Raw genomic sequence first — 56203 nt, 5'->3', positions numbered from 1 at the left:
CTGCTGGCCGGTGGTCGGGCCGAACGCCTTCGAGGTGCCCATGCCGGTGTCGAACAGGATCAGCTTGTCGCCGGTGTTCACGATCGGCGAGTTCTGCTCCAGCACGACATTGTCGGGGTTGAGGAAGTTGTCGGCGAGCATCTTCTTCACTTCCTCCTTCGGCACGCCGGTGAAGGTGCCGGAGGGATCGCCGAGCGGCAGCGGTCCGTCGGAGACCACGGTCACTTCGGCGTCGCCGAGGATGAAGCGGTGCCAGTAGGGCGTCTGCGTGCCGAGTTTTGGCGCCTTCGCCAGCGCGCTGTCGCCGAGCATGGTCGATGCACTGAGGCCCACACCGAGTCCTGCGCCGAGCGCAAGCAAAGACCGTCGCGAAAGATTCGTCGTCATGCGTCTTCCTCCACTGATTTTTTAAGAATTGCAGTACGTGCCCGGACAGCTTCATCCGTGGCTACAGGCTGCGCCCGCTTCCCGAAATTGGCAAGTGGGATGAGTAGGCACGACAGGGATGTAAAAATGCGATGACGGCGTTGCGTCGCGCTTCGCTGCGCGCGAAACAACGAATCGCATCCCAAATCATTCCGGTCGGCGGGCCATTTCCTTCCGTTGCCCGGCGGGATTATATGTATCGGCAACCCACGAGGTCAGGCCGATGCCAGACACCATCCTGTCGCCACAGCGGATCGCCACCGAAGCCTTCACCGACGCGGCCGCAGCGGTCGACCGTCTCACTGAAATCTACGAACGAAATGTCAGCTTCCTGCGCGCCGCTTTTGAAGCCTATATCCGCGGCGAACCGCTCGCCAGACGCGTACGTGCCGTCTATCCCTTTGTCAGGATCACCACAGGAACTCACGCCCGCCTCGATTCGCGCCTCTCTTATGGCTTTGTCTCGGGTCCCGGCATTTACGAGACGTCGGTGACGCGGCCGGATCTTTTTCGCGGGTATTTCACCGAGCAGATCGGGCTTCTCGTGCAGAACCACGGTGTGCCGGTCGAGATCGGCGAGTCCGACGAACCGATCGCGATTCACTTTGCCTATCGACGCGACATCAACATCGCAGCGAGCGTGCCTACGCGCGACCGACCGCTGCGCGATCTGTTCGACACGCCGGATCTCGCCACCATCGACGACGCGATCGTCAACGGCACGCTGCCTGCCGGCCCGCGACAGCCGCTCGCGATGTTCCGTGCTGCGCGCGTGGATTATTCCCTGCACCGGCTCTACCACTATACCGGAACGGACCCGGAGCACTTCCAGAACTTCGTGATCTTTACCAATTACCAATTCTACGTCGACGCCTTCGCGCGCATCTGCCGCGAGCGCATGGCGGCCGGCGATCCGGTGGCGGATGCCTTCGTCGAGCCGGGTAACGTCATCACGGCCAGAGCGGGCGTCGACGTCCAAAATCCCACGCACGCGCCGCCGGAGCGGGCGCCGCAGATGCCGGCTTTTCATCTGGTTCAACAGGCGACCGGCGGCATCACCATGATCAACATTGGCACCGGTCCGTCGAACGCGCGCAACATCACCGACCATGTCGCAGTGCTTAGGCCTCATGCCTGGTTGATGCTCGGCCATTGTGCCGGGCTGCGCAACACGCAGAAGCTCGGCGATTACGTCCTGGCTCACGGATATGTCCGCGAGGATCACGTGCTGGATGAGGAATTGCCGCTGTGGGTACCGGTTCCGGCGCTGGCCGAGATGCAGGTTGCGCTCGAGCAGGCCGTCGGCGAAGTGACGGGGCTGAGCGGGTTTGAGCTCAAACGGGTGATGAGGACCGGCACGGTAGCCAGCGTCGACAACCGGAATTGGGAGCTCGGTGACCACGTCGCGACCATCCGCCGCCTGTCGCAGTCGCGTGCCATCGCCCTCGACATGGAATCGGCTGCCGTGGCCGCCAATGGGTTCCGCTTCCGCGTACCCTACGGAACCCTGCTTTGCGTATCGGACAAGCCGCTGCATGGCGAGATCAAATTGGCCGGTATGGCCGGAGACTTCTACCGCCACCGCGTCGGCCAGCATCTTGAGATCGGCCTTCGAGCGCTGGAAAAGCTCAAGTCCCAGGAACGGGAACGACTGCATTCGCGCAAGCTGAGGAGCTTTGCCGAGGTTGCGTTCCAGTAAGCGGCGGGACCCGGATTTCTGCTGGTCTCATCGATGGACGGCGACTCGCCTGAGCGACGGCTACCAATCGTCGTACATCCACTCCCTCGGGTATCGAGGCCGCGTTCTCGCCTGCGGCGTCCGTTCGGGCTTGCGCAAGGTCGGAGCCGGCTGCGGCTGGGCCTGTGACGGCGGCTGTGACGTCCTGGCCGGACTCTGCTCGGAAACCTTCGCGAGCTCGCGTTTTATCTCTTCCTGGCTAGCCTTGAGCTCCACAATGGCTTTTGAATTGTCGCTGGCCATTTGCTGCTGGTTCGCCTTGAGCTGCTCGATGCTTCGCTCCAGATTCGCGAGGCCGCGCGCCATCGTTTGCAGCAACTGCGTCTGATCGGGAAGCGCTCCAGGTGCTGCCGGCGCGTCGCCTTGCGGTGCGGTCTGAGCCAGGGTTGTTGCTGGTGGTGGTGGTGGTGCTTGCGCTGGTGCTGACTCCGCCGCGGCCACTTGAAAGGTAGATGGCGCGGGTTGCGCGGGAGACGGCAGATTTTCCGGCGGCAATGGTGGCGTTGAAACGGGCTGCGGCGCCCAACGGGCGACAATCAGCGTAGGCCCGTCGCCATGGGATAACAGCAAAGCCAGAAGGGCGGTGACAGTGATGCACGCCGCCAGGGACAAGCCGACGAGCGTCAGGAGCGCCGGCCTTCTTGGCGGTGGTTGCGGGCCAGGTCCTTGTTGGCCAAGTCCGTGCGGGTCAGGTCCGTGCGGGCCAGATTCGTTCGGGCCAGATTCGTTCGGGCTAAGTCTGGCCGAAGGCGGACGCGCGTCATCGCGCTCCATTCTTGCAAGCTGTTCAGTCAGACGCGTGAGTTGTTCGTCCGCGCGCTTGATCTGTTCGCGGGCGTGCGCGAGCCCTTCATCGGCGCTCGCGATCAAGGCATCGTGGGGTTTAATTTCCGTCGGATCAGGTGTGGAGTTCATTGGCGCTTCCCTTTCCGTCCAATGTCATCCGTAGGTAGCCGGTCGACCAGCCACCACGCTCCAGTTTTGTCCAAAGAATGGCCGTATGATGGAGAGAATGGCCGAGTGACGGAAGAATACAGGATAACATGTGGCATTCTGGAATCCGGCGGGCCACTGTCGGCTATGCGGCGGCTTTTCTCTTCGGTTCCATTAGCCGGCAGCAGGCGCACGCAATTCATGCAACTCGCTCGACAAGATGCGCACGCGAGGGCGCAGGGCCAAACCGATCGGCGAAATACTGCGTTTCGTTGGCCACCGGTCCTCCGCGGAACTCCATGATACTCCCGCGTAAGACGGTGTGCCGTCATAAGTCAGTACGAATTCAGTGACCCGGAGATCGCCGCTGCCGATCATTCGCCGGACCGCAAACCGCTTCTTGTTCGGCTGGACGAAACGGCTCTCCTGAATGTTGTGCCGACCGCGGATCCGCTCGCCCGATTGCGGATAATCAAGCACGGCATCCTCGCGGCAGATTTCATGCTCGACCTCGAAATCGTTCGCGTCCGAAGCCTCCCAATGGCGCGCCAGCGCCGCCCCCTTCATGTGCACGATGGGGCGCGAGGAGAAGTTATTTCCCGCCGCGCTTCTTCTCGATGGTATCCCAAATCCTTGCCGCGATGTCCGGCCCGCCGAGCTTGGCAATCGCGCGGATGCCCGTGGGGCAGGTGACGTTGATCTCGGTGAGATTGCCGTCGATCACGTCGATGCCAACGAACAACAATCCTCGCTCGCGCAGCGCGGGGCCGAGGGTTGCGCAGATTTCGCGTTCGCGCTCCGAGAGTTCGGTGGCCTGCGCGGCGCCGCCGCGGACCATGTTGGAGCGCAGGTCATCGGGGGCCGGCACGCGGTTGACGGCGCCGGCGAATTCACCGTCGACCAGGATGATGCGCTTGTCGCCGTGCTTCACCTCGGGCAGGAAGCGCTGGATCACCCAGGGTTCGCGGAAGGTGACCGAGAACATGTCGAACAGCGAACCAAAATTCATGTCCTGCGGCATGACGCGAAATACCGCGGCGCCGCCATGACCGTGCAGCGGCTTCATGACAACAGCGCCGTGCTCGTCGCGGAACGAATTGATTTCGTCGAGGTCGCGCGAGATCAGCGTCGGCGGCATCAGCTGCGGAAAGTTCAGCACGAACATCTTTTCCGGCGCGTTGCGCACGCTGGCCGGATCGTTGACGACCAGCGTCTTGGGATGGATTCGTTCCAGCAAATGCGTCGAGGTGATGTAGGCAATGTCGAACGGCGGCTCCTGGCGCAACAGGATGACGTCGAAATTGGTCATCGGCTCGCGTTTGGGTTCGCCGAGGGTAAAATGGTCGCCGAGTTCGTCGCGCACGGTGAGCTTTTGCACCGGCGCCACCAGCTCCTCGCCGCGCAGCGAAAGCTTGTCCGGGGTGAAATAGGAAATGCTGTGGCCGCGCTTTTGCGCTTCCAAGAGCAGCGCGAAGGTCGAATCGCCGCGGATGTTGATACGCGCGATGGGGTCCATCTGGACGGCGACATTCAGTTTCATTGGTTGGGTCCGGGTCTCTGGAGGGGTTCTTACTAAGCGCTGGCGTCGAATGCCGCTAACAGATGGCGTGGCAGGCGCCGCGGCGCAATCAGGATGGCGTCAAATCGCAGCTCAAATTCGGCATGCTCGGGATGCGCCATCAGCCAGCCTTGCGCGGCATCGATGATGCGCCCCTGCTGGCGCGGCGTCACCGCGTAGGCGGCGTCGTCGAGGGTGGCCCTCGCCTTGACCTCGATGAAGGCGACCAGATTGCGCTTCCTCGCCACCAGGTCGATCTCGCCATAGGGGGTGCGGAAGCGCTTTGCCAAAATGCGGTAGCCTTTGGCCATCAGAAAGGCGGCGGCGCGGCTTTCGGCTGAAAGCCCGGTGCGGAAGGCCGCGACCCGCTCGGGGGCGGCGAGCTTTGTCGCGGCATCTGGCGGCGACGTACCGTCAGTCTTCGCCATCGTCGCCTCTGGTTTCCTTGTCAGCTTCCTTGGCAAGCTCCAGCGCGCGGGCATAGACCTCGCGGCGCGGCCGCCCGGAAAGCTCGACCGCGTGCGCCACGCTGTCCTTGACGCTGTCGCGCGAAAGCGAAGATCGCAGAAGGTTGTCGAGATCGTGCTGCGTCATGATCCCTTCATCGGCGCGCGGCGGGCCGACCACGAGGACGAACTCGCCGCGAGTTTCCAGTTGATCCGCGGCCTTCGCCAACTCCGCAATCGGCGCACGCTTGATCTCCTCGTGCAGTTTGGTGAGTTCGCGGCAGATCGCGGCGTCGCGCCCGCCCATGATGTCAGAAAGATCGGCGATCGTGTCCTCCACGCGGTTGCCGGATTCGAACATCACGAGCGTAGCGTCGATCCGGGCAAGCTCCGTGAGCCGCGTCCGCCGCGCGATCTCCTTGGCGGGCAAAAATCCCTCGAAGAAGAATCGATCGGTCGGCAGTGCGGCGACCGCAAGCGCCGTCAGCACCGAGGACGCGCCCGGCACCGCGATCACGGCATGGCCGGCGGCACAGACCTCGCGCACCAGCTTGAAGCCGGGGTCCGATATCAAGGGCGTGCCGGCATCCGATACCAGCGCGATCGAGGCGCCCTGCGCCAGCTTTTCCAGGATTTTCGGTCTTGCCATCGCCGCGTTGTGCTCATGATACGGCTTGAGCTCGGCCGAGATCGCATAGCGCTCGGTCAGGCGGCGGGTGATGCGGGTATCCTCGCAGGCGATGATGTCGACGCCGGCCAATGTCTCCAGCGCGCGCAAGGTAATGTCGCCGAGATTGCCGATCGGGGTTGCCACCAGATAGAGACCGGGAACCGGCTTCGGGGCATTCAGGATATGGCCGCCAATCAAAAATGTTCTGTTGGCCGAACCCGGTTCGGTGTCAGACCCGTAGTTTGAACTGGGCTTTGCGCGCATAATGACAATCTAAAGGGGTCTTGGTGCCAGCGCCATATCCGACGGGAGGGAGGCAAAGCGGAAGTTCCCCGCCACGTGCAATGTCGCGGCGGGGCCGTAATCCTTTTGTTTTGGTTAACTAATCCTCGACAATATTGCAGAATCCCGCGTGTGGGTTCAGTAGCGGTTCAGGTGCCTCGGCCCAGAAAGCCGGAATCCTGGCCGACGGCGGTCGGTCAAGAGAAGAGACAAGATGGTAGGCCCGCTCAATCCCAAGCCTGGATCCCCGGATGCTCGGCTGTCAGGACCGACCCGGCGAACGGCGGTCGGCTTTATTCTCGGCGCGCCGTTGCTCGGCGCCTGCTCCGGCAGTCAGATTTCCAACCCGTTCGGCCCGTCCCAGCCCGAGGGTCCCCCAGGCCCGCAACAACAGCCGCTTGCGGTCGGCACCGGGCAGGTCAAGGTCGGCCTGATCCTGCCGCTCTCGGCCGCCGGCAATGCCGGCGTCGCCGCGCAATCGATGAAGAACGCGGCCGAGATGGCGCTGGCGGAATTCCAGAATCCGAACATCCAGCTTCTGATCAAGGATGACGGCGGCCTTCCGCAAGGCGCCCAGCAGGTCACCCAGCAGGCGCTCGGCGAGGGCGCGGAAATCATTCTGGGTCCGCTGTTTGCGGCCTCGGTGCCGGCGACCGCGCAACTGACGCGCGCCCGCGGCGTTTCGGTGATCGCGTTCTCGACCGACTCGAGCGTGGCCGGACGCGGCGTCTATCTGCTCAGCTTCCTGCCCGAATCCGACGTCAACCGGATCGTCGATTATTCCGCCAGCATCGGAAAGAAATCTTTCGCGGCGCTATTGCCCGACAACGCCTACGGCAATGTGGTGGAAGCAGCCTTCAAGCAGGCGGTCGGCCGCAAGGGACGCCTCGTCGCCTTCGAGAAGTACGCCTCCGATCGTTCCGCGGCGGCGCGGACGGTGGCGCAGTCGCTCGGCTCGGCGGATGCGCTGTTCATCGCCGACGACGGCGAATCCGTCGTGGCGACGGCGGATGCCTTGATCGCGGCGGGTGTGAATTTGCGCAACATCCAGTTGCTCGGCACCGGGCTGTGGGACAATCCGCGCGTCTATGCGAGCGCTCCACTGCAGGGCGGGCTTTATGCCGCGCCGGATCCGTCGGGCTTCCGCGCCTTCTCCGGCCGCTACCGCGCCAAATACGGCGCCGATCCCGTGCGTACCGCAACGCTGGCCTATGACGCGGTCGCCCTCGTCGCCGCGCTATCGAAGCAGGGCAGCCAGCGTTTTGCGCCGGAAACGCTGACCAACCCGTCGGGCTTTGCCGGCATCGACGGCCTGTTCCGATTCCGCTCCGACGGCAGCAATGAGCGCGGCCTTGCCGTGATGAAGGTCGCCAGCGGCGGCAGCTCTCCGGTTGCGGGATCGCCGAAGAGCTTTGGGGCGTAATCTCCGGCGCGAATATTCGCATGCGACGATCTGAACTTCCGAACCCTCATCCGAATTTCGCGGGGTTGGTCCGGTTGTTCTTCGACAGCGATCACGCCGAGCAATGCCGAGGTTGACGTGATGTGTCATGAGCTGAAATTAAGGGCCGGCGCGGGCTTCGAGGCCATGCTTTTTCATCCTCATGCAATTACTGGAAGAACTTCACAAGCGCGGCGGTTGTTTCTCCCGGTCGTTCCTCTGCCACCCAGTGACCAGTATTTTTCAACTCGATCAATGTAGCGCTCTCGGCGTATTTCGACAGGAATTCCGCCAAAAACGAGTAGCTTATCCCGCCGAGACCGAGCACGGGCGTCTTCAGCTTGCCATAGTGCTTCAAGTCCTCGATGTCCTGTCCGAAGGTCTGATACCAGCGTGTGTTGGCGCTGATGGCCCCCGGAGCTTCGTAAGCCGCGATGTATACAGCGCGATCGAACGGCGAAATGGCCGTCTTGTCCCTGGCGAGGTAGTCGAACATCCAGTTCAAAAGAATATTCATGCGCCCTTGCAGCAATTTCTCCGGCAGATCCGAGACTTGGTTGAGGGCGAACCACCAAGGGTGGGGCGGATGATTCGGGTTCGATAGATCGTATGCGCCAGGCGGAGGAAGAATGGAGATCTGCTGAAAGCCTTCGAATGGGTGCGGTACGTCCAGCAGCGCTACGCGCTGCGTTTCATCCGGATAGTTCGCCGCAAAACTGTAGGCGACCATCGCCCCGATGTCATGACCCGCGATATAAATGCGCTTGTAACCGAGATGCTGAGCGAGCGAGCGAATATCGTCCGCCATGGTCTTCTTGTCGTATCCTGTCGCGGGTTTGCCGGACGAGCCTTGGCCACGAATGTCCACGACGATCACGCGGAAGTGCTTCGCGAGGTCGGGCATGATCTTGTGAAATTGCCACCAAGTTTGGCCCCCGCCGCCGAGAAGGAAAAGCGGTTGCCCAGAGCCTCCTTGGACGAAGTGGAGCCGAATGCCGTTCACGTCCGCATCGTCATTCGAAAATCCCGGCAGTCGCTTGACCAGCGCCTGATCAGAAGTGTCGGCAAGAGCCTCATCCGACGCGCGATAGGTGGAGGGAACGACGGCATTTTCGTCGGCCTCTGCCGGCGAAGTCGCGAAGGCGAGCACAAGCGCCCCTATGCCCTCCGCAAGCGTTTCGCGCCTCGTCGTTTCCGTGTTAGCACCCATGAAAGGCCCACTGCTTCACTGTGTTGGGCGGTAACGCGTGAGCGCGAGGCACGGTTCCATTCAGGATGCATGTGCAGCCACCAAAGACCCCGCCATTGCATTGAACTGGTTGCGATTACAGTGACAGCGCACAAAATTCCCTGAGCCGATGCACATCTCCGCCATCCAGGTCGGTCAAATGCCATCACCGCAATTCTGATGCGAAACGCTGGTCGCGGCGGAAGCAAGGCGCGTAGCCCGGGTGGAGCGAAGCGTATCCCGGGAACGGTCTGGCAAGCAGATACACTTGTCCCGGATTGCGCTGCGCTTCATCCGGGCTACGGGTGATTTGCTACGCGGCAAGATCCGCCACGACGGCGTCGAGCACGGGGAATCCGTCCTTGGTCACGCGCAAGCGCCCATCGGCTTCGACAGTGATCGCACCTTCGTCGCGCAATATGGCGATCCGGTTCGGATCGAGCGCGCGGCCGGACAAGGCCGCATAGCATTTGGGGTCGATGCCTTCGGCGAGGCGTAATCCCATCAGCAGATATTCGTCGGCGCGCTCTTCGCTGTTGAGCGAATCGTCGGTCACGACGCCATGGCCGTTGGCCTCGACGCGCATCAGCCAGGCCTCGGGGCGCTTTTCAGTCGCGGTCGCATGTCTCGCGCCGTCGATGTCCAGCCGCCCATGGGCGCCCGGACCGATGCCGGCATATTCGTCACCGCGCCAATAGACGAGATTGTGCTGGCATGCCGCGCCTGCGCGGGCGTGATTGGAAATCTCGTAGGCCGGCAAGCCATGATGCGCGCAGACTTCCTGCGTCACATCGTAGAGCGCGCGGGCAACCGCCTCGTCCGGGGTCTTCAATTTGCCGGCCGCATGCAGGCCGAAGAACGGCGTGCCTTCCTCGATCGTGAGTTGGTAGAGCGAGAGATGTTCGGCGGCTTCCGAGATCGCGAGCTTCAATTCGTCCGCCCACATCTGCGGCGTCTGGTCGGGGCGGGCGTAGATCAGGTCGAACGAGTAACGGTCGAACGCGCTGCGTGCGATCGCGACCGCGTCCAGCGCCTCGCGCGCGCTGTGCAATCGTCCCAGCCCCTTCAGCGAGGCGTCATCGAGCGCCTGCACGCCGAGCGAGACACGGTTGACGCCGGCTGCGCGATAGCCGCGAAACCGCGTAGCTTCCACGCTGGTCGGATTGGCCTCCAGCGTCACCTCGACATTGTCGGCGACGCGCCAATGCTTGCCGATCGAATCCAGGATGGTGCCTACGGTTTGCGGCTGCATCAACGACGGGGTGCCGCCGCCGAGAAAGATCGACGTGACGGTGCGTCCCGGCGCGCGCGCCGCTGTTGTTTCGATCTCGCGCGCAAACGCACGGGAAAATCTTTCCTCGTCGATCGGCGCGTGGCGGACGTGGCTGTTGAAGTCGCAATACGGGCACTTCGACAGGCAAAATGGCCAGTGCACGTAGACGCCGAAGGCGGTCCGCTTCGGGTAGTGGCGTTCGGCGCTAGCCAAGGCAGATCTCCGCCAGTTTGACGAAGGCGCGCGCCCGGTGCGACAGGCCGAGGCCGAGCGGCGGCAGGCCGTGTTTCTCGATCGAGGTCATCTCGCCAAAGGTTCTGACGTGCCCATCGGGCAGGAATGCCGGATCATAGCCGAAACCGGCGGTGCCGCGCGGCGGCCATACCAGAGTTCCATCGGCGCGGGCCTCGACCTCTTCGAGATGACCGTCGGGCCAGGCGACGCAAAGGGCCGAGACGAAATGCGCACTTCGCTTATCGGGCGTGGTCGCGCCACGTTCCTGCAGCAGGCGTTCGATACGGCTCATCGCCGCCATGAAATCCTTGCCCTCGCCGGCCCAGCGCGCCGAGTAAATGCCGGGCGCGCCATCCAGCGCATCGACGACGAGGCCGGAATCATCGGCAAAGGCCGGAAGCTGGGAAGCCTGCGCCGCCGCGATCGCCTTGATCGCCGCATTCGCCCGAAACGTCTGGCCGGTTTCCTCGGGCTCGCCAAGGCCCAGCTCGCCCGCGGAAACGGCCTCGACGCCATGCGGCGCCAGCAGTTCCCGCATCTCGGCGAGCTTGCCGGGATTGTGGGTCGCGATCACGAGCCGGCCTGTGATTCGACGGTGCATGTGCGATCAGACTACGCGACGGCCAGCTTCTGCAAGTCCACCAGACGCGCGACACCCTTGCGCGCCAGTTCCATCAGCGCGAGGAACTCGTCCTGCGAGAACGGCGTCTTCTCGGCGGTGCCCTGCACCTCGATGATGCGGCCGTCGCCGGTCATGACGAAATTGGCGTCGGTCTCGGCCTCGGAATCCTCGGCATAGTCGAGGTCGAGCACCGGCGTGCCCTGATAGATGCCGCAGGAGATCGCGGCGACATTGTCGCGCAGAACGTTCATTTTCAGCATGTTGCGGCTCTTCATCCACGCGATGCAGTCGGCCAGCGCCACCCAGGCGCCGGTGATCGAGGCGGTGCGGGTGCCGCCATCGGCCTGGATCACGTCGCAATCGACCGTGATCTGGCGCTCGCCCAGAGCTTCGAGGTCGACAGCTGCGCGCAAGCTGCGGCCGATCAGCCGCTGGATTTCGACGGTGCGGCCGCCCTGCTTTCCGGCGGCGGCCTCGCGGCGGGTGCGTTCCAGGGTGGCGCGCGGCAGCATGCCATATTCGGCGGTGACCCAGCCGCGGCCCTGGCCCTTCAGCCACGGCGGCAGCCGTTCTTCCAGGGTGGCGGTGACCAGCACATGGGTGTCGCCGAATTTCACCATGCAGGAACCTTCGGCATATTTGACCACGCCGCGTTCCAGCGACACGGGGCGCAGCTCATCGGGCGCACGGCGGCTTGGCCGCATGGGAAATCCTTTCGAAATCGAGCGAAAACTGGTTCGCGGTGCTTGTAGGTGGGGGCGTGGGCAGCGGCAAGGGCTTTTGGCCGCGTTGGCGGGGAAAGGGATGCTTGTCATTGGCCCGCCGGAGCGACAAATTAGGGGTCCAAGGAGTTAAGCCGTGGCCCACCACGATCCGATTGGCCTGATCGCACCGCATGCCGGGCTTGCCCAGCTCAACGAGCGTTCGCGCGACATTTTTCGTCAAATCGTCGAGAGTTATCTCGCCACCGGCGACCCCGTCGGCTCGCGCAACATTTCTCGCCTGATCGCGGTGCCGCTGTCGCCGGCTTCCGTCCGCAACGTCATGTCGGACCTCGAAGCGCTCGGGCTGATCTATGCGCCGCATACCTCGGCAGGGCGGCTGCCGACCGAACTCGGCCTGCGCTTCTTCGTCGACGCGCTGATGCAGGTCGGTGACCTCACCGAACCCGAGCGGGAATCGATCCAGAGCCAGCTTGCGTCCGTCGGGCGCGCGCAATCGGTCGAGGCGGCGCTGGGTGAAGCGTTGACGCGGTTGTCCGGCCTGACGCGGGCCGCGGCCGTGGTGCTGACCGCCAAATCCAATTCGCGGCTAAAACACATCGAGTTCGTCCGGCTCGAGCCGGAGCGTGCGCTGGTGGTGCTGGTCGGCGAAGACGGCCAGGTCGAAAACCGCGTGCTGACGCTGCCGCCCGGCGTTCCTTCCTCGGCGCTGACGGAGGCGACCAATTTCCTCAATGCGCGGATTCGCGGCCGCACGCTCGCCGAAGCGCGGCTCGAGCTCGAAACCGCGCTGACGCAGAGCCGCGCCGAACTCGACCAATTGACGCAGAAGGTGATCGCGGCCGGCATCGCGAGCTGGTCCGGCGGCGACAATGACGACCGCCAATTGATCGTGCGCGGCCACGCCAATTTGCTCGAAGACCTGCATGCGCTGGAGGATCTCGAACGCGTCAAGTCGCTGTTCGACGATCTCGAGACCAAGCGCGGCGTGATCGATCTGTTGGGCCGGGCCGAGCGCGCCGAAGGCGTCAGGATTTTCATCGGATCGGAGAACAAGCTGTTTTCGCTGTCCGGTTCCTCCACCATCATCGCCCCCTATGGCGACGCCGCGGGCCGCATCGTCGGCGTTCTCGGCGTGATCGGGCCGACGCGGCTGAACTATGCAAGGGTGATTCCGACCGTGGACTACGCCGCCCGGATCGTCAGCCGGATGCTGGGTGGCTAATCCGCCCCGGATGGGGCGGCTGGTTATGCTTGATTTTCGGCCCCTAAAGCACGATATCCCGCCTAGCAAATCCCCATCGAACCAGATGCGTTTTTTGAGAAGGCAGTCTTATGACCGATCCCAACCGGCCGAGTGACGACGAGCTGAAGCAGGCCCAGACCGGCGAGCCCGTGGTCTCAAAACCCTACATCATGCCCGACGATCCCGAGGAAGGGTCGAATGAGGCCCTGACCAAGGAACTGGCCGAGACGCGCGACAAGATGCTGCGCACGCTGGCGGAAATGGAAAATTTGCGCCAGCGCACCAGGCGCGAGGTGGCCGATTCCAAGATGTATGGAATCACCGGGTTTGCGCGCGACATTCTCGATATCGCCGACAATCTGCAGCGCGCGCTCGACGCGATCCCGGCCGAGGCCAGGGAAACCGCCGATCCCGGCATCAAGGCCTTCATCGAGGGCGTCGAGCTGACCGAGCGTTCGCTGCTCAACACGCTGGAGAAGAACGGCGTCAAGAAGTTCGATCCGTCGGGCGAGAAGTTTGATCCGAATTTCCAGCAGGCGATGTACGAAGTGCCTGACCCGTCCGTCCCGTCCGGGACCGTGGTCCAGGTCGTGCAGGCCGGCTTCATGATCGGCGAGCGCGTGCTGCGCCCGGCGCTGGTCGCCGTCTCCAAGGGCGGCGCCAAGGCCGCGCCGGCCAACAACGAACCGAACAGCGCGGCGTAACTAGACCCTCATGGTGAGGAGGCGCGCAAGCGCCGTCTCCGGACGATACTATGCATCGCCGGGCGAACCATGCGGCCCAACTTGGGCCTTCATCCTTCGAGACGCGCGCAGGCGCGCTCCTCCAGCGACGAGCGCAATGGCGCTCGCGCAGGGATGAGGGTTTGGCAGTTTGTTTTCCGCCTCTAAGCCGCGATATCGTCCGACTTGATGCGCTTGACGCCGGCCTTGGTCATGTCGGCCCAGGCCTTTGCGAGCGAGCCCTGGGTGTCGATGCCGCGGCAGGCGTCTTCGATCACATAGGTTTCAAAACCCGCCTTGCGCGCGTCGAGCGCGCTCCATGCCACGCAGAAGTCGGTGGCGAGGCCGGCGAGGAACACCCGCTTCACCCTGCGCGCCTTCAGGTAAGCGGCGAGCCCCGTCGTGGTCTTGCCGTCAGCCTCGGTGAAGGCCGAATAGCTGTCGACGTTCTTGTTGAAACCCTTGCGGATGACGAGCCCGGCATGCGGGATCGCGAGGTCCTTCGACAGCGACGCCCCCTCGGTGCCCTGCACGCAATGGTCGGGCCACAGCACCTGCTTGCCGTAGGGGAGATTAACGGTTTCGAACGGCTTCTTGCCGGAATGGGTGGAGGCGAACGAGACGTGGCCCGCGGTGTGCCAGTCCTGCGTCATCACCACATTGGCAAAACCCTTGGCGATGCGGTTGATGATGGGCACGACCTGCTCGCCGTCTTTGACCGCGAGGCTGCCGCCCGGCAGGAAGCAGTTTTGCACGTCGATGACGAGCAGCGCGGATGCTTCGTCGGGCTTGATCGGCGCCGCCCAAAGCGCCGATGGAACGAGGGCAGCGACCGACGTCGCGCCGAGACCTGTCAGAACCAGCCTGCGAGTAAACATGGTGCGTCTCCCCGGTTATGAACCCGACCGGGGAGAAGGCTAGTTCCATGTGTGTACAAACGAAAGCCCGAAGTTTCGGCGCGCTTGCAAATTTCCGGATCAGGTTCGCGGATGGATTCCGTCGCGCACCGCGCGGAAGCGCGGAAAGGCCTTGGTCCAGTCGTTGCGCGGCGAAGAGCCGATGATGCGCATCGAGCTCTGGGAGCCGAACCGCACCCACTGCACGATGGTAACAGGCGTATTATCCTTGCCGCTGGTGGCGTCGATCCGCGTCTCGTAGCCGGGCTGGCCATCGATGCGGACCGGCTCCGACATCGTGATCCTGCCGTCGCGCACGCCGGGAATGGTGGTTGCGATCTGCTGGGCGAAACGGCCGCGATCATCGGGGGACGCCGCCGTCGAGCCGATCAGGCCGATGATCATGAAGGGCGCGACTTCGAAGCCGGTCTTTTCGTCGCCGTCGGAGAGAATGAGAGCTGCGCCCGGCGCCAGCGTGCGGATGTTCTTGAAGCTCGAGAGCTCGCTCATCTTGAACGGCATCATTCCGAGCTGCTCCTCGACCGGAACCTCGTTGCGGATCACGGCGGAAGCAAACATCTGGCGGATGGCGTCGTCGGTATAGATCTTGGAGGCGTTCTCCGGCACCTGCACGGCGACATAGCCGGAGAAGGTAGGGCCGGGCAGGATCATCGAATAGCGGCGCACATTGCCGGCGCCGTCCTTGGCGTTTTCCTTGCCGTTTTCGACGGTGTAATAGGCGAGCCCCGCCGCAGTCTCGATGCTCTCCGGCTTGATGCCGCCGGCGCCGCCCGGGTTGGCCTTGAAGGCATTGGCGACCTCGCCATAGGCCTCGGCGGGAAGGTCCGTGACCAGCACCTTGACGCCGTGGTCCTCGGTCTCGAAGCCGATGAACGCTCTCGCCTTGTTGAGGCCGACCAGTGGCGTCATGCCCACCCTGGCGCCCGGCGGGAAGACCGGGTCGGCGGCGAACGCGGAAGAGAATACGGTAGAGTTGGCGGCAACGGTCAGGGCAATCGCAGCGAAATATCGAAGTAGCTTCATGGAGCATCTACCGGGTTTGCATGGGGCCGTTCAGTGGGGCCGACGATGCAGCTAGGAATCTCTAGTGGAATTTTGGAGTCTTGCGGTCACGACAGGGGTCGTTCCAGTCGGCCCGCTTTTAGCGGTTTTGATGTCCCTGCAACAGGGCAGGGTAGGGGTCCGTTCCATCGTTACATTCCGATATGTCGGCCTTTTTGCAGGATTTTGCCCGGTATCCGAGCTCTTTTTGAGGCGCTTCCAGCGGCCAAATACCGCGTCCCCTGACGCGGTCGGCCGGGCCCCCGCGGGCGGGAAGATGCCGCTTCGTTGCGCACCGCGTCAGTAGTGCGCGCAGCGAGGCGGCCTTGGTCGAGCGGCCTTGCCGATTTCTTAACACCTCCTGAGGCGCCGCCCCGCCCCGCCCCGGGCTGACACAATCTTTCAAACGTCAGCCTTTTCAGGCCCTAAGCTTGCGTTCGGTCCTTGCAGGGTCGACCCCCCCTCCTATATGAGGCTCACCGTCGCAATATCGCGAGTAATTGATCGTTGGGGGTTCGGTTAGGTGCGCCGTCCAGGGCCCAGCCAACCTGCCGCAACAAGAAGGATATGAGGACCATGGGAAAGGTCATTGGGATCGATCTCGGCACCACGAATTCGTGCGTCGCCGTAATGGATGGCAAGACTGCAAAAGTCATCGAGAACGCGGAAGGCATGCGCACGACGCCTTCGATCGTTGCCGTCACCGATGACGGCGAGCGCCTCGTCGGCCAGCCCGCCAAGCGTCAGGCGGTGACCAATCCCGAGCGAACGTTCTTCGCAGTGAAGCGCCTGATCGGCCGCCGCTACGACGACCCGATGGTCGAGAAGGACAAGAAGCTCGTCCCGTACAAGATCGTCAAGGCATCGAACGGCGACGCCTGGGTCGAGGCCGACGGCAAGACCTATTCGCCCTCGCAGGTCTCCGCCTTCATCCTGCAGAAGATGAAAGAGACCGCGGAAGCCCATCTCGGCCAGAAGGTCGAGCAGGCGGTCATCACCGTTCCAGCCTATTTCAACGACGCGCAGCGTCAGGCCACCAAGGACGCCGGCAAGATCGCCGGCCTCGAAGTACTGCGCATCATCAACGAGCCGACGGCGGCTGCGCTCGCCTACGGTCTCGACAAATCGAAATCCGGCACCATCGCGGTCTACGACCTCGGCGGCGGCACCTTCGACGTCTCGATTCTGGAAATCGGCGACGGCGTGTTCGAGGTGAAGTCCACCAACGGCGATACCTTCCTCGGCGGTGAAGACTTCGACATGCGCCTCGTCAGCTATCTCGCCGACGAGTTCCAGAAGGAGCAGGGCATCAACCTGCGCAACGACAAGCTGGCCTTGCAGCGCCTGAAAGAGGCCGCGGAAAAGGCCAAGATCGAATTGTCCTCGACCACGCAGACCGAAATCAACCTGCCCTTCATCACGGCCGACCAGACCGGGCCGAAGCATCTGACGATGAAGCTGACCCGCGCCAAGTTCGAGGCGCTGGTCGACGATCTCGTCCAGAAGACCATCGAGCCCTGCCGCAAGGCGCTGAAGGATGCGGGCCTCACGGCGGCCGAAATCGGCGAAGTGGTGCTGGTCGGCGGCATGACCCGCATGCCCAAAGTGCAGGAAGTCGTGAAGCAGTTGTTCGGCAAGGAGCCGCACAAGGGCGTCAACCCGGATGAAGTCGTCGCCATCGGTGCGGCGATCCAGGCCGGCGTGCTGCAGGGCGACGTCAAGGACGTGCTGCTGCTCGACGTTACCCCGCTTTCGCTCGGCATCGAGACGCTGGGCGGCGTGTTCACCCGCATCATTGACCGCAACACCACGATCCCGACCAAGAAGAGCCAGGTGTTCTCGACCGCCGAGGATAACCAGAACGCGGTCACCATCCGCGTCTTCCAGGGCGAGCGCGAGATGGCGGCCGACAACAAGGTGCTCGGTCAGTTCGACCTGATGGGCATTCCGCCGTCGCCGCGCGGCATGCCGCAGATCGAGGTGACGTTCGACATCGACGCCAACGGCATCGTCAACGTATCGGCCAGGGACAAGGCGACCGGCAAGGAGCAGCAGATCCGGATCCAGGCGTCCGGCGGCCTGTCGGAAGCCGACATCCAGAAGATGGTCAAGGACGCCGAGGCCAATGCGGCCGAGGACAAGAAGCGCCGCGAGGCGGTCGACGCCAAGAACCATGCCGATGCGCTGGTGCATTCCACCGAGAAGGCGCTGGCCGAGCACGGTTCGAAGGTCGAGGAAAGCGAGCGCCGCGCCATCGAGGACGCCGTCAGCGATTTGAAGGAAGCGCTGAAGGGCGACGACGCCGAGGCGATCAAGGCCAAGACCAATACGCTGGCGCAGACTTCGATGAAGCTCGGCGAGGCCATGTACAAGCAGCAGGCCGAAGCCGACGCCAAGAAGGATGCGGCCAAGGATGACGTGGTCGACGCGGAGTTCACCGAGGTCGACGACGACAAGAACAACAAGAAGTCGGCATAAGCGGGCTTTCGATCATGACCCTCATCCGAAAGAGCGCGCGGCTGGCGTTCGATGGGTGGGGGTCATTTTTCTTTAAGCTGAAGGCGGCATCTTTGGGTGTGCCTTCGGCGTGAAGTTCGGGCGGGTCTGACTGATGTCCACCAAGCGCTGCTATTACGAAACCCTGGAAGTCGATCGGAACGCGGACGAGTCGAAGCTCAAGGCGGCGTTCCGCAAGCTCGCGATGAAATGGCATCCGGACAAGAATCCGGGCGACGCCACCAGCGAGGTGAAGTTCAAGGAAATCAACGAAGCCTACGAAGTCCTCAAGGACGGCGACAAGCGCGCCGCCTATGACCGCTACGGCCATGCCGCGTTCGAGCAGGGCATGGGCGGCGGCGGCCCCGGTTTCGGCGCCGGCTTCGCCTCGTCATTCTCCGATATTTTCGAAGACCTGTTCGGTATGGCCGGGCAGCGGCGCAGCGGTGGACGCGAGCGCGGCGCCGACCTGCGCTACAACATGGAAATCACGCTGGAGGAAGCCTACTTCGGCAAGACCGCGCAGATCGAGATTCCGGTCTCGGTCACCTGCGAATCCTGCTCGGGCACCGGTGCCAAGGCCGGCACCAAGCCGAAGACCTGTTCGATGTGCGGCGGCGCCGGCCGCGTGCGCCAGGCGCAGGGCTTCTTCACGCTGGAGCGGACCTGCCCGGGCTGTCAGGGCCGCGGCCAGATGATCGAGGACGCCTGCCCGAATTGCTCTGGCTCGGGACGCGTGACGCGCGACCGCACGCTGTCGGTCAACATCCCCCAGGGCGTCGAGGACGGCACCCGCATCCGTCTGGCCGGCGAAGGCGAGGCCGGCGTCCGCGGCGGGCCGCCCGGCGATCTCTATATTTTCCTGTCGCTGGCCACCCACGAATTCTTCCAGCGCGACGGCGCCGATCTGCATTGCCGGGTTCCGATCTCGATGGTCGCAGCTGCGCTCGGCGGCGAATTCGAGGTCCCGACCATCGACAAGGGCAAGACCAGGGTGAAAGTGCCGGCCGGGACGCAATCCGGCCGCCGCTTCCGCATTGCATCAAAGGGCATGCCGGTGCTCCGCTCGCGCCAGACCGGCGACATGTATGTCCAGGTCATGGTCGAAACGCCGCAGAATCTGACTAAGAAGCAGCAGGAACTGCTCGCGGAGTTCGAAAAATTGTCGTCCGGCGCCACCCAGCCGGAAGCGGCGGGCTTCTTCACCAAGGTCAAGGACTTCTTCGGCAACCGCGCGGGCTCCTGAGCCTGCGCGCACGCGCGGCTGCGCGAAGCGCAGTTCTCGCACCGCAGTCATGATTCATTCAGCTTGCACAGGGTCTTATCGCGGGATCGTGGGCACTTTGGCGCGGCTGACACGTTACCGTTTGGCTTGACCATATCGCCGTCGACCTATACGTGTTTATGACCGTTTTCTGACATTCCCGCTCGTTAGCGGGTCCCGCCTGGTAGCGACATGCCTTTGCAATCGTCCGTGCGTGCGTTGAAGAAGCCTCTCCGTCTCGACGATGAGGTTCGCTTCCTTCGTTCATGGATCGAAAAGCCGCTGCACATGGGCGCGGTGATGCCGTCGAGCAAGCTGCTCGCCCGGACCATGGCGCAATATGTCGACGTCGAGTCCAAAGGACCGGTGATCGAACTGGGCCCCGGCACCGGCGCGATCACCAACGCGCTGATCGAACATGGCGTCGACCAGAAGCGGCTGGTGCTGGTCGAATACAATCCCGGCTTCTGCGCGCTGCTGCGCGACCGTTATCCGCAGGCCAAGGTGGTGCAGGGCGACGCCTATGCGTTGCGCGCCTCGCTTGACGACGTGCTGGATGCACCGGCCTCCGCCGTGGTCTCCGGCCTGCCACTCGTGACCAAACCGATGCTGACGCGCCTGAAACTGATCCGCGACGCCTTCATGGCGCTCGCGCCCGGCGCCCCTTTCGTGCAGTTCACCTATTCGGTCGCGCCGCCGATCCCGAAATCGCTGCCGGGCGTGTCCACAGAAGCCTCCGAGCGGATCTGGATGAATCTTCCGCCCGCGCGGGTCTGGGTTTATCGCAAGGGCTGATACCTGCTACGTATTCGCGTTGGCAGGGTTGCCCCGAATACGAATTCAAATATGTCCGCACTGAAAATCCTCGTGATCCCGGGATCGCTCCGATCAGGCTCGCTCAATGCGAAGCTGGCCGCCGTTGCCGCGCATGCGCTGGCGCGGGAGGGCGCCGAAATCACCCGCATCTCGCTATCAGACTTTCCGCTGCCGATCTATGACGGCGACCTGCAGGCCAAATCGGGCGTACCGAAGCACGCGGTCAATTTGAAGCGGATGATGGCGGCTCACCATGGCGTGCTGATCGTGACGCCGGAGTACAATTCCTCGGTGCCGGCGCTGGTGAAAAATACCATCGACTGGGTGAGCCGGGTGCAGGACGTGCACGAGACCCGCGGGCAGGTGTTTCGCGAGCGGGTGTTTGCGATCGCGTCTGCCTCCGGCGGGCGGCTCGGCGGCGCCCGTGCGCTGGCCGCGCTGCGGCTGATCCTGTCGGCCTGCCATGCCCAGGTGATCCCGAACCAGCTCGCGCTGCCGTTTGCCGACGATGCCTATGACGAGATGGAACGCCTGAAGAATGCCGCCGACAGCGATGCGCTGAAAGCGCTGGTGCGGCAGTTGATCGACATTTCCCAACGCATGATGTGAGGTGACATGCAGCCAGCCGTTATCGCGCCGAAAGACCGCTTGATCGTCGCGCTCGATTTGCCCGGGGTGACCGAGGCGGAAGCGATGATTGCGCGGCTCGGCGACAGCGTGAGTTTCTACAAGATCGGCTATCAACTCGGCTATGCCGGCGGATTGCCGCTGGCGCAGCAATTGGCGAAATCAGGCAAGAAAGTCTTTCTCGATCTCAAGCTGCACGACATCGGCAACACGGTGGCGCGCGGCGTCGAGAGCGTGGCAAAACTCGGCGCGACTTTCCTCACCGTGCACGCCTATCCGCAGACCATGAAGGCGGCGGTCGAGGCGCGCGTCGGATCGGGCTTGAAAATTCTCGCCGTCACCGTGCTGACGTCGTATGACGACGGCGACCTGCATGCAGCGGGCTATCGACTCAACGTCTCCGACCTGGTCGAAGCGCGCGCGCAGCAAGCGAAGGTGCTCGGCGTCGACGGCCTCGTCAGCTCGCCGGAGGAGGCGGCCAGCTTACGCAAGATCGTCGGCCACCAGATGAACCTGGTGACACCAGGCATCCGCCCGGCGGGAACCGCGACCGGCGACCAGAAGCGCATCATGACGCCAGCGCGGGCGATCGCAGCCGGCGCGGACTATCTGGTGGTCGGGCGGCCGGTGACCGAAGCCGCCGACCCGAAGGCGGCGGCGGATGCCATTCAGGCGGAGATCAAGCAGGCGTTGGCATAGTCAAACCAGTGAATCAAGAAACGGGAGAGTGAGATGGCGAAGGGATACTGGATCGGTCGCGTCGATGTCAGCAATGAGGAGGGCTACAAGCCCTACATGGCGGCCAATCCGGCCATCTTCCAAAAATTCGGCGGCCGCTTCATCGTGCGCGGCGGCAAGTTCACCGCGGTAGAGGGTCAAAGCCGCTCGCGCAACGTCGTGATCGAATTCGACAGCTACGAGGCCGCGCTGGCCTGCTACAATTCGCCGGAATACCAGGCCAACATCAAGGTGCGCCAGCCGCACTCAATCGCCGATCTCATCGTCATCGAAGGCTATGACAGCCCGCAGCCATGAGCGCTGGTTGAAGCCTCGCTGTCGGGTAGCCGACATACGGAGATCTCATCGCATCAAGAAATATGTGCGAATGTTTCCGGCGGTGCTTGCCAGTTGGCGCTAATCGAAAAAAAGCAAATAGCTGACGTCAATTTCCGCAGTGAATGCGTGGCCTGCGGGCCATGTGTTTGCTAACGCGCATTTCTTTTGTCCCCAAATGGGGATTGCGATGCCGCATAGCCTTAATCCAAGGTTGCTTCCATCGTACCCCAACATCGATCGTGGAGCCCACATCGATCGTAACGGGATCGGGTCAAGTACAAACACAAATCCGACGTGCATGACGGGCCGCAAGCCGACCCGCCTGGCGGACGGCTATGCGTGAAGGAGTAGGTTCATGGCACTTATCGATGGAACAGCAGGCAATGATGTATTAGTTGGCACGCCAGATCCCGACGAGATCAACGGTCTGCAAGGCGATGACACCATAACCGGTTTGGCTGGTGCCGACCTTGTCAATGGCGGTGCAGGTGACGACGATATCGATGGCGGCGCCGACAACGACATCCTGAACGGCAATGCCGGCATCGATACGATCGCCGGCGGCGATGGCGACGACGAAATCAACGGCGGCGCGGGAGATGATTTGCTGTCAGGGAACGCCGGCGTCGACACGATCCACGGTAACGCGGGCGACGACAGTATCGACGGCGGAGCCGATAACGATGTGCTCGATGGTGACGCCGGTGACGACACCATCCTCGGCGGAGCTGGTGATGACACCATAAACGGCGGCGCGGGCGTCGATACCCTCTCTGGTGAAGCCGGCAATGATACGCTGAATGGGAATGCCGGCGACGACACATTGAACGGCGGCGACGGCGATGACACGCTCAACGGCAACGTTGGCGATGATACCCTGAACGGCGATGCAGGAATCGACACGCTGAATGGCGGTCTCGGCAACGACACGCTCAACGGCGGCGCGGATGACGATATCCTGAACGGCGGTGTCGGCAACGACACGCTGAACGGGGAAGCTGGCAACGACACGCTCAATGGCGGCGCAGATGACGATATCCTGAACGGCGGCGTCGGTGACGACATCATGTTCGGCAACGCCGGCGATGACACCATGGACGGTGGTGACGGCAATGACGCGATGTCCGGCGGCGCCGGTGCGGACGAACTTGCCGGTGGCGCAGGCGACGATCTGCTGGAAGGCGATGCCGGAGATGATACGCTGGCGGGCGGTGCCGGTGTCGATTTGCTCAATGGCGGGGACGGAGACGATAGCCTCTCCGGCGACGCAGGCAACGACGTCCTGAACGGTAACGCGGGCGACGATGAGTTGGACGGCGGCAACGGTGCCGACGTACTTAACGGCGGTCTCGGCGACGATATGCAGACAGGCGGTGCAGGCACCGACACGCACAATTTCGGCGACAACACTGCCACCAACTTCGGCGATGATGAAGTCACCGATCTGAGCTTTGCTGACGGCGATGAAGTCAACGTCGATGCCGATCCGGCGTTCGATCCGACCACCATTGTGGTGGTCGACGACGGCGCCAACACGACGCTCGACTTCGGCTTCGGGACCATCACGCTCGACGGCGTTACGGGTGGCGCCGGAACGGAATTCGCGTCGATCGACGACATCAACACTGCCGCAGGTTATGCGGCTATCGAAGTCGTCTAACATCCAATTCAGCGGGGCGGCTGCCGGGCCGCCCCGCTCCGGCCTTCTGCAGTACTCAGTTAGTGATAGTGCCGGCCACTCATGTATTTGCGTAATCGTTGTGAAACCTCAGCGTCTGCTCAAAGGTCGCTGCTTGGATTGATTCCGGGACGATCCGCGTTGGCGTGGATCGCCGCCTTTAGCGTGTCCATCAACGTGCTGCTTCTGGTCCTGCCCCTCTATTCCATTGAAGTGTTCGATCGAGTGATCAGCAGCGGCAGCGTCGAAACGCTTGTCGGCCTTACTATCATCGCTGCAACCGCCCTTGTCTTCGGCGCGGCGTTCGACACCCTGCGCAGCCGGCTGCTCAGTCGCTTCGCCGTCAGATTCGAGCGGCATCTCGCTCCCATTGTGCTCGAAAGCACGATCGTTGATGCCACCAACCGCGGCGACGGCAGGACGCACGATCTTGCCAGGGTGCGCGAGTTGAGGACGTTCCTGTCCAGCACAACGGTTGTAGCGCTGCTCGACGCTCCCTTTCTTCCAGCATTCATTCTCATCCTCTTCTTTCTGCATCCCTGGTACGGCGTGATCGCGCTGATCGGAACGGCAATTCTGCTCGCCATGGGCATCGCGAGCCGCTGGATTGCCCGCGCCGAAATCGCACAGGCGTACCAGGCCGCACAGAAGACCCAGGCTACTCTTGACGGAATTGTCCGGCATTCCGCCCTGGTGCGCGCGATGGGCTGGACCAGAGGTGCGATTCGCGAATTCATGGACCTCAACGACCAGGCCTTGTCGCCTGTGGTTCGAGCCAGCGAGCGGGTTTATGCCATCGGCGCGGTGGCGCGCATGGTCAGAACGATATTGCAGGTTGCCGCAATCGCCGCTGGTGCCTGGCTCGTGCTTCAGAACGAAGTGCTGGCGGGCAGTCTGATTGCGAGCTCGATCCTGATCGCCCGCACACTGCAGCCGATGGAGGGCCTGATCTCGGCATGGCGCGCTCTTGCATCCGCGCACGAGGCCTGGAAGCAGGTTCAGGCAGCCGCAGCTCCGATGCTTGTTCGAGAGAGGCGTACGCTGCTGCCGTCCCCCTCCGGGAGGATCGAAGTGAAGCGGGTGACCTATCGGATGGCCACGGCGCAGCGTCCGATCCTCGCAGGCGTCACATTTGAGTGCCAGCCTTCCGAGATTGTTGTCGTCATCGGCCCAACTGGCGCTGGAAAATCGACCTTGCTGCGTCTGATGGCTGGGCTGGAACGACCGAACGGCGGCACGATCCGGCTGGACAGCGCAGCCCTGCACGACTGGGACCCCGAGCAGCTTGGGCAGTTTGTTGGCTATCTTCCTCAGGAAGTGCAGCTGCTGGGCGGCACCGTGGCCGAAGCCATCGCCGGCTTTGACGACCAAGCGCGGGATGAGGACATCGTGGCGGCGGCCATGCTCGCGCAGGCGCATGAGATGATCCTGTCTCTGCCGGCCGGCTACCAGACCGAGATAGGACGCGACGGTAACAAGCTTTCTGGTGGTCAGCGCCAGCGTATTGGTCTTGCCCGCGCGTTCTTTGGCAATCGCAAATTGATCCTGCTGGATGAGCCGAATTCCAATCTCGACCCGGACGGCGAGAAAGCACTGTGCTCCGCCATTGAGCTGGCGAAAGCGCGCGGCGCGACGCTGGTGATTGTCACCCATCGGCCCCGGCTATTGACCATCGCCGATGCTGTGCTCCTCTTGAGGGATGGCGCGCAGCTCGCCTTCGGGCCGCCTGCTGAAGTTCTTCGCCTGCCTGTCACTTCATCCGTATCGAAGCCGCACGTAATCCGGCGTCAAGCGGAACCTCAGAAACTGACCGTGAGGGGAACTCCTCGATGACCCAGGGGCCGGATTATCCAGCCGTCGTTTCCCGCAAGGAACGACCGCGATCCGATATAGGGCGGATCATCGGATGGGGATGTGTGCTGCTCATTCTGCAATTTTGCGGCTTCGGCGTGTGGGCCACGACGGTTCCGCTTCGCGGCGCCGTTGTGGCGCCAGGCGTCATAAAGGTTCATTCGAAGCGCAAGGCAGTCCAGCATCTCGAGGGAGGGATAATAAAGTCAATTCACATCAGGGAAAACGATCAGGTCAAGACCGGCCAGCTCATCGCGCGGCTCGACACCACGCAGATCGAAGCAACCCTCGGTTCGCTCGAGACTAAATATTTTGCGGCTCTCGCGATGGAAGCGCGGCTGGCGGCGGAACAGACCCGCGCCGAATCGATCCTGTTCCCCGACGAACTGAAGCAGAACGTGAGCCATGCGTCGGCTCGAATTGCCATGCAGACACAGGAAGCCGAGTTTGCAGCACGGCTGGCCGCGATCGAGAACGAGCGTAAGATGATCGATCAGCAGATGCTGCAGTTGACGGACTCGATCCGAGGCCTCGAAAGCAACACCAAAGGTGTCGAGCAACAACTCAAGCTATTGCAAGAAGAGATAGCTGATACGAGCTACCTTCTGGCAAAGGGCCTCGCCCGAAAGCCACGCGTGCTGGCCTTGAAACGAGCCGAAGCGGAGGCCAGCGGACAGATTGCCCGCAACTCGGCATCGGTGGCGGAGATGAGAGGCAAAATGGCGGAGCTGGAGGACAGGCGTCGGCAGCTCGGCTTCAATCAGAATCAGGAAACCGCCAAGCAGCAGCATGCGACGAGCGAGGCCATTGGCGATCTTCGACATCGAATTGCCGCGTTGCGCGATCAGCTTGGCCGGTCTGAATTGCGCGCCCCAGAGAGCGGAAAGATCGTCGGCCTCAACAGCAGGGATCTCAGCGCCGTGCTTGCACCCCGCGAAACCCTCCTGGAAATAGTTCCGACGGAAGATCGACTTGTCATCGAAGCGTCATTGAAGCCAATGGATCGGGAAGAAGTTCATGCCGGACAGACCGCGCGCGTGCGTGTTCACGCGCTGAATATTCGTCGTCGGCCCATGCTCGCTGGAAAAGTCGTGGCCGTGGCGGCAGACGCGCTGACCGACGCCAAGAGTGGCGTTACCTCTTACATGGCGGAAGTGGAGCTCGATATCAACGCGCCGACATCCTCGTATCTTTCGTCATTACTGCCCGGAATGCCCGTTGAAATATTTGTTGAAACGGGAGAACGAACTTTCGCGCAGTATCTACTGCAGCCGATGGAACTACGCATCGACCGCGCGTTTAGGGAGCATTAGACCGCCGGCATGAGTCCGGCTGCACCAATATTGCGGGAGGCGCCCATGCATGAGAGCAGCAAAGCATTACCTTTCAGGCAGAGTCGATTTCGCGTCAATCACGCTGAGCGCGGCGAGCCTTTTCAGGACGCCGACGAGCCGTATATAGGACAGGCTGCGGAGCAGGGTCGAAACCAAAGTGCGATGGAATACTTTGGCAAGGCTGTTGCCGAGCTTTTCGATTGCAAGAGTTGCTACGTCGCGGTCATGTCGTGCGCGGGCGGGTCGGAGATTGAAGAGTTCCGGATCGGACACGCCACAATCGATCCGTCATGCTCCACGACCGTCGCGCGAATTGCCCGCAAGGGCGCTGGCGCCGATTGCTCTCTTCTCGAACCCGTAAACGCGCGCACCGCTTTTGTGCGGAAGTTGATCGGCTCCGAGCCAGGAACAAATAGTCATTCCGTCATAGGGAGGTTTTCCTCTCGCGACAGGTCAACCATAGTGTTTGTCGCGGGATGGCGGCAGACTGCGCTCGCTCGGGCCGAAATCCCCTGTCTCGCGCGCGCGGTGCGCACGGTTTGGGAAACCGCGCATTCCCTTGCTCAGCGGTCACCGGATCGGCATCCAGACGCAGAAACATGGCTGGAAAAGCTGGCTTTTCCCGCCCTCGTTGTTGACGAAGACCTGCATGTTCATGAGGTCAATCAGGGTGGACGGGCGCTGCTGGCAAAGGGCGACCTTATCAGGGTGGATGGCGGCAGACTGGTAGGGTCCAGCGGACTGGTGACCGAGAATTTGAAGGAGGCAATCCGGGAGGCGTTGGCCCCGCGGCCCGGTCAGGTCTGGCTGAACACAACGGTGCCTCTCTCGACGGAACGCCAGCAGTTTGCCTTCGCCAAGATCGGCGCCGCACCAACGCATTGCGACGCGCAAAAAGCGTTGGTCATCGTGCCGCAATTCGATGAAGTGCTGGGGGCGCACCGTATTGCCTCGGCCTTCGGCCTGAACTGGGCCGAAGAGCGGATCATTGCCCGGATTCTTCAGTTCCAAAGTCCACGGGACATCGGTGCCGACCTGCGGTTGACCGAGGCAACTGTCAGAACCTACACCAAGCGCATCATGCTTAAACTGGGGATCAATCGGCAGGCAGAGTTCTTTCTGCTCTATCATCTCACGCAATCGCCGTTCGGCGCCGGGACACGCGACAAGGCCGTCGGCGCAGCGTCCTCGGATTGCCGGTTGAACGGCGACAGTGAGGTTGACCTTTGCACGGCCGGCCGGCGGCCGCTGGACTGATGCTCAAGCCACTTACGATGGCTCGGGAATCTATGCGCCGAGCGGCTTTTTCTCGGACTTTTGCCTTGGCGGCGACACTTGGCCTTTCTTCTGGCCTTTCTTCCGAGGTGATCGCCCAGAGCATTCAATTGGGGATGCCAATCGCCTGCGAACCTGGCCGCACCTGCTACATCCAGAATTATATTGATGCCGATCCGTCAGCGTCAGCGCGAGACTTCAAGTGCGGCACCCTGACGTATGACGGCCATAACGGGACTGACTTTCGCTTGCCGTCACTGGCGTCGCAAAGGGCAGGCGTGGAAGTGCTCGCTTCCGCGAGTGGCCGCGTTCTTCGCACACGAGGCGATGCGCCGGACGGCGCCTTTAGCAAATCGGCGCGCGAAGCCGTTCGCGATGTCGAATGCGGCAATGGCGTTGTGATCGAACATGCGGAGCACTGGGAAACCCAGTATTGCCATATGGCCAGCGGCAGCCTGGCGGTGAAGCCCGGCGACGTGGTCAAGGGCGGGCAGCCGCTTGGCCGCGTAGGTCTTTCAGGACTGACCGAATATCCTCATCTGCATTTCACGGTCAGGCACAATGGGGCGGTCGTCGATCCTTTCGCCTATGGCGCTGCCGCCGGCTCATGCGGTAGTGGCGAACCGCTATGGCACCCCGCGCTTCACGCGCAACTCGCCTATCAGGAGCGAGCCGTTCTAAACGCCGGCTTCGCGAGCGGTCCGGTGACGATGGAATCCATCGAGGATGGAAGCGCGGACAAGGAAGTGCCGTCCACCGGCGCAGCGGCGATTGTCGCTTTTATTCGTGTTATCGGCCTGAAGACGGGCGACGCACAACAACTTGCGATCAAGGACCCGCTCGGAAACGTCATCGCCGAAAATCGAGCCCCACAACTTCAGGCGAACAAGGCGCAGTTCATGCTGTTTACCGGCAAAAAGCGTCCGGCGACCGGCTGGGATCGTGGCACCTACAAGGCCACGTATGTTGTCGAGCGCGACGGCCGGGTCGTCCTGAAGAAAGATATGGAACTCACCCTCTAGCAGCGAGGGGCGGCCGGTCTCCGGGGCATCTGGTTCGATCCGGCGGACAGGGCGCCGACAATACGGATCATCGTCGGATCGAAATGTCCGGGACAGGATCGCTGTCCTGCTTGCCCCCTCGCTCGTCCGGGGCCCCGGTCCGCATGGCCGCCTGATTGGTTGCCGGAACGGCCTCGTCCCGCTATAGGGCGTAAAGAGGTGAAACCATGGCCGATATGCGATTGATCGTTGCGGGGGCCGGCGGCCGGATGGGCCGCGCGCTGGTGCGCGTCATTTCGGAGACGCCGGGCGCGGTGTTGACCGGTGCGCTGGAAGCGCCGGGCTCGGAACTTTTGGGCAAGGATGCCGGCGTGCTCGCCGGCCTGCCGGAGAACGGCGTCAAACTCTCGGCCGACCTGTGGACCCTGTCGGCCAATGCCGACGGCATTCTGGATTTCACCGTCCCTGCGGCGACCATTGCCAATGTTGCGATTGCCGCCCAGCGCGGGCTCGTGCACATCGTCGGAACCACCGGCCTGTCGGCATCAGACATGGCGGTGATCAAGAGTGTTACCGAGCGCGCGGTGGTGGTGCAGTCAGGCAATATGAGCCTCGGCATCAATCTGCTCGCTGCGCTGGTCAAGCGCGTCGCGCAGTCGCTGGACGAAAGCTTCGACATCGAAATCGTCGAAATGCACCACAAGGCCAAGATCGACGCGCCGTCGGGCACCGCCTTCCTGCTCGGCGAGGCCGCTGCCGCCGGCCGCGGCGTCGACCTGCACGCGCGCTCCGCACGAGGCCGCGACGGACATACCGGCGCGCGCCGGCCGGGCGATATCGGCTTTGCCGCGCTGCGCGGCGGTACCGTTGTTGGCGATCACAGCGTGATCTTCGCCGGCTCCATGGAGCGCATCGAACTGACCCATCGTGCGGAAGACCGGACGATGTTCGCGCAAGGTGCGGTGAAAGCCGCGCTGTGGGCGCACGGCAGGAAGCCGGGCTTCTATACGATGACCGACGTGCTCGGGCTTGCCGACTTCTAGAAATCGAACAACGGAAAATCCACCCAATGAGCGAACGTCTTCTTGTGCTCGTGCGTCACGGGCAGAGCGAATGGAATCTGAAAAACCTGTTCACCGGCTGGAAGGACCCTGACCTCACCGAACAGGGCATTACTGAGGCCAAGGAGGCCGGCCGCAAACTGAAGGCGCAAGGGTTGACGTTCGACGTTGCCTTTACCTCGGACCTGACGCGCGCCCAGCATACGCTGAAACTGATGCTCGCCGAGATCGGGCAGACCGGACTGCCGACGACGAAGGACCTCGCGCTCAACGAACGCGATTACGGCGACCTCTCCGGGCTCAACAAGGATGACGCCCGCAAGAAATGGGGCGAGGACCAGGTGCTGGTCTGGCGCCGCTCCTACGACGTGCCGCCGCCCGGTGGCGAAAGCCTGAAGGACACGCTGGCGCGCGCGCTGCCGTATTACGTGCAGGAGATTTTGCCCGGCGTGCTGCGCGGACAGCGCACGCTGATCGCCGCCCACGGCAATTCGCTGCGCGCGCTGATCATGGTGCTGGAGAAGCTCACGCCCGAGCAGATTTTGAAACGCGAACTCGCAACCGGCGTGCCGGTGATCTACCGGCTCAATGCGGATTCGACGGTGGCGACGAAGGTCGATCTGGCGGCTTGAGTTCGGGCGTGCAGGGTGGGCAAAGGCGCGTTAGCGCCGTGCCCACCATCTATCCCGACGACGACTGAATGGTGGGCACGCTTCGCTTTGCCCACTCTACGAAGTCAATGCAATCCCACCTGTCCCGCTTCCCAGCCCAGCATCGCCTGCTTGCGCGTGATGCCCCAGTGATAGCCGGTCAGCGCGCCGCCCTTGCCGAGCGCGCGGTGGCAGGGCACCACGAACGACACCGGATTTCTTCCGACCGCGGCGCCGACAGCGCGCGAGGCTTTCGGGTTCTTGATCTTGTTCGCGATGTCGGAATAGCAGACCGCGCGGCCCATCGGAATTTTCAGCAGCGTCTCCCACACCCGCACCTCGAAATCGGTGCCGATCAGGACCACGCGGAGCGGCTGGTCCGGCCGCCAAAGCCGCGTATCGAAGATGCGTTGCGCGAGGTCAGTGGTGCCGTCGTGGTCCTCGACATAGGTCGCGTTGGGCCAGCGCCGCTTCATGTCGGCAAACGCCGTCGGTTCCTCGCCGGGATCGGCGAAGGCAAGCCCCGCCAGTCCGCGGTCGCTGGCGATCACGATCGCGGTGCCGAATGGGCAAGCGTGGAATCCGTAGCGCAGCGTCATGCCGGCGCCGCCATTCTTCCATTCGCCCGGCGACATCGCTTCATGGGTGACAAAGAGGTCATGCAGCCGGCCCGGGCCCGAGAGCCCTGAATCGAGCGCGGCATCGAGCACGCTGGCGGAATCGCGCAGCAAGCCTTTCGCATGGTCCAGGGTGAGCGCCTGCATAAATGCCTTTGGCGTCAGCCCGGCCCAGCGGCGGAACAGATGGTGCAGCTCATCCGGCGTCACGGCGGCAGCGTCCGCCATCAACTCGATGGTCGGCTGCGTGCGCCAGTGCTCGGAGATGAAGGCGATGGCGCGGCGCACGGAGTCGTAGTCGCGGAGCGCGGCGCTCTGGTGGCCTGGCCTGGCCAAGCGTTGGTCATGTATGGCTGATATCATCATGGGGTCTGATTTAGGGCTCATGCGCGGTCCAAACCACCCGATTTCTGACAACGTAGCGTTTTCGAGCGAAGTGGGAACCGGTTCGCGTGAAGAAAACGCGTCAAAAAAGAGAGCCTACGCGACCGGATTGTATGTGATACCGCGCTTGGCGGTCTGCAACGCAGCCAGTAAGGCTTTGGCAAAGCTAGCTTTTTCGTCTGGTCCGAGGAAATAGCCGACCGAAACCCGGCGGCCGCGGGAGACCAGATAAAGCCGCTCGATGCCGAATTCGGGGTCGCCGGTCTGTTCGAGCTGGACCCAGAGCGGATTGAACGACCATTCGATCAGACGGCCGCGATGGCTGACCCGCCGCACGCGTAATTCCGATGGCGTCACCACGATATCCTCGGTGGCGTCAGCGCTGCGGAAATTGATCCGGAACGCCCAGTAGATCACCAGTACATCGAGGCCGAAAAACCCCAACACCGGCCACGCGCCCATCAGGCAGAACGCGACGCCGGCGACAAAGCTGACGATGCCGATGAACGTCATCAGCACCAAAAAGCCGGTGCGGTTGAGCGAGCGATGCGGCGTCACCCGCGCCGAAAACAGCGTCGGCGGGTCAAGCGGGGGATCAAAGTCGTTGCCTGCGGTCATCGCGTATCAGTATATCCCGATCATGGCCAAAATCACCCGCTCTATCAGCGCAAAAAAATCCAGCGTTCCGTCGGTGCCGAAGAAAGTGGCAAAGAAGGCCGCCAAGGCGGTGCCGAAGCGTGTGGCGAAGCAGTCAGCCAAGCCGAAACCCTGGACGCCGGCCGAGATCCACGAGGTCTTCAGCCGATTTCGCAAAGCCAATCCGGAGCCGAAGGGCGAACTCGAACATCTCAATCCCTATACGCTGCTGGTGGCGGTCGTGCTGTCGGCGCAGGCTACCGACGCCGGCGTCAACAAGGCGACGCGCGCGCTGTTTGCGGTCGCCGATACGCCGGAGAAGATGCTGGAGCTCGGTGAAGAGAAAGTGCGCGAGTACATCAAGACCATCGGGCTCTATCGCAACAAGGCGAAGAACGTCATCGCGCTCTCGGAAAAACTGATCGCCGAATTCGGCGGTGAGGTGCCGCGCACCCGGGCCGAGATCGAGACGCTGCCCGGCGCCGGGCGCAAGACCGCCAATGTCGTGCTCAACATGGCCTACGGCGAACACACCATGGCAGTGGATACCCATGTGTTCCGCGTCGGCAACCGCACCGGGCTGGCGCCCGGCAATAACGTGCTTGAGGTCGAACTCGGGCTGGAGAAGGTGATCCCGTCTGAATTCATGCTGCACGCCCATCACTGGCTGATCCTGCACGGGCGCTACACATGTCTCGCCCGCAAGCCGCGCTGCGAGGTATGCCTGATCAACGATCTTTGCCGTTGGCCGGAGAAGACGGTCTGAGGCATGATCGTTGTCATGTCGTGAGGGTCTTAATCCGGCTCTCGGGAACGTAATTGAGGGCGTCGCTGTGAGCGAGCAGGATCAAACGAGTCCGCCACCCGCAAATCGGACCCCATCTCCGCCGCTCGCGCTAGCTCCGAAGCCGTCGCCGGCGGTAAGCGGCTTCTGGGGCCGCTTCACGATTCCATTGTTTGCGGTGCTGACGGCGTTGGTCTTTATCGCGCTGGCGACGGTGCGCTGGGATGCCTGGGTTGGCAGCGCCACGATCCAGACCACCAACGATGCCTATGTTCGTGCCGAGCTCACGCGGTTGAGCAGCCGGGTCGCCGGCGAGGTGATTACGGTCGCAGTGAAGGATTTCCAGCGCGTCAAGGCTGGCGATTTGCTGGTGCAGATCGATCCTGCCGATTACGCGGCTCAGGTCGCACAGGCCGAGGCCAGCGTCGCCGCCGCGCAGGCAGCCCTCGACAATCTGAGCAATCAGGTCGAACTGCAATACGCGACAATTGCACAGGCCGAAGCTCAGCTCGTATCCGCGGCCGCCCAGGAGGTCGAGGCGCGTCAGGAACAGGAGCGCCAGCAGTCGCTGTCGCAGACCGAATCCGGAACGCGCCAGAAGCTCGAACAGGCGACTGCGGCCTTTGCCAAGGCGCAGGCGGACGTGCGCGCGAGCCGTGCCGTCATCGCCGCGCAACGTCACCAGCTCGACGTGCTGTCGGGCACCAAGAAGCAGCGTGCCGCCGACCTCGAGGGCGCCAAGGCGACGCTGGCCGCGGCCAAACTCAAGCTCGGCTACACCAAAATCGTGGCGCCGTTCGATGGCGTCACCGGCGAGCGGCAGGTGCAGCCGGGCGATTACGTCAATATCGGCACCAACCTCATCAACGTCGTGCCGCTGCCGAACGTCTATGTGATCGCCAATTACAAGGAAACGCAGTTGACCCAGGTCGAACCCGGTCAGCCCGTCGAGATCAGCGTCGACAGTTTCCCGAACGAAAAACTGCGCGGTCGCGTCGAGCGGATTGCGCCGGCGAGCGGTTCGCAATTCGCGTTGCTGCCGCCGGACAATGCCACCGGCAATTTCACCAAGGTGGTTCAGCGCGTCCCGGTCCGGATTCAGTTGGACAAGAACCAGCCGCTGCTGGAGCGCCTGCTGCCCGGGATGTCCGTCGTCACCCATATCAATACCGGCCAGGCGGGCACGGATGGCGGAAAATGACCTCGACCGCGGACCGGTTTCGCGCGGCGGGATCGCGCCGCGGCCGCTGTTCGCGGTCGGCGCGGTGCTGCTCGGTGCGTTTCTGGCGAACTTCGACAGCCGGCTGACGTCGGTAGGCCTGCCTGATCTGCGCGGCGCGTTCTCGCTCGGCTTCGACGAGGGCGCCTGGCTCTCTACCGCGGGCATCGGCTCGCAGATATTCGTCGCGCCGGCGGTGGCGTGGCTTGCGACCGTGTTCGGGATGCGCCGCGTGCTCGGCATTCCGAGCCTGGTTTATGCCCTGATCTCGCTGGTGATCCCGTTCGTGCACGATTACCTCACGCTGATCGCGCTCAGCATCGTGCATGGCATGCTGCTCGGCACCTTCGTGCCGGCGACGCTGATGATCATCTTGCGCAATTTGCCGATCAAATGGTGGCTGCCGGCGATCTCGATCTATTCGATCAGGGTCGGGTTCGCGCTCGACACCTCCACCTCGCTGGTCGGCTTCTATGTCGACCATCTGGGATGGCAGTGGCTGTACTGGCAGGGCGTGGTGATAGCGCCACTGATGGGCCTGATGATCTATCTCGGCACGCCCAGCGAACCTGTTAACCGCGACCTGCTGAGGCACGCTGATTGGGGCGGGATGCTGCTGCTCGGCACCTCCGTCTCGATGATCTATGCCGGTCTCGATCAGGGCAATCGTCTGGACTGGCTGGAATCGGGCACGGTGATGGCGCTGTTGCTCGCCGGGGCTGCGCTGTTCATCGCCTTTCTGATCAACGAGATGCTGGTTCGCCAACCCTGGGCGCACGTCAACGTGCTGTTCTCGCGCAATGTCGGGCTCTCGCTGGTCGTCATCCTGCTGTATACCTTGACCAGCCTCTCCAACTCGTCGCTGGTACCGAATTTTCTCAGCGTTGTGGGCCTGATGCGGCCCGAACAAAGCGGCGTTCTGCTCTTGACCTTCGGCGCCTTGCCCATGGTGGTGCTGGTGCCATTCTCGATCGTCCTGCTTCGGCATTTCGATGCGCGCGCCGTGGTGGTCCTCGGTTTTTCGGCGTTCGCTGCCGCCAATCTGTGGGGAACGCAACTGACTCATGACTGGGCACGCGGCGATTTCGTCGGCATCGTGATCCTGCAGTCGATCGGGCAGGCACTCACGCTGTTGCCGATCATCATCCTCGCGCTGTCCAATTCCGACCCGACCCGCGCGACGTCATTCGCCGCCTATATCCAGATCATGCGGCTCGGCGGCGCCGAGATCGGCGTGGCGCTGATGGGCACCTGGCTGCGCGTGCGCGAGCAGATCCATTCCAATTATCTCGGGCTGCACATCCAAAGCGGCAGCCTCGACGTGACGCGCCTGCTCAAGCAACTCGGGGACTATTTTGCCAGCCATGGCGTGGGCGCCGCCCTGGCGCGGGCGCTTGGGACGTTGTCGGCGCGGGTCCAGCGCGAAGCCAACGTGCTCGCCTATATCGACGGATTTTGGCTGTGCTTCTGGCTGGCAATGGCGGCACTGTTCTTCGTCGCCCTGATCACCCGCGCGCCGCCGGGCCCCTTCACGCCGGCACCGTTCGGTTTCGCGAAAAATGTGCTGCGGAAGTGCGGGGTGACCGTGTCGCAATGAACGGCGCCGATCAGCGTGCCGATATTTCCTGCCGCCGCGCCGGCTCGATCAGTTCCGGCCGCGGGCCGGAGAGGCGCTTGTGCATGTGGACCATGAAGGCCATGCCGAACAATGGCGTCGCCAGGTTGACGATTGGGATCGAGACAAAAGCTGCGATGAACAGGCCCGCGGTGAACACGGTCGCCGCATTGTCCTTGCGCATCGCCTTGGCTTCAGCGGGCGAGCGGAAACGCATCGCCGCGAGTTCGAAATATTCGCGCCCCAACAGCCAGGCGGTGGCGATGAAGAAGATCAGGAAGCCCGCGCCGGCGAACAGCACAAAGGGCAGCGCGATCAGATAGACCAAAATGGTCAGCAGCGCCGTCTTGATGCCCTCGGGGATCGCGACGCCGAGCGGCAGCGCGTCGCCGGGGCGCTCCGCCGGATAATGTTCGCGCTCGACATGCTCGGCGACGTCGTCGACGAACACGCTCGCCACCAGCGAGGTCACCGCCGGCATCAGGAAAATGCCGCCGAGCACGACGCCGAGCCCGGCCGCGATCGAGATGATCCAGGAAAGGATGTTGAGCGACGTGTGGAAGCCCGGCCCCAGCATCGCTTCGGCCCAGCCCTCGCCGTATTCGGCGAACCAACTCAACCCGCGCTGCAAGCCGATGGCCAGCACCGTAATCAGCACCAGCGCCAGCCCGATCGAGCGCCACAGGATGGTGCGCATCGGCGGCGACAGGATCTGCGAAAGCGCCTTGACGGCGGCGTCCAACATGGCGGTTCAACCTCTCGTGAAAACCTTCGCGAGAGGTAGATATACGCGAGCCGTTCGACAAGTGCCGGTTTTGGCCCGGTCGTGGGGCGGCGCCGGCGTTATGCGGCAGCGAATGGCAGCGTCTGACAGATTGTGCCTTCCCAAGGGCCGTCGAAGGCCTAGGTTGAGCGTCAAAAGACGGCTACGGAGAGAGACACACGATGACCGGAACGGGATTGCCGCTTGACGGCGTGAGGGTCGTTGAGATGACCCATATGGTGATGGGCCCGACCTGCGGCATGATCCTCGCGCAACTGGGCGCTGAGGTCATCAAGGTCGAGCCGCCGGTGGGCGACAAGACACGTTCTCTTGGCGGTATGGGAACCTCGTTCTTTCCGCTGTTCAACCGCGGCAAACGCAGCGTCGTGCTTGATTTAGCCAAGGCGGAGGATCTCGAAATCCTGCATCGGCTGCTCGAAAGCGCCGACGTGTTCGTGGAAAATTTTCGCGACGGCCAGCTCGAGAAACAGGGGCTCGGCACCAGGGAGTTGCGCCGCAGACACCCGCATCTGATTGTCGCTGGTCACAAGGGTTTTCTCTCCGGTCCGTACGAGCATCGGCCGGCGCTGGACGAGGTCGTGCAGATGATGTCGGGGCTCGCCGCCATGACCGGGACGCGCGAGAAGCCGCAACGCATCGGCTCCTCCGCCAACGACATCATGGGCGGCATGTTTGGCGCGATTGCGATTCTCGCCGCGCTTTACGAGAAGCGGGGCGGCAAGAGGGACGGCGCCAACATCCGCATCGGCCTGTTCGAGAACTGCCTGTTCCTGGTCGCGCAACACATGGTCGAATATGAGATGACCGGCAGGAAGCCGCGCTCGATGCCGGAGCGCGAGCACGCCTGGCCGATCTACGACATCTTCGACACAGCGGACGGCGAGCGCATGTTCATCGGCGTCGTCACCGAGGGCCATTGGTGGAGTTTCTGCCGCGAGTTCGGACTGCAGGAATTTGCCGACGACCCGAGCCTGCGCAACACCACAGACCGCATTCTGGCGCGTGGGAGAATCATTCCGCGCGTTGCCGAAGTGATCAAAGGCTGGAAGATCGCTGATCTGTCGGCAAAGCTCGATGCGTTGAATATCGCCTATTCGCCGATCAACCGCCCCGAGGATCTGCTGCAGGACCCGCATGTGCTGCGTCCCGGCGGCCTGGTGCGGAATTTCAATGCCGACGGCGCGCCGTTCCGCGTTCCAGCGTTGCCGGTGGAGTGGAACGGCGGCAATATCGGCGAAGGGCTGAAGGTGGCGGTACTGGGCGCCGATACCGAAGCCGTTCGCGCTGAACTCGACAAGCAAGACCCGTCTTCCAAACACAACGCCGCATGAGGCTGCCATGACCCGTGTCCAGGAACTCTATCCCGACAGCAAAATCATCCTGCGCGAGGTGGGCCTGCGCGACGGCCTGCAGCTCGTGAAGGCATTTCCGTCGACCTCCGCCAAACAGCGCTGGATGCGCGATGAATATGCCGCGGGCGTGCGGCACTTCGAGGTCGGCTCGTTCCTGCCGGCAAAGACCTTTCCGCAATTCGCCGACGTGCGCGACATCATCGGGACCGTGGCCTCGCTGCCCGGCGCCTACGGCATCGCGCTGACGCTGAACGAGCGTGGGGTCAACGAGGCGCTGGCCTCCGGCGTCGCCGAAGTGGCGACGGTGGTCTCGGCCACGGAAGAACACAGCCAGGCCAACGCCAACCGCTCACGCGAGTCAGCGATTGCCAACGTCAGGCGGCTTTGTGAGCTGCGCGACGCCAGCGCGCACAAGCCGGTGGTGAACTCCGCGATTTCGATGGCGTTGGGCTGTTCGATCGTCGGGGCCGTGGATCCCAAGGAAGTGCTGCGGCTGACGGAAAAGCTGTTCGAGGCCGGCGTCGACATGGTCGCGATTGCCGACACGGTTGGTTATGCCGGGCCGAGGCAGGTCGGTGAACTGACGGCGGCTGCGGTGAAGATCGCAGGCTCAAAGCCGATCTGCATTCACCTGCACGACACAAGAGGGATGGGCATCGCCAACGCCTCCGCCGCGCTCGATGCCGGCGCGCGCGTGCTGGATGGATCGCTGGGCGGCCTCGGCGGTTGCCCGTTCGCGCCGGGCGCCACCGGGAATGTGGTGTTCGAGGACCTGGTGTTCCTGTGCGAGAGCAAGGGATTTGCCACCGGGATTGATATCGAGAAGCTGGTCGCGGTGCGCGCGATCCTGAAATCGGAAATGCCGGGCGAGGCGCTGTATGGCGGACTGGCGCGCGCAGGCTTGCCGCGCGGGACGGCAGCCAGGGCGGCGTGAACTTACAGCCGCGTCATCCTTAGCCGTAGCGCATTGCCGACGACGCTCACCGAAGACAGCGCCATCGCCGCAGCGGCGATGATCGGCGACAGCAGCAGGCCGAACGCGGGATAAAGAATGCCCGCGGCGATCGGGATGCCGGCGGCGTTGTAGATGAAGGCGAAGAACAGATTCTGCCGGATATTACTCATCGTCGCCTGAGAGAGCCGCCGGGCGCGGACGATGCCGACCAGATCGCCCTTCAGCAGCGTGATGCCAGCGCTCTCCATCGCAACATCGGTGCCGGTGCCCATGGCGATGCCGACTTCGGCGGCGGCGAGCGCCGGCGCATCGTTGACGCCGTCGCCGGCCATCGCGACGACCTTTCCGGCCTTCTGGAGCTTGGCCACGACAGCGCTCTTCTGGTCGGGCAGCACCTCCGCCTCGACATCGGCGATGCCGAGGCTCCGCGCGACGGCATTCGCCGTGGTCCTGTTGTCGCCCGTGAGCATGATGACCTTGATGCCATCAGCCGCCAGCGCCTTCAGCGCGTCCGGTGTCGACGCTTTCACGGGGTCGGCGATGGCAAACAATCCCGCAAGTTTGCCGTCGACCGCCATGTTGATCACGGTCGCGCCGTCGCCGCGCAGACGTTCGCCCTTATCGTTCAATGAATGTGCGTCGATGCCAAGCGACTGCAGGAAGTTCGCATTGCCAAGCACGATCGCCTTGCCGTCGACCTTGCCGGTGGCGCCCTTGCCGGTCGGCGAGTGGAACTCTTCCACCTTGCCTAAATCGAGATTGCGCTCTTTGGCCGTCCGTACGATGGCGTCAGCCAGCGGATGTTCGCTGGCGCGCTCGACGGTCGCGGCCAGCCGCAGAATGCCGGCTTCCTCAAATCCGTCTGCCGGTACGATGGCGACCACCTTCGGCTTGCCCTCGGTCAGCGTTCCCGTCTTGTCGACCACCAGCGTGTCGACCTTCTCCATGCGCTCGAGCGCTTCGGCGTTCCTGATCAGCACGCCGGCCTGTGCGCCGTGCCCGACGCCGACCATGATCGACATCGGCGTAGCCAAGCCGAGTGCGCAGGGACAGGCGATGATGAGCACGCTGACGGCGGCGACCAGGCCGAACGCCATGCGTGGCTCCGGCCCGAACCAGGCCCAGGCGCCGAACGCGAGCAGCGCGACGAGGATGACGATAGGCACGAACCAGCCGGAAACCTGATCGGCCAGCCGCTGGATCGGCGCGCGGGAACGCTGCGCATCCGCCACCATCTTGACGATCTGGGAAAGCAGCGTGTCGCGCCCGACTTTTTCGGCGCGCATGACGAAGCCGCCGGACTGGTTGAGCGTACCTGCGATCACCTTGCCGCCCGGCTCCTTGGTGACGGGCATGGATTCGCCGGTCACCAGCGATTCGTCGAGCGAGGAGCGGCCTTCGAGGATGACGCCGTCGACTGGCACCTTCTCGCCCGGGCGCACGCGCAGATGATCGCCAACTGCAAGCGTATCGATTTCCACCTCGTGATCGGCGCCGTCATCGCCGATCCGGCGCGCGGTTTTCGGCGCGAGCTGCAGCAGCGCCTTGATCGCGCCTGATGTCGCCTCTCGCGCGCGAAGTTCGAGCACCTGGCCGAGCAGCACGAGGACGGTGATGACGGCCGCGGATTCGAAATAGACGGCGGCCGCGCCGCCATGGCCGCGGAAGGTCGACGGGAAGATTCCGGGCGCGACGGTGCCGATGACGCTGTAGACATAGGCCACGCCGGTGCCGACAGCGATCAGCGTGAACATGTTGAGATGGCGCGTGACGAGCGATTGCCAGCCGCGCACGAAGAACGGCCAGCCGGCCCAGAGCACCACCGGCGTGGCAAACGCTAACTGGATCCAGTTCGACAGCGTCGGATCGAGGAAGCCATGGCCGCCGACGAGGTGCCCGCCCATTTCCAGGACGACGGCCGGCAGCGCGAGCACGAGGCCGATCCAGAAGCGGCGCGTCATGTCGGCGAGTTCCGGATTGGGCGGCGCATCGAGGCTCGCGACCTCCGGCTCCAGCGCCATGCCGCAGATCGGGCAGCTTCCGGGGCCGACCTGGCGGATCTCGGGATGCATCGGGCAGGTGTAGATGGCGCCTTCCGGCACCGCGGCCTTCGGCCTGCTGTCCTTTTCCAGATAGGAGACGGGATCGGCGGCGAATTTGGTACGGCAGCCGGCCGAGCAGAAATGGAAGGTCTCGCCGCGGTAGTCGAAGCGGTGCTTGCTGGTCGCGGGGTCGACGCTCATGCCGCAGACGGGATCGCGGAGGGTTGCAGCGGTGTGGGTGTGATGATCGTGCTGGCTGTGACTGGCGTGGTCGCAGCAGGCGCTCTTTGACGCGCCGTTTCGCTCGGCGTTTTCATTCTTGTTCATCATCCGCTCGGTCCTTGAAACCTATACCCCGTAGGGGTATATAGGCCGCATGCGAAAAGACATCAAGGCTTCCTGCCAAAAGCGCCTCAGCCGGATCGAGGGCCAGGTCCGCGGCCTGTCCAAGATGGTCGAGGAGGATCGCTACTGCATTGACATCGTCACGCAGATATCAGCCGTGCGGGCCGCGCTGCGGCGTGTCGAGGAAGAGGTCTTGCGGGATCATGTGTCGCATTGCGTCGAGCACGCGATCACCAGCGGCAACAAGGCCGATCAGCGGGAAAAGATCGCGGAGCTGATGGCCGTGATCGGCCGTTCAGACAGGTAATCCGGGCTACGCCTTCTTGCCTCCACGCTAGTCGTGGCCGTGCTTGCGCGCCTTCGGTTTCTTGTCGGATGCCGTCGGGATCATCACCACGCGGCCGTAGCGCACGCCGCGCTCGGCGATGATGTGGTCGGCAAAGTGCCGGACCTCGCCGCTCCCTCCCTTCAGCGCCGTCACCTCCATGCAGGAGTCGTCGTCGAGATGGACATGGAGCGTCGCCAGCGACAGATCGTGGCGGCCGTGGAAATTCTGCACCAGCCGTTTCGACAGGTCGCGCGCGGCGTGATCGTAGACATAGACTAGGGCAGCGACGCATTGGCCTGAAGGAGTTGCGTCCTCGGCGCTTTGCTGCAGTCCGGCGCGGGCGAGATCGCGGATGATCTCGGAGCGGTTTTGATAGCCGCGGGCTTCCGCCGCCGCATCGATCTCGGCGAGCAGATCGTCTTCAATGGTGATGGTGATCCGTTGCATCCTGATTTCCGTGTTGGTCCCGGTATGATATTTCTATTGTATCGTCATACTGTCCTTGCTAGCGAATGTCGGGTTGGGTATGGTGCAGTTGCTCTCAGACTTGTAGCAGTAAACATGCGGGGGCATGGCGGTGCGCAGGGTCTTGTTGCGGATATTTTCCGCTACGGCTTCTTCTGCCGTTCTGATGCTCCCCGCCGAGGGGCAGGAGTGGACGGCGTCTCAGCCTGACCAGCTTCCACCGGTGACCATCACGGCTCCCAACGCAACGCCGCCCAAGCGGATCGCTCGGCCAAAACAGCCGCAAAATCGTGGTGCGCGGAGCAGAACCGCCGTTCGCTCGAACCAGCCGGTCACCGCGGGCGCAGGCGGCGTCACGCCCGGCACTTCATCCGATGGCGCCGCCGCCCTGCAGCCCACCGCCGCCAGCGCGATAAGCTTTACCGGCGAACAGGTGAACGCAGTGCCATTCGTGCGTGTCGGCGAGGCGCTGGAAGTCGTGCCCGGTCTGATCGTCACCCAGCATTCCGGAGAAGGTAAAGCCAATCAGTATTTCCTACGCGGCTTCAACCTTGACCACGGGACAGATCTCTCCATCAAGGTCGACGGCATGCCTGTCAACGTGCCAACGCATGGCCACGGGCAGGGCTACGCCGATATCAACTTCCTGATCCCTGAGCTGATTCAATCGGTGAATGTCCGCAAGGGTCCGTACTACGCCGATGTGGGCGATTTCAGCTCCGCCGGGTCCGTCGCGATCGACTACCTTAACAAGCTGCCGAAAAATCTAGCCGAGGTCACATTTGGCAGCTTCGATTACCGGCGCGGCGTGGCGGCGGGATCGACCGCGGTCGGCGCGGGCACGATGCTCGCGGCGGTCGAGAGCATCAAATACGATGGGCCGTGGGACGTTCCGGACAATGTGCGGAAAATGAACGGCGTGCTGCGCTACAGCCAGGGCACCGCGACCGATGGGCTCACGCTGACCGCGATGGCTTATTCCAACGGCTGGAATTCGACCGACCAGGTGGCGCAGCGCGCCATCGATCAGGGCATCATCGGCCGCTTCGGCTCGCTTGATCCCACCGATGGCGGGACGGCCAGCCGCTTCAGCCTGTCCGGCAATTGGGCGCAATCGAGCGAGTACGGCCAGAGCAAGGTCAACGCCTACGTCGTGCGCTCCGACCTGCAGCTCTTCAACAACTTCACTTATTTCCTCGATAATCCCGTCAATGGCGACCAGTTCAACCAGCTCGATCGCCGCACCCTTGGTGGCTTCGACGCACGGCATGCCTTCGATTGGCGGTTTGGCGGCTTCGAGACGCAAACCCGCGTCGGAATGCAAAGCCGCTACGACGACATCCATGTCGGTCTGTTCAAGACGGAGCAGCGTGCGGTGCTTTCGACCGTGCGCGAGGACCGCGTGCAGGAAGGCAATGTCGGCATCTGGGCCGACACAACGACGCGCTGGAACGACTGGCTGCGCACCACTGTTGGCATCCGCGAGGACGTTTTCGCCGGCCGCGTCCTCAGCGACACGCCGGAAAATTCAGGCAATGCCCAGGCGACGATAACGAGCCCGAAAGCCGGCATCGTGCTTGGCCCCTGGTACAAGACTGAGTTCTACGGCAATGCCGGCTACGGCCTGCACAGCAATGACATCCGCGGCGCGACGATCACGGTCGATCCGATCGACAAGGTGACGCCGCAGGATCGCGTGCCGCTATTGGTGCGATCGAAGGGCGCCGAGCTTGGCTTCCGCACGAAAGCGATCGAGGGACTCACAAGCTCGGTCGCTGTCTTTGTACTCGATTTCGACTCCGAACTGCTGTTCGTGGGCGACGCCGGCACCACTGAGGCCAGCCGGCCGAGCCGCCGGGTTGGCGTGGAGTGGGTGAACCAATACAAGCCGAAGCCGTGGCTATCATTCGATCTGGACGTTGCCTATACCCGCGCGCGCTTCACCGATTTCGATGCCGCCGGCAATTTCATCCCGGGCGCGCCGGCGTGGATCGCGAGCGGCGCAATCACCTTGGGCAGCGAGACTGGTTGGTTTGGTGCATTGAAGGCGCGCTATTTCGGCCCGCGTCCGCTGATTGAGGACGATAGCGTCCGTTCGCTGGCGTCGCTGATCTTCAACGCACGAGCCGGCTACCGCTTCGACAATGGTTTAAAACTGCAGCTCGACGTGCTCAATCTCTTCAACGCGCGGACCAACCAGATCGAGTATTACTATCTGTCGCGGTTGCCGGGCGAACCGATCGGCGGCGTCGCGGACCGGCATGTGCATCCGGCCGAGCCGCTGGCGGTGCGGCTGACGCTGGCGGGGAGGTTTTAGGGAATCGTGTAGCCCCGTTGGCTCCATCCGGGCTACGAATTCTTGCCCCTACGCCACGATCTCGCGCGGCTTCATGCGCCGCTCCGGCGCGCGGACCGGGACGTATTCGACAGCGAGATAATGTTCCGAGACGGTGACGCGTTCGATCATCATCGTTTCGCAGGCCACTTCTTCAACCGTCACTTCTTCAGCCGGAAGCGGCGCTTCTTGGTCAATCTCTTCAGGAACAAGCGGCGGCGACTTGACCTCTGGAAACACACCGAATTCGCCCGCTACCTCCTGGAGCGGCTTCTGCTTGTCGGCCCAATGCAGGGCCGTGTAGTCGAAGCCGTGCACGATGGTGGGTTTGACGATTTCGAAATAGGGCGAGATGTCGAAATCGCGCGGCATGTAGAGCGAGGAATCGCGGATATGCAGGATCTCGCGCCGGGCCTTTCTTGAGGCGGCACGCGTGATCTTGGGCAGGATCGGGTAGCGCACGGCGTCGAACGCCTGCGCGATCAGCGCCGAGCAGATGATTTTGGTGGGATCGCCGGAGCCGAACGCGATCATGCGGCGGCGCCAGCGCTGCGGCACCGGCAGCGGGATCAAATAACGCATCAGGTCGACGATATTCTTGGTGTCGTAGCCGAAGCCGATCCGGTTGATGGCGTAGCGGCACACCGTGGTGCGGTCCTCATAGGACAGGCCGATCGGGCGGCAGAGCCGGGTGTGATAGGGATAATATTTCGACAGCGGCGCCGAGGTCACGCCTTCGCCGATATTGGCCTCGATCAGGACGTGCGGCTCGCCGTCGGGTTCGAACGCGCCGTCGACCGGGCCGACGTAAAGCGCACCGTGCGACCAGGTGGACTGTGTCAGGTATTTGATGATGCCGGAGATGCGGTTGTTGCCTTCGACCAGCAGCACGTCGCCGGGCTCGATGACGCCGCGCAGATGCTCGGGGTCGCTGGGTGTGAACGGCTCATAGCCCGGGACTTCCTTCTGCAGGTAGCCCGCAATCACCTGGCCGATCGTATCGAGCATTACGCCCATGAAACTCCCCCAGAGCGGCTTTTCTCCCGCTTTTTTTGTTTCCTTATCATGGTCGCAAGCCGTTTCAATTTAGTTCATGCGCCAAACGGATCAATCATGATTGATTTACCATGAGTGTTGCTGCGTTACGTGAGATGCGGCACAGTTCGCTAGCTGTTCTCGCTCCTTTCAGGTTCCGGAAACCATGACATGACAATGACCCGCCGCACCTTCCTGTCGGCGTCCGCTGGTCTGGCAGCTATTCCGGTTTTTTGCGGGGGGCGTGCGGGGGCCGCGCCGCTGCCGCGGGAAGCTGACGTTGTGGTGATCGGCGCGGGTGCGGCCGGCATTGCTGCGGCGCGGCGGATCATGGCGGCGAACCGCAAGGTGATCGTGGTGGAGGCGGCGAGCCAGATCGGCGGCCGCTGCCAGACTGATAGTTCGACCTTCGAGGTGCCGTTCGATCGCGGCGCGCGCTGGATGCACAATCCCGAGACCAATCCGATGATCAAGCTGGCGCGCGCAGCCGGCCTCGAGATCACGACCGCGCCCTCGGGCCAGAAGATCCGCATCGGCCGCCGCAACGCCCGCGCCGGCGAGACCGAGCAATTTCTCGCCGCGCTGGTTCGCGCCAATCGCGCGATCGACGACGCCGCGCGGCGGTTCGACGTCTCCTGTGCCTCCGTGCTGCCGAAGGACCTCGGCGACTGGGCCGACACGGTGGAATTTGTGCTGGGCGCCAGTTTCGCGGGCAAGGATTTGAAAGATGTCTCCGTCGGCGACAAGGCCCGCGCGCAGGATCGCAATACCGCGATCGGCTGTCGTCAGGGATTGGGCACGCTGATCGCAAAGCTCGGCGAGCAGGTGCCGCTGTCGCTGTCGACACCGGCCAATCGCATTGTCTGGAGCAACCGCGATGTCAGCGTGGAAACGCCGGCGGGAAGGATCACCGCGCGTGCCGCGGTGGTCACTGCGTCGACCAACGTGCTGGCCGCCGGCAATATCAAGTTCGCGCCTGATATCCCGAAGCGTATGCTCGACGCGGCTTCGAAACTGAGCCTCGGCAGCTACGACCGGATCGCGCTGCAGATGGCGGGCAATCCGCTGGGCCTCGCCCGTGACGACGTCGTTATCGAACAGAGCAATTCGACGAAGACAGCGCTGATATCAGCCAATATCGGCGGGTCGTCGCTCTGCACGATAGACGTCGGCGGTTCGTTCGGCCGCGATCTCTCCGCGCAGGGCGAGAAGGCCATGGTGGCGTTTGCGGTGGAATGGCTGACGAAACTGTACGGCAGCGAGGCTGCGGCCGCGGTGAAGAAGTCGAGCGCGACGCGCTGGAACGCCGCGCCGTTCGCGCTCGGCGCGATGTCGGCGGCCGGGCCCGGCGGGCAGTCCTCGCGAAAGGCTTTGGCCGAACCGTTCGGCTGCATCTATCTGGCCGGCGAGGCCACCCATGAAACGCTATGGGGTACGATCGACGGCGCCTGGGAAAGCGGCGAGCGCGCTGCGGAATCGGCGTTGCGGCGGATCGGTGCATTGAAGGATCCCGAGCCGGAGGCGCGGCCGGCGAAACAGCGGCGGCGCGGGCAGGGATCCTCGATCAACTGATGGCACGCCCGAAAGCACTGATCTCCTGGTCGAGCGGCAAGGATTCGGCCTTTGCGCTGTCTGAAGTGATGCGCGCGGGCGAGTTCGATGTGGTCGGTGCGCTGACCACGGTGACCGAGACGTTCGGCCGGGTATCGATCCACGGTGTGCGGCAGGAGATACTGCAGGCGCAATGCGAAGCCGCTCGTTTGCCACAGCGGATCGTGCCGATCCCCTATCCCTGTCCGAACGAGATCTACGAGACGCGGATGGGCGAGGCGATCGCGCAGGCCGTCGCTGACGGCATCACGCACATGATCTTCGGCGATCTTTTTCTCAGAGATATCCGCGCCTATCGCGAACAGAAACTCGCGGGCACCGGCATCACGCCGGTGTTTCCGCTGTGGGAACGGCCGACGGCGGAACTGGCGCAGGCGATGATCGCAAGCGGGCTGGAGGCGCATATCGCCACCGTCGATCTGAAGCAGTTGCCGGCGGCGTTTGCCGGCCGCGCATTCGATGCGGCCTTGCTGGCCGATTTGCCCGAAGGCGTCGACGCTTGCGGCGAGAACGGTGAGTTTCACACCTGCGTGGTGGCGGGGCCGATGTTTTCGCGGCGGCTTATGGTCACGACAGGCGAACGCGTCGAGCGCGACGGTTATGCGTATTGCGATCTGGTGATGGGTTAATGCAGGAATCGTAGGGTGGGCAAAGCGAAGCGTGCCCACCATGCCAACGTAGATCTCGCTCTTGATGGTGGGCACGCTACGCTTTGCCCACCCTACAGATCTACGCAGCTTGAGGCAGCGTCAGCGCAGCACGCCATCCAGCGCCGGCAGGCCGAAGATAACGGCCGCCGCGATCAGCGCGTAGCAGATCGCGCGGAATACGGTTTCGCTGGCTTTGCCGAACAGCGAGGCGCCGAACCAGACGCCGACGGCATAGACCGGGCCGACCACGAGCGCGAAAAGGATCGCATTCATCGTGATCAGTCCGGCCGCGGCGTAGCTGACGGCGGAAAAGAGATCCGACGCGCCGAAGAACAGCAGGATATTGGCGCGGGCGATCACGGACGGAAGCGGGCGGCCGAGCCAGTAGCCGACGATCGGCGGGCCGCCGGTCTGGGCGAGCCCGCTGCAAAAGCCGGATAGCCCGCCGATGCCGACCGAGACCGCCGCGTGGTCCTTGCCGCGGTAGCGCCAGCCCGACAGCAACAGCAACAGCAGTGCGAAGACGAAGCCGGAAATGATCCAGCGCGTCGTCACGGGTTCGAGCCGGCTGAGGAAATAGGTGCCGATCGGGACGCCGATCAGCGCGCCTGTCACCATGATGGCGGTCGCCTTGCGATCGGCCTTTTGCCACGCGCCCGGCAGCAGCGGCGCGGCGGCGACGAAATCGATGATCAGGAGCAGCGCGGCCACGAGCCGCGGGTCGGCGATGGAGCTGGCGAGCGGCATGAAGATCAGCGCCGAACCGAATCCGGAAAATCCTCGCGCCGTTCCCGAGATGAAGGCGACCGCAGAGATCGCGATCGCCGCGTTGATGCCGACGTCAGCCGGAATGAGCGCCGCAGGGTTCATGCGGCATCATGCCCGTAACGTGCCGCCGGTCTTCTTCGTCACCTCGGCCACGATCTTCGTCGCCACTGCATCGATCTCCTGGTCCGTCAGGGTTTTTTCGCGCGGCTGGATCGTCACGGCAATCGCGATCGACTTCTTGTTCGGATCGATGCCCTTGCCTTCGTAGACGTCGAACACCGTCACATCCGTGATCAGCTTCTTATCCACGCCCTGCGCCGCACGCACGATGTCGCCGGCCTTTACGCCGCGATCGACGATGAAGGCAAAGTCGCGCGACACCGGCTGGAAGGCGGAGAGTTCAAGCGGCGGCTTGGCCCGGGTCGGCTTCTTCTTGGCGTCGGGAATGCGGTCGAGGATGACTTCGAACGCCATCAAGGGGCCATCGGCACAGAGCGCTTCCAGCGTGCGCGGATGCAGCTCGCCGAAATAGCCCAGCACGTTCTGCGGGCCGATCTGGATGGTGCCGGAGCGCCCGGGATGCAGCCAGCTCGCGCCGCCCTGCACGACCTGCAGCGCCTGCATCGGCGCGCCGGCGGCCGCGAGCACGGCGAACGCATCGGCCTTGGCATCGAGCGCATCGGTCATGGCAGAGCCCGACCAATGACGACCCATGCCTTTCGAGGACGCAAAGCCGTGGCGCACGCCTGAGGCCGCAACGAACTGGTTCTCGGGCTTGTCGCCCTTGAAGATCTGGCCGACCTCGAACAGCGCGACGTCCTGATAACCGCGGTTGGCGTTGGCCTGCGCCGCGGCGACGAGGCCCGGCAGCAGGCTCGACCGCATGTCGGAGAGGTCGGAGGCGATCGGGTTCGCGAGCGCGAGCTCAGCCTGTCCGCCGCCGAACAATTCGGCATGCGGTTTGGAAATGAACGACCAGGTCACCGCCTCCACCATACCGCGCACCGCCAGCGCGCGCTTGGCGCGGCGGGTGCGGTTCTGGATCGTGGTCAGCACCGGCTTGCGGGCGTCGTCGCCGCGTTCGAACGATGTCATCGGCACTTTGTCGACGCCGACGATGCGCACGATCTCCTCGACGATGTCGGCCTTGCCGTGCACATCGGTGCGCCACGAGGGGACAGCGACCTTCACCACCGGGCCGCTGCCGGCGACCATGAAGCCGAGATGGCTTAGGATGCGCCGCATCTCGACCAGCGACACTTCGATTCCCGCCAGACGTTTGACCTCGCTCAGCGGGAAGTCGATGATGCGGTCCTCGCCGAAGGCGTTACCGACGACCACGTTCTCCGATGGCGTGCCGCCGCAGAGCTCGATGACGAGTTTGGTCGCAAGCTCGAGCCCCGGCACCATGAAGGCCGGATCGACGCCGCGCTCGAACCGATAACGCGCATCCGAATTGATGCCGAGCTTGCGGCCGGTCTGAGCGATGTTGATCTCGTTCCATAAAGCCGATTCGATCAGCACGTCGGTCGTGTTCTCGTCGCAGCCGGACGTCTCGCCGCCCATGATGCCGGCCAGCGATTCGACGCCGTGCTCGTCCGCGATTACGCAGATCGCGGGATCGAGCGTGTAGGTGCGGCCGTCGAGCGCCAGCAGGCTTTCGCCTTGCTTGGCCCGGCGCACGGTGAGATTGCCGTTCACCTTCCTGGCGTCGAACACGTGGAGCGGCCGGGCGCGGTCGTAAGTCATGAAATTGGTGATGTCGACCAGCGCGTTGATCGGCCGCAATCCGATCGACGTCAGCCGCTTCTGCAGCCACTCGGGGGAGGGGCCATTCTTGACGCCGCGCACCAGCCGTAGCGCGAAGCCCGGACACAACGTGGCGTCTTCCACCGTCACCTTCACCGGGCAGGGAAATTCGCCCTTGACCGGTTTGATACCGGGATCGATGAGCTTGCCCATGTCGGCGGCGGAGAGATCGCGCGCGATGCCGTGCACGCCGGTGCAGTCCTGGCGGTTCGGCGTCAGATTGATTTCGAGCACGGGATCGCCGAGGCCTGCCCATTCGGCATAGCCCTTGCCGATGGGCGCATCCGCCGGCAATTCCATGATGCCGTCATGATCCTCGGAAATCTCGAGCTCAGCCGCCGAGCACAGCATGCCGCGGCTCTCGACGCCCCTGATGGTGCCGACGCCGAGCGTGATGTTCTTGCCGGGGATGAACGTGCCGGGCGGCGAAAAGACGCTGACGAGGCCGGCGCGTGCATTCGGTGCTCCGCATACCACCTGCACCGGTGCGCCGCCGTCGCCGGTATCGACCATGCACACCCGCAGGCGATCCGCATTCGGATGCTGCTCGGCGGAAATCACCCGCGCAATCGAAAACGGCGCCAGCGCCTTCGCCTTGTCCTCGATGTTCTCGACCTCGAGCCCGATCATGGTGAGCTTGTCGGCAAGCTTTTCCAGCGGCTCGTCGGTGTCGAGATGTTCCTTCAGCCAGGAGAACGTGAATTTCATGGTGTTTGCTTCTCTTGTCCCCGCTCCCGCGCGCGGGTCGCGACGAGCTTCGCTCGCGCTGGGAGGGTCAGGGTGGGGGCGCTCTCCGCAACGGCAGTCTCGGCGGCGTTCACGTGCTCAATCCCCCCGCGAGCGTCGGGACGTCGAGCGGCTTGAAGCCGTAGTGATTGAGCCAGCGGACGTCGCTGTCGAACAATTGCCTGAGATCGGCGATGCCGTATTTCAGCATCGCGATGCGGTCGAGGCCCATGCCCCAGGCGAAGCCCTGATAGACGTCGGGATCGATGTTGCAGGCGCGCAGCACGTTCGGGTGCACCATGCCGCAGCCGAGAATCTCGAGCCAGTCCTCGCCTTCGCCGAAACGGATCTCGCCCTTGTCACGCCGGCACTGGATGTCGACCTCGAGCGAGGGCTCGGTGAACGGGAAGAACGACGGGCGGAACCGCATGTTGATGTGGTCGACCTCGAAGAACGCCTTGCAGAACTCGTGCAGGATCCATTTGAGGTGGCCGAGATGCGAACCCTTGTCGATGACGAGGCCCTCGACCTGGTGGAACTGCGGCGTATGCGTCGCATCCGAATCGATGCGATAGGTGCGGCCCGGGCAGACCACGCGGATCGGCGGCTGCTGGCTCAGCATCGTGCGCACCTGCACCGGCGACGTATGCGTGCGCAACAGCATGCGCGAGCCATCCTCCTTCGGGTTGAAGAAGAAGGTGTCGTGCATTTCCCGCGCCGGATGGCCCTCGGGGAAATTCAGTTTTGTGAAGTTGTAATCGTCGGTCTCGATATCGGGACCTTCGGCAATCGCAAATCCCATGTCGGCGAAGATCGTGTTGACCTCTTCGAACACCTGGCTCAGCGGATGGATGCGGCCGGCTTCCGCGGGCGCCTCGCGCAGCGGCAGCGTGACGTCGATGGTTTCCGAAGCAAGCCGGGCATCGAGCGCCGCCGATTTCAGGATGTCGCGGCGCGCGGAAAGCGCCTGGGTGACCTTGTCCTTGGCGAGATTGATGGCGGCGCCTTGCGTCTTCCGTTCGTCCGGCGACATCTTGCCGAGCGTGGCGAGCAAAGCCGAGATCGAGCCTTTCTTGCCGAGCGCTGCGACGCGGACGGCTTCGAGGGCGGCTTCATCGCCGGCGGCGGCGACATCGGCGAGAATCTGGGATTCGAGTTGAGCTAGGTCGGTCATGGCGATCCTTTTGACTAGGATGCTAAAGCCGATGCTCCTAGCCCGTCATGCCCGGGCTTGTCCCGGGCATCCACGTCTTACAGCGTTGCGAGAAGGAAGGCCTGGATGGCCGGGACGTCTAGCGCGAAGACGCGCTTCGCGCTTTTTACCCGGCCATAACGACCTCAAACATCGCAGAAGAACCAAGGGCGACGGCTCAGGCCGCCAGCGCCTTTACGCCGCGAGCGCGGCCTTGGCCTTCTCGGCGATCGCCTGGAACGCCGCCGGCTCGGTGATGGCGAGATCCGACAGCACCTTGCGGTCGACCGTGATGCCCGACTTCGACAGACCGTTGATAAAGACGCTGTAGGTCATGCCGAACGGGCGCACGGCGGCATTGATGCGCTGGATCCAGAGCGCGCGGAAGGTGCGCTTCTTGCGCTTGCGGTCACGGAAGGCGTATTGCCCGGCCTTCTCGACCGCAGCCTTGGCGGCGCGAATGGTGTTCTTGCGGCGGCCGCGGAAACCCTTGGCGGCCTTGTAGACTTTCTTGTGCCTGGCGTGAGAGGTCACACCGCGTTTGACGCGAGACATGACTGCTATCCTTGAATTTTTAAATCGGTGATGGATCGCCGCGCGGACGCGGCCGGCTTTAGCGGAATGCGAGCGCGATCAGGCGTTCGGCAAGAAGTACTTCTTGACGTTGTCGCCGTCGGTCTTGAACAGCACGCGGGTGCCGCGGAGCTGACGAATCTGCTTCTTGGTCCGCTTGATCATGCCGTGGCGCTTGCCGCGCTGGGCGTGCATCACTTTGCCGGTGGCAGTCACCTTGAAGCGCTTTTTAGCGCCTGACTTGGTCTTCAGCTTGGGCATTTGGCTCTCCTATCGGCCACAGAAAAATGCGCCCGAGGGGCGCTTTTGCGGCTTAAAATGCTCGTTAGAGCGTTGAAAGTGCTCAGGTTTTTTCGAAAACGAACCAACCCGCACGGACATCGACACGGCAGCCCTTGATCAGCCGGGCGATGAAGGTCGGGCTTATGGCAGAGGAAGCGCCAATTGGCAATGATGAACCGCGGCTCCCCACGCCGCTACCTATCGCTGACGTCGTTAAACATCCCGTGCGGAGTAGGAACAATGACCCGTTTTCAGCGATCGATTGCCAGTTTTGACGCTTCTCCCGGCCTTCGCACCGCGCGCTGGCTTCCCGTTTTCGCCGCGCTAGCCGTCCTGGCGGCCCCGGTGACCGCCGAAGCCGCGAGGGGGGCCAGGGCAATCCGAGCCTATGACGGAACCTGGAACGTAGTCTTCGCCACCACGCGGGGCAATTGCAGTTCAGGCTACAGTGTTCCCTTCACTGTCATCGGCAGCCGGGTTTCATCGGCCGGCGGCGGCAGGGTTTCGGGATCAGTTAGTCGCGCGGGCGTTGTTGCGGTCAGGGTTTCGGTCGGCGCGTCCCACGCCAGCGGCGGCGGCCGGCTTGTAGGCAGCTACGGTGCGGGCTGGTGGCGCGGCATCATCACCGGTGACTATTGTAACGGTACCTGGCAGGCTACGCGCGGCTGACTTTTCAAACAACGAAATCGGCCCGTCGGATATCTGACGGGCCGTTTCATATCGTCCGATCCTGAATTCAAATCAGCGCGGCGCCAGCACCATCACGACCTGGCGTCCTTCGAAACGTGCATCCTGCTCGACCTTGGCGAACTCGGCGACATCGGCCTTCACCTTGTCCAGAAGCTTGGTGCCGATCTCCTGGTGCGCCATTTCACGGCCACGGTAGCGCAAGGTGATCTTGACCTTGTCGCCTTCCTCGAAGAACCGCTGCATCGCGCGCATCTTCACGTCGTAATCGTGATCGTCGATCATCGGCCGCAGCTTGATCTCCTTGATCTCGACGATCTTCTGCTTCTTGCGGGCCTCGGCAGCTTTCTTCTGTGCCGAATACTTGAACTTCCCGTAGTCCATAATCTTGCAAACGGGAGGATTGTTGTTCGGCGAAATCTCGACGAGATCCATGCCCGCCTCGAGGGCCATCTTGATGGCGACCACGGTCTCGACTGTTCCGTGGTTGAGGCCGGTCTGATCGATCAGCTGGATCTGCGCGTTGCGGATATCATCATTGGTGCGCGGCCCGTCTTTGGTTGCAGCGGGCGGGGCTCTGTTGGGACGGCGAATGGGTAACTCTCCAAAGTTGTGAAAGGAAGGGCCGTAGTTTGAAGCAATACGCTGATAACAGCAAGCGAACTCACGCTCTGCGCCCGAAAACCGTCAAATGCGAGGCATTTCGGTCACGTGCGGCAAATATAGCGCGGCGGGCCGATCCGCAAGCGCCGGGCGGTCGTGCTTGACCGATGAAGTGCGCTCACGGACAAAGCAACGGGGCGAGAGTGACAGATCCATGACCAATTCAGCACCAATCGACCAGGAACCGACCTTTATCGAGGTGGGAGAGGGCGCTGGCCAGCGCCGGATCGCGGTGCGCGCCCGTGACGGCGGCGGGCCCGGGCTGTTCTGGCTGGGCGGCTTCAATTCCGACATGAGGGGCACCAAGGCGCTGGCGCTGGACGCCTGGGCCGCGGAACATGGCCGCGCCTGTATCAGGTTCGATTATTCCGGCCATGGCGAATCGGGCGGCGCTTTCATCGACGGCACCATCGGCCGCTGGCTGGAAGAGGCCATCGCCGTGTTCGAGCAGTTCTGCCGGGGGCCGCAGGTCGTGATCGGTTCGTCGATGGGCGGCTGGATGGCGCTGCTGCTGGCGCGCGCCATCGCAAGCCGCGAGGCGAAGCAGGCGACGCTCGCCGGGCTGGTACTGATTGCGCCGGCGCCTGATTTCACCGAGCAATTGATGTGGAACGCTTTCTCTGACGAGGTTCGCGAGGAGATCAGCACCAAGGGCGTGTGGATGCGGCCGTCGGAGTATGGCGACGGCGCGCCCTATCCGATCACGCGCGCGCTGATCGAGGAGGGCCGCAACCATCTGCTGCTCGGCAGCGCCATCGAGGTCGGATGCCCGGTGCGCATCCTGCAGGGCGCGCAGGATCCTGATGTGCCCTGGCAGCACGCCTTCGCGCTGGCGCACCGGCTGCCGGCGGAGGACGTGGTACTGACCATGATCCAGGACGGCGACCACCGCCTGTCGCGCCCGCAGGACATCGCACGGATCATGGCGGCGGTGGCGGAGATGGGGTGAGTTTTTCTCTTCCTTCCTTCTCCCCTTGTGGGAGAAGGTGCCTTCGCGATAGCGAAGGCGGATGAGGGGTCTCTATCCGCGGAGACAGACCCCTCACCCGTCTCGAATGAGCTGACGCTCATTCGATCCACCCTCTCCCACAAGGGGAGAGGGGAAGAAAAAGCGAGCGGGGAGACAACGCCATGAACGCATCCACCATGCTCCGCGCCTTCTGCGACGCCGTCGAGCAGCGCAACGGCAAGGCGTTCGCGGAACTGTTCACCGAAGACGGCGTCTATCACGACGTGTTTTACGGCGCGTTCGAAGGCCGCGCGAAAATCGCAGGGATGATCGACGACTGGTTCTATCGCACGGCCACCGATTTTCGCTGGGACATGCACGATCCCGTCAGCGACGGACGGACGCTGTATGCGCGCTACACCTTCAGCTACCGCTCGACGCTGCCGGAAGCCGAGGGGGCGCGGGCAATGTTCGAGGGCGTGGCCATCATGCGGCTGTGCGATGGCAAGATCGCAGAGTACCACGAGGTCGCCAACACCGCGCCGGCCTTTGTCGACATCAAGTTTGCGCCGGAGCGCATCGTCAAGATCGTTGCCAAGCAAGGCGCCGCGCTGAAGGCGCGGCCGGAGATGAAGCGGCATTTGGCGTAAGTGACGGTCTCTCCACGTCATTGCGAGCGAAGCGAAGCAATCCATAGCGCCACAAAGGAAGAGTGAATTGCTTCGTCGCTACGCTCCCTTGCGCAAACGCTTCGCGTTTGTCGCAGGCAATGACGGCTGCGGCAACTAC

At 63.3% G+C, this 56203-nt stretch carries 53 protein-coding genes and 1 pseudogene (2 of these 54 running past the window's edge); 29 read left to right on the top strand and 25 right to left on the bottom strand.

The window, feature by feature from the left end:
• A protein-coding gene (locus V1286_RS34560; RefSeq protein WP_334487653.1) for an MBL fold metallo-hydrolase crosses the window boundary here: on the bottom strand, nucleotides 1–387 show its 5' end (the start). The gene continues 597 nt to the left of window position 1, outside the view; the window shows 387 of its 984 coding nt (coding positions 1–387); the start codon lies at nucleotides 385–387; its stop codon lies off the left edge, out of view.
• Nucleotides 388–649: 262 nt separating this feature from the next.
• On the opposite strand from V1286_RS34560, the gene V1286_RS34555 reads away from it, so the two are divergent.
• Nucleotides 650–2125, top strand: a complete 1476-nt coding sequence (locus V1286_RS34555; RefSeq protein ID WP_334487651.1) for an AMP nucleosidase — start codon at nucleotides 650–652, stop codon at nucleotides 2123–2125.
• Nucleotides 2126–2185: 60 nt separating this feature from the next.
• On the opposite strand, the gene V1286_RS34550 is transcribed toward V1286_RS34555, so the two are convergent.
• From V1286_RS34550 to rsmI, 5 genes and pseudogenes are all read right to left on the bottom strand, one after another.
• On the bottom strand, nucleotides 2186–3079 hold the full coding sequence (locus tag V1286_RS34550) for a hypothetical protein (protein WP_334487648.1): 894 nt from the start codon (nucleotides 3077–3079) through the stop codon (nucleotides 2186–2188).
• A 217-nt stretch (nucleotides 3080–3296) separates the two neighbouring features.
• A pseudogene (locus V1286_RS34545) lies at nucleotides 3297–3664 on the bottom strand (nuclear transport factor 2 family protein).
• Nucleotides 3665–3689: 25 nt separating this feature from the next.
• The gene (gshB, locus tag V1286_RS34540; protein WP_334487646.1) at nucleotides 3690–4637 is read right to left on the bottom strand and encodes a glutathione synthase; all 948 of its coding nucleotides are present in this window, start codon (nucleotides 4635–4637) and stop codon (nucleotides 3690–3692) included.
• A gap of 32 nt (nucleotides 4638–4669) precedes the next feature.
• Entirely contained in the window at nucleotides 4670–5083 is a 414-nt protein-coding gene (locus V1286_RS34535; protein ID WP_334487644.1) for a YraN family protein, read from the bottom strand.
• Nucleotides 5070–6035: a 16S rRNA (cytidine(1402)-2'-O)-methyltransferase gene (gene rsmI / locus V1286_RS34530; RefSeq protein ID WP_334487641.1), complete on the bottom strand. Its 966-nt coding sequence runs from the start codon at nucleotides 6033–6035 to the stop codon at nucleotides 5070–5072. The genes V1286_RS34535 and rsmI overlap by 14 nt, the downstream gene beginning before the upstream one ends.
• Nucleotides 6036–6267: 232 nt before the next feature.
• Here rsmI and V1286_RS34525 point away from each other — a divergent pair, with 232 nt between their 5' ends.
• Complete coding sequence (locus tag V1286_RS34525; RefSeq protein ID WP_334487638.1) at nucleotides 6268–7476, top strand: penicillin-binding protein activator; 1209 nt, start codon at nucleotides 6268–6270, stop codon at nucleotides 7474–7476.
• 187 nt (nucleotides 7477–7663) lie between these two features.
• Here V1286_RS34525 and V1286_RS34520 read toward each other — a convergent pair whose 3' ends face one another.
• The 4 genes from V1286_RS34520 to rph form a co-directional block, all read right to left on the bottom strand.
• Nucleotides 7664–8704: an alpha/beta fold hydrolase gene (locus tag V1286_RS34520; protein WP_334487636.1), complete on the bottom strand. Its 1041-nt coding sequence runs from the start codon at nucleotides 8702–8704 to the stop codon at nucleotides 7664–7666.
• A gap of 331 nt (nucleotides 8705–9035) precedes the next feature.
• Nucleotides 9036–10208 carry a radical SAM family heme chaperone HemW gene (gene hemW / locus V1286_RS34515; protein WP_334487634.1) on the bottom strand — a complete coding sequence of 391 codons (1173 nt, stop codon included), beginning with the start codon at nucleotides 10206–10208 and terminating at the stop codon, nucleotides 9036–9038.
• Entirely contained in the window at nucleotides 10201–10830 is a 630-nt protein-coding gene (rdgB, locus tag V1286_RS34510; RefSeq protein ID WP_334487631.1) for an RdgB/HAM1 family non-canonical purine NTP pyrophosphatase, read from the bottom strand. Before rdgB ends, hemW begins: the two co-directional genes overlap by 8 nt.
• Nucleotides 10831–10841: 11 nt before the next feature.
• Nucleotides 10842–11555: a ribonuclease PH gene (gene rph, locus V1286_RS34505; RefSeq protein WP_334487628.1), complete on the bottom strand. Its 714-nt coding sequence runs from the start codon at nucleotides 11553–11555 to the stop codon at nucleotides 10842–10844.
• 154 nt (nucleotides 11556–11709) lie between these two features.
• On the opposite strand from rph, the gene hrcA reads away from it, so the two are divergent.
• Together hrcA and grpE are read left to right on the top strand one after the other, a co-directional pair.
• Nucleotides 11710–12798, top strand: coding sequence for a heat-inducible transcriptional repressor HrcA (hrcA, locus tag V1286_RS34500; protein ID WP_334487625.1), 1089 nt, complete (start codon nucleotides 11710–11712; stop codon nucleotides 12796–12798).
• 110 nt (nucleotides 12799–12908) lie between these two features.
• Nucleotides 12909–13523, top strand: a complete 615-nt coding sequence (gene grpE / locus V1286_RS34495; protein WP_334487623.1) for a nucleotide exchange factor GrpE — start codon at nucleotides 12909–12911, stop codon at nucleotides 13521–13523.
• 182 nt (nucleotides 13524–13705) lie between these two features.
• Here grpE and pncA read toward each other — a convergent pair whose 3' ends face one another.
• Both pncA and V1286_RS34485 read right to left on the bottom strand, forming a co-directional pair.
• Nucleotides 13706–14419 (bottom strand): bifunctional nicotinamidase/pyrazinamidase, encoded by a 714-nt coding sequence (gene pncA, locus V1286_RS34490; RefSeq protein WP_334487621.1) that lies wholly within the window; start codon nucleotides 14417–14419, stop codon nucleotides 13706–13708.
• Between the two features lie 99 nt (nucleotides 14420–14518).
• Nucleotides 14519–15481, bottom strand: a complete 963-nt coding sequence (locus V1286_RS34485; RefSeq protein WP_334487619.1) for a hypothetical protein — start codon at nucleotides 15479–15481, stop codon at nucleotides 14519–14521.
• A 594-nt stretch (nucleotides 15482–16075) separates the two neighbouring features.
• On the opposite strand from V1286_RS34485, the gene dnaK reads away from it, so the two are divergent.
• From dnaK to V1286_RS34420, 13 genes are all read left to right on the top strand, one after another.
• Entirely contained in the window at nucleotides 16076–17977 is a 1902-nt protein-coding gene (dnaK, locus tag V1286_RS34480) for a molecular chaperone DnaK (protein WP_108520022.1), read from the top strand.
• 133 nt (nucleotides 17978–18110) lie between these two features.
• Nucleotides 18111–19241 (top strand): molecular chaperone DnaJ, encoded by a 1131-nt coding sequence (gene dnaJ, locus V1286_RS34475; protein ID WP_334487614.1) that lies wholly within the window; start codon nucleotides 18111–18113, stop codon nucleotides 19239–19241.
• A gap of 210 nt (nucleotides 19242–19451) precedes the next feature.
• Nucleotides 19452–20054 carry a class I SAM-dependent methyltransferase gene (locus tag V1286_RS34470; protein ID WP_334487611.1) on the top strand — a complete coding sequence of 201 codons (603 nt, stop codon included), beginning with the start codon at nucleotides 19452–19454 and terminating at the stop codon, nucleotides 20052–20054.
• 51 nt (nucleotides 20055–20105) lie between these two features.
• Nucleotides 20106–20684 (top strand): NADPH-dependent FMN reductase, encoded by a 579-nt coding sequence (locus V1286_RS34465; protein ID WP_334487608.1) that lies wholly within the window; start codon nucleotides 20106–20108, stop codon nucleotides 20682–20684.
• 6 nt (nucleotides 20685–20690) lie between these two features.
• Nucleotides 20691–21401, top strand: a complete 711-nt coding sequence (pyrF, locus tag V1286_RS34460; protein ID WP_334487604.1) for an orotidine-5'-phosphate decarboxylase — start codon at nucleotides 20691–20693, stop codon at nucleotides 21399–21401.
• A gap of 33 nt (nucleotides 21402–21434) precedes the next feature.
• Nucleotides 21435–21737, top strand: coding sequence for a DUF1330 domain-containing protein (locus V1286_RS34455; protein WP_334487601.1), 303 nt, complete (start codon nucleotides 21435–21437; stop codon nucleotides 21735–21737).
• Nucleotides 21738–22113: 376 nt separating this feature from the next.
• Complete coding sequence (locus V1286_RS34450; RefSeq protein WP_334487599.1) at nucleotides 22114–23418, top strand: calcium-binding protein; 1305 nt, start codon at nucleotides 22114–22116, stop codon at nucleotides 23416–23418.
• A 159-nt stretch (nucleotides 23419–23577) separates the two neighbouring features.
• Nucleotides 23578–25269, top strand: a complete 1692-nt coding sequence (locus V1286_RS34445) for a type I secretion system permease/ATPase (RefSeq protein WP_334487596.1) — start codon at nucleotides 23578–23580, stop codon at nucleotides 25267–25269.
• A complete protein-coding gene (locus V1286_RS34440; protein WP_334487594.1) occupies nucleotides 25266–26600 on the top strand; it encodes an HlyD family type I secretion periplasmic adaptor subunit in 1335 nt (444 codons plus the stop codon). Before V1286_RS34445 ends, V1286_RS34440 begins: the two co-directional genes overlap by 4 nt.
• A gap of 45 nt (nucleotides 26601–26645) precedes the next feature.
• Entirely contained in the window at nucleotides 26646–27878 is a 1233-nt protein-coding gene (locus tag V1286_RS34435; protein ID WP_334487591.1) for a helix-turn-helix transcriptional regulator, read from the top strand.
• Nucleotides 27879–27943: 65 nt separating this feature from the next.
• A complete protein-coding gene (locus V1286_RS34430) occupies nucleotides 27944–28918 on the top strand; it encodes a M23 family metallopeptidase (RefSeq protein ID WP_334487588.1) in 975 nt (324 codons plus the stop codon).
• Nucleotides 28919–29124: 206 nt separating this feature from the next.
• Nucleotides 29125–29940 (top strand): 4-hydroxy-tetrahydrodipicolinate reductase, encoded by an 816-nt coding sequence (dapB, locus tag V1286_RS34425; RefSeq protein ID WP_334487585.1) that lies wholly within the window; start codon nucleotides 29125–29127, stop codon nucleotides 29938–29940.
• A 26-nt stretch (nucleotides 29941–29966) separates the two neighbouring features.
• A complete protein-coding gene (locus V1286_RS34420; protein WP_334487583.1) occupies nucleotides 29967–30590 on the top strand; it encodes a 2,3-bisphosphoglycerate-dependent phosphoglycerate mutase in 624 nt (207 codons plus the stop codon).
• Between the two features lie 104 nt (nucleotides 30591–30694).
• Here V1286_RS34420 and V1286_RS34415 read toward each other — a convergent pair whose 3' ends face one another.
• Together V1286_RS34415 and V1286_RS34410 are read right to left on the bottom strand one after the other, a co-directional pair.
• The gene (locus V1286_RS34415) at nucleotides 30695–31591 is read right to left on the bottom strand and encodes a bifunctional helix-turn-helix domain-containing protein/methylated-DNA--[protein]-cysteine S-methyltransferase (RefSeq protein ID WP_334490105.1); all 897 of its coding nucleotides are present in this window, start codon (nucleotides 31589–31591) and stop codon (nucleotides 30695–30697) included.
• 114 nt (nucleotides 31592–31705) lie between these two features.
• Entirely contained in the window at nucleotides 31706–32227 is a 522-nt protein-coding gene (locus V1286_RS34410; RefSeq protein WP_334487580.1) for a DUF2244 domain-containing protein, read from the bottom strand.
• Between the two features lie 22 nt (nucleotides 32228–32249).
• On the opposite strand from V1286_RS34410, the gene nth reads away from it, so the two are divergent.
• The 3 genes from nth (at nucleotide 32250) to V1286_RS34395 (ending at nucleotide 35845) form a co-directional block, all read left to right on the top strand.
• Complete coding sequence (gene nth, locus V1286_RS34405; RefSeq protein WP_334490103.1) at nucleotides 32250–33011, top strand: endonuclease III; 762 nt, start codon at nucleotides 32250–32252, stop codon at nucleotides 33009–33011.
• Between the two features lie 67 nt (nucleotides 33012–33078).
• On the top strand, nucleotides 33079–34230 hold the full coding sequence (locus tag V1286_RS34400; protein WP_334487577.1) for an HlyD family secretion protein: 1152 nt from the start codon (nucleotides 33079–33081) through the stop codon (nucleotides 34228–34230).
• Complete coding sequence (locus V1286_RS34395; protein WP_334487574.1) at nucleotides 34217–35845, top strand: MFS transporter; 1629 nt, start codon at nucleotides 34217–34219, stop codon at nucleotides 35843–35845. The genes V1286_RS34400 and V1286_RS34395 overlap by 14 nt, the downstream gene beginning before the upstream one ends.
• 10 nt (nucleotides 35846–35855) lie before the next feature.
• Here V1286_RS34395 and V1286_RS34390 read toward each other — a convergent pair whose 3' ends face one another.
• The gene (locus tag V1286_RS34390; protein WP_334487571.1) at nucleotides 35856–36608 is read right to left on the bottom strand and encodes a sulfate transporter family protein; all 753 of its coding nucleotides are present in this window, start codon (nucleotides 36606–36608) and stop codon (nucleotides 35856–35858) included.
• A 200-nt stretch (nucleotides 36609–36808) separates the two neighbouring features.
• Here V1286_RS34390 and V1286_RS34385 point away from each other — a divergent pair, with 200 nt between their 5' ends.
• Together V1286_RS34385 and V1286_RS34380 are read left to right on the top strand one after the other, a co-directional pair.
• Nucleotides 36809–37978: a CaiB/BaiF CoA transferase family protein gene (locus V1286_RS34385; protein ID WP_334487568.1), complete on the top strand. Its 1170-nt coding sequence runs from the start codon at nucleotides 36809–36811 to the stop codon at nucleotides 37976–37978.
• A gap of 7 nt (nucleotides 37979–37985) precedes the next feature.
• Nucleotides 37986–38933: a beta/alpha barrel domain-containing protein gene (locus V1286_RS34380; RefSeq protein ID WP_334487565.1), complete on the top strand. Its 948-nt coding sequence runs from the start codon at nucleotides 37986–37988 to the stop codon at nucleotides 38931–38933.
• Nucleotides 38934–38935: 2 nt separating this feature from the next.
• Here the strand turns inward: V1286_RS34380 and V1286_RS34375 are convergent, their stop codons facing one another.
• Entirely contained in the window at nucleotides 38936–41323 is a 2388-nt protein-coding gene (locus V1286_RS34375) for a heavy metal translocating P-type ATPase (protein ID WP_417021213.1), read from the bottom strand.
• A 49-nt stretch (nucleotides 41324–41372) separates the two neighbouring features.
• Here V1286_RS34375 and V1286_RS34370 point away from each other — a divergent pair, with 49 nt between their 5' ends.
• Nucleotides 41373–41648: a metal-sensitive transcriptional regulator gene (locus V1286_RS34370; protein WP_108512737.1), complete on the top strand. Its 276-nt coding sequence runs from the start codon at nucleotides 41373–41375 to the stop codon at nucleotides 41646–41648.
• Nucleotides 41649–41675: 27 nt separating this feature from the next.
• Here V1286_RS34370 and nikR read toward each other — a convergent pair whose 3' ends face one another.
• A complete protein-coding gene (gene nikR, locus V1286_RS34365) occupies nucleotides 41676–42116 on the bottom strand; it encodes a nickel-responsive transcriptional regulator NikR (RefSeq protein ID WP_334487561.1) in 441 nt (146 codons plus the stop codon).
• A 124-nt stretch (nucleotides 42117–42240) separates the two neighbouring features.
• Between nikR and V1286_RS34360 the strand changes: the two genes are divergently transcribed.
• Complete coding sequence (locus V1286_RS34360; protein WP_334487558.1) at nucleotides 42241–44451, top strand: TonB-dependent receptor; 2211 nt, start codon at nucleotides 42241–42243, stop codon at nucleotides 44449–44451.
• A gap of 48 nt (nucleotides 44452–44499) precedes the next feature.
• Here the strand turns inward: V1286_RS34360 and V1286_RS34355 are convergent, their stop codons facing one another.
• A complete protein-coding gene (locus tag V1286_RS34355) occupies nucleotides 44500–45486 on the bottom strand; it encodes a C40 family peptidase (RefSeq protein WP_334487556.1) in 987 nt (328 codons plus the stop codon).
• A gap of 189 nt (nucleotides 45487–45675) precedes the next feature.
• Here V1286_RS34355 and V1286_RS34350 point away from each other — a divergent pair, with 189 nt between their 5' ends.
• Nucleotides 45676–47076, top strand: a complete 1401-nt coding sequence (locus V1286_RS34350) for a flavin monoamine oxidase family protein (protein ID WP_334487554.1) — start codon at nucleotides 45676–45678, stop codon at nucleotides 47074–47076.
• On the top strand, nucleotides 47076–47744 hold the full coding sequence (locus tag V1286_RS34345) for a Dph6-related ATP pyrophosphatase (RefSeq protein ID WP_334487552.1): 669 nt from the start codon (nucleotides 47076–47078) through the stop codon (nucleotides 47742–47744). The genes V1286_RS34350 and V1286_RS34345 overlap by 1 nt, the downstream gene beginning before the upstream one ends.
• 120 nt (nucleotides 47745–47864) lie before the next feature.
• Here the strand turns inward: V1286_RS34345 and V1286_RS34340 are convergent, their stop codons facing one another.
• From V1286_RS34340 to rpmI, 5 genes are all read right to left on the bottom strand, one after another.
• Nucleotides 47865–48635, bottom strand: coding sequence for a sulfite exporter TauE/SafE family protein (locus V1286_RS34340; protein ID WP_334487549.1), 771 nt, complete (start codon nucleotides 48633–48635; stop codon nucleotides 47865–47867).
• Between the two features lie 6 nt (nucleotides 48636–48641).
• The gene (gene pheT / locus V1286_RS34335) at nucleotides 48642–51050 is read right to left on the bottom strand and encodes a phenylalanine--tRNA ligase subunit beta (RefSeq protein ID WP_334487545.1); all 2409 of its coding nucleotides are present in this window, start codon (nucleotides 51048–51050) and stop codon (nucleotides 48642–48644) included.
• Between the two features lie 109 nt (nucleotides 51051–51159).
• The gene (gene pheS, locus V1286_RS34330; protein ID WP_334487542.1) at nucleotides 51160–52242 is read right to left on the bottom strand and encodes a phenylalanine--tRNA ligase subunit alpha; all 1083 of its coding nucleotides are present in this window, start codon (nucleotides 52240–52242) and stop codon (nucleotides 51160–51162) included.
• Between the two features lie 213 nt (nucleotides 52243–52455).
• Nucleotides 52456–52815, bottom strand: coding sequence for a 50S ribosomal protein L20 (gene rplT, locus V1286_RS34325; RefSeq protein ID WP_108512729.1), 360 nt, complete (start codon nucleotides 52813–52815; stop codon nucleotides 52456–52458).
• Nucleotides 52816–52893: 78 nt separating this feature from the next.
• A complete protein-coding gene (gene rpmI / locus V1286_RS34320; protein WP_008539890.1) occupies nucleotides 52894–53094 on the bottom strand; it encodes a 50S ribosomal protein L35 in 201 nt (66 codons plus the stop codon).
• A 261-nt stretch (nucleotides 53095–53355) separates the two neighbouring features.
• Here rpmI and V1286_RS34315 point away from each other — a divergent pair, with 261 nt between their 5' ends.
• Complete coding sequence (locus tag V1286_RS34315) at nucleotides 53356–53784, top strand: hypothetical protein (protein WP_334487539.1); 429 nt, start codon at nucleotides 53356–53358, stop codon at nucleotides 53782–53784.
• A gap of 72 nt (nucleotides 53785–53856) precedes the next feature.
• Here the strand turns inward: V1286_RS34315 and infC are convergent, their stop codons facing one another.
• Nucleotides 53857–54396, bottom strand: a complete 540-nt coding sequence (infC, locus tag V1286_RS34310; protein ID WP_057849055.1) for a translation initiation factor IF-3 — start codon at nucleotides 54394–54396, stop codon at nucleotides 53857–53859.
• Nucleotides 54397–54619: 223 nt separating this feature from the next.
• Between infC and V1286_RS34305 the strand changes: the two genes are divergently transcribed.
• A complete protein-coding gene (locus tag V1286_RS34305) occupies nucleotides 54620–55414 on the top strand; it encodes an alpha/beta hydrolase (RefSeq protein ID WP_334487536.1) in 795 nt (264 codons plus the stop codon).
• Between the two features lie 182 nt (nucleotides 55415–55596).
• On the top strand, nucleotides 55597–56064 hold the full coding sequence (locus tag V1286_RS34300; RefSeq protein WP_334487534.1) for a nuclear transport factor 2 family protein: 468 nt from the start codon (nucleotides 55597–55599) through the stop codon (nucleotides 56062–56064).
• Nucleotides 56065–56199: 135 nt separating this feature from the next.
• Here V1286_RS34300 and V1286_RS34295 read toward each other — a convergent pair whose 3' ends face one another.
• Nucleotides 56200–56203: the end of an acyl-CoA thioesterase domain-containing protein gene (locus V1286_RS34295; RefSeq protein WP_334487532.1), read on the bottom strand. It continues 803 nt past the right edge of the window; the window shows 4 of its 807 coding nt (coding positions 804–807); its start codon lies beyond the right edge, outside the window — the gene reads right to left on this strand; the stop codon is at nucleotides 56200–56202.

This window comes from Bradyrhizobium algeriense (assembly GCF_036924595.1).
GTDB lineage: Bacteria > Pseudomonadota > Alphaproteobacteria > Rhizobiales > Xanthobacteraceae > Bradyrhizobium > Bradyrhizobium algeriense.
This window is presented reverse-complemented; position numbering and strand designations above follow the sequence as displayed.

What these genes read in the sequence shown, in the direction of transcription:
- gshB (WP_334487646.1), bottom strand. Translation starts at nt 4,637, where the DNA reads ATGAAACTGAATGTCGCCGTCCAGATGGACCCCATCGCGCGTATCAAC.
- V1286_RS34465 (WP_334487608.1), top strand. Translation starts at nt 20,106, where the DNA reads ATGTCCGCACTGAAAATCCTCGTGATCCCGGGATCGCTCCGATCAGGC.
- V1286_RS34345 (WP_334487552.1), top strand. Translation starts at nt 47,076, where the DNA reads ATGGCACGCCCGAAAGCACTGATCTCCTGGTCGAGCGGCAAGGATTCG.
- V1286_RS34395 (WP_334487574.1), top strand. Translation starts at nt 34,217, where the DNA reads ATGGCGGAAAATGACCTCGACCGCGGACCGGTTTCGCGCGGCGGGATC.
- V1286_RS34555 (WP_334487651.1), top strand. Translation starts at nt 650, where the DNA reads ATGCCAGACACCATCCTGTCGCCACAGCGGATCGCCACCGAAGCCTTC.
- V1286_RS34420 (WP_334487583.1), top strand. Translation starts at nt 29,967, where the DNA reads ATGAGCGAACGTCTTCTTGTGCTCGTGCGTCACGGGCAGAGCGAATGG.
- rdgB (WP_334487631.1), bottom strand. Translation starts at nt 10,830, where the DNA reads ATGCACCGTCGAATCACAGGCCGGCTCGTGATCGCGACCCACAATCCC.
- V1286_RS34455 (WP_334487601.1), top strand. Translation starts at nt 21,435, where the DNA reads ATGGCGAAGGGATACTGGATCGGTCGCGTCGATGTCAGCAATGAGGAG.
- V1286_RS34350 (WP_334487554.1), top strand. Translation starts at nt 45,676, where the DNA reads ATGACAATGACCCGCCGCACCTTCCTGTCGGCGTCCGCTGGTCTGGCA.
- V1286_RS34305 (WP_334487536.1), top strand. Translation starts at nt 54,620, where the DNA reads ATGACCAATTCAGCACCAATCGACCAGGAACCGACCTTTATCGAGGTG.
- V1286_RS34315 (WP_334487539.1), top strand. Translation starts at nt 53,356, where the DNA reads ATGACCCGTTTTCAGCGATCGATTGCCAGTTTTGACGCTTCTCCCGGC.
- dnaJ (WP_334487614.1), top strand. Translation starts at nt 18,111, where the DNA reads ATGTCCACCAAGCGCTGCTATTACGAAACCCTGGAAGTCGATCGGAAC.
- grpE (WP_334487623.1), top strand. Translation starts at nt 12,909, where the DNA reads ATGACCGATCCCAACCGGCCGAGTGACGACGAGCTGAAGCAGGCCCAG.
- V1286_RS34360 (WP_334487558.1), top strand. Translation starts at nt 42,241, where the DNA reads ATGGCGGTGCGCAGGGTCTTGTTGCGGATATTTTCCGCTACGGCTTCT.
- V1286_RS34440 (WP_334487594.1), top strand. Translation starts at nt 25,266, where the DNA reads ATGACCCAGGGGCCGGATTATCCAGCCGTCGTTTCCCGCAAGGAACGA.
- nikR (WP_334487561.1), bottom strand. Translation starts at nt 42,116, where the DNA reads ATGCAACGGATCACCATCACCATTGAAGACGATCTGCTCGCCGAGATC.
- V1286_RS34385 (WP_334487568.1), top strand. Translation starts at nt 36,809, where the DNA reads ATGACCGGAACGGGATTGCCGCTTGACGGCGTGAGGGTCGTTGAGATG.
- V1286_RS34485 (WP_334487619.1), bottom strand. Translation starts at nt 15,481, where the DNA reads ATGAAGCTACTTCGATATTTCGCTGCGATTGCCCTGACCGTTGCCGCC.
- V1286_RS34410 (WP_334487580.1), bottom strand. Translation starts at nt 32,227, where the DNA reads ATGACCGCAGGCAACGACTTTGATCCCCCGCTTGACCCGCCGACGCTG.
- V1286_RS34380 (WP_334487565.1), top strand. Translation starts at nt 37,986, where the DNA reads ATGACCCGTGTCCAGGAACTCTATCCCGACAGCAAAATCATCCTGCGC.
- pheT (WP_334487545.1), bottom strand. Translation starts at nt 51,050, where the DNA reads ATGAAATTCACGTTCTCCTGGCTGAAGGAACATCTCGACACCGACGAG.
- pheS (WP_334487542.1), bottom strand. Translation starts at nt 52,242, where the DNA reads ATGACCGACCTAGCTCAACTCGAATCCCAGATTCTCGCCGATGTCGCC.
- V1286_RS34375 (WP_417021213.1), bottom strand. Translation starts at nt 41,323, where the DNA reads ATGAACAAGAATGAAAACGCCGAGCGAAACGGCGCGTCAAAGAGCGCC.
- V1286_RS34450 (WP_334487599.1), top strand. Translation starts at nt 22,114, where the DNA reads ATGGCACTTATCGATGGAACAGCAGGCAATGATGTATTAGTTGGCACG.
- V1286_RS34415 (WP_334490105.1), bottom strand. Translation starts at nt 31,591, where the DNA reads ATGATGATATCAGCCATACATGACCAACGCTTGGCCAGGCCAGGCCAC.
- V1286_RS34435 (WP_334487591.1), top strand. Translation starts at nt 26,646, where the DNA reads ATGCATGAGAGCAGCAAAGCATTACCTTTCAGGCAGAGTCGATTTCGC.
- V1286_RS34525 (WP_334487638.1), top strand. Translation starts at nt 6,268, where the DNA reads ATGGTAGGCCCGCTCAATCCCAAGCCTGGATCCCCGGATGCTCGGCTG.
- pyrF (WP_334487604.1), top strand. Translation starts at nt 20,691, where the DNA reads ATGCAGCCAGCCGTTATCGCGCCGAAAGACCGCTTGATCGTCGCGCTC.
- V1286_RS34390 (WP_334487571.1), bottom strand. Translation starts at nt 36,608, where the DNA reads ATGTTGGACGCCGCCGTCAAGGCGCTTTCGCAGATCCTGTCGCCGCCG.
- dnaK (WP_108520022.1), top strand. Translation starts at nt 16,076, where the DNA reads ATGGGAAAGGTCATTGGGATCGATCTCGGCACCACGAATTCGTGCGTC.
- pncA (WP_334487621.1), bottom strand. Translation starts at nt 14,419, where the DNA reads ATGTTTACTCGCAGGCTGGTTCTGACAGGTCTCGGCGCGACGTCGGTC.
- V1286_RS34355 (WP_334487556.1), bottom strand. Translation starts at nt 45,486, where the DNA reads ATGGGCGTAATGCTCGATACGATCGGCCAGGTGATTGCGGGCTACCTG.
- V1286_RS34470 (WP_334487611.1), top strand. Translation starts at nt 19,452, where the DNA reads ATGCCTTTGCAATCGTCCGTGCGTGCGTTGAAGAAGCCTCTCCGTCTC.
- V1286_RS34300 (WP_334487534.1), top strand. Translation starts at nt 55,597, where the DNA reads ATGAACGCATCCACCATGCTCCGCGCCTTCTGCGACGCCGTCGAGCAG.
- nth (WP_334490103.1), top strand. Translation starts at nt 32,250, where the DNA reads ATGGCCAAAATCACCCGCTCTATCAGCGCAAAAAAATCCAGCGTTCCG.
- V1286_RS34535 (WP_334487644.1), bottom strand. Translation starts at nt 5,083, where the DNA reads ATGGCGAAGACTGACGGTACGTCGCCGCCAGATGCCGCGACAAAGCTC.
- V1286_RS34550 (WP_334487648.1), bottom strand. Translation starts at nt 3,079, where the DNA reads ATGAACTCCACACCTGATCCGACGGAAATTAAACCCCACGATGCCTTG.
- rplT (WP_108512729.1), bottom strand. Translation starts at nt 52,815, where the DNA reads ATGTCTCGCGTCAAACGCGGTGTGACCTCTCACGCCAGGCACAAGAAA.
- V1286_RS34370 (WP_108512737.1), top strand. Translation starts at nt 41,373, where the DNA reads ATGCGAAAAGACATCAAGGCTTCCTGCCAAAAGCGCCTCAGCCGGATC.
- rpmI (WP_008539890.1), bottom strand. Translation starts at nt 53,094, where the DNA reads ATGCCCAAGCTGAAGACCAAGTCAGGCGCTAAAAAGCGCTTCAAGGTG.
- V1286_RS34520 (WP_334487636.1), bottom strand. Translation starts at nt 8,704, where the DNA reads ATGGGTGCTAACACGGAAACGACGAGGCGCGAAACGCTTGCGGAGGGC.
- rph (WP_334487628.1), bottom strand. Translation starts at nt 11,555, where the DNA reads ATGCGGCCAAGCCGCCGTGCGCCCGATGAGCTGCGCCCCGTGTCGCTG.
- V1286_RS34340 (WP_334487549.1), bottom strand. Translation starts at nt 48,635, where the DNA reads ATGAACCCTGCGGCGCTCATTCCGGCTGACGTCGGCATCAACGCGGCG.
- rsmI (WP_334487641.1), bottom strand. Translation starts at nt 6,035, where the DNA reads ATGCGCGCAAAGCCCAGTTCAAACTACGGGTCTGACACCGAACCGGGT.
- dapB (WP_334487585.1), top strand. Translation starts at nt 29,125, where the DNA reads ATGGCCGATATGCGATTGATCGTTGCGGGGGCCGGCGGCCGGATGGGC.